Source organism: Marinoscillum luteum, from assembly GCF_044005705.1.
GTDB lineage: Bacteria > Bacteroidota > Bacteroidia > Cytophagales > Cyclobacteriaceae > Marinoscillum > Marinoscillum luteum.
In genome coordinates, this window is record NZ_JBIPKE010000008.1 from 57,672 (window position 1) to 115,342 (window position 57,671).

The window sequence follows — 57,671 nt, forward strand, 5'->3', positions numbered from 1 at the left end:
GAAAAGACTGAAGAAGAGTGCTACATACCATGAGGCGTATGCCACAGTGAGGCAGTTGAGTTTTGCCGCATTGGATATGAACTGGCATAACATTCCCTTTGAAAAGGCAGGGACGCTGGCTGATGTACGGGCAGTGGAGAACGAAGCGTTTGCTTCAACCGATTTGTTTCCGCCAGTACCGGACACTAACATGAGTGTGCAGTTTGGGCACATTTTCGCAGGGGGATATGCTGCAGGATACTATAGCTACAAATGGGCGGAGGTTTTGGATGCAGATGCCTTTTCGGTTTTTCAGGAGAAGGGCGTGTTTGATAAGGCTACGGCACTATCATTCAAAGAAAACATCCTTAGCAGGGGTGGTACGGAACACCCGATGACACTTTATAAGAAATTTAGAGGGAAAGCTCCTGCACCCGATGCGCTCCTGAAGCGCGCAGGGTTGGGTTAATATTTGATCTCGCTGTAGAGGGTTTTACCCTCTGCTCTGAGGGTCTCCTGAATATCCGCTACAAGGCTGTCCAGCTCGTTTTTGAGTTTTTGTATTTCCTCTTTCATCAGTGGAGAGGGGCCAAAAACCAGCTCTTTTTCACTTGGTGAGACGAGCTTCTCACGATAATTTTTATCAGTGATAATGCGGTTGAGCTGTGCAGACACCACACCGATCAGACTAAGCGAGTATTCAGGGTTAAATTTGAGTTGCTTCTCAGGAATGGCATAGAGCATAGAGCCAATCTGATAGTTATTGAGGCCTATGGGTTCGTGAGCATCCCGTTGCAGGGTGCAGAGTAGCCTGATCATCTTTTTCAATCCGCCATTGCACCGTGTGTCTTTGGAGTTGATTCGGGCAATGTTCAGAAAGGGGAGATACTTTCTTCGGGTTTTTTTGGTCAGGTTGTATTCGCTGATACCCCGGTCTATTTCCCTTTTAGAGGTCATGTATTCGGGGTTTTGTAGCCAAATTGCCGGGAGTATTTTCACTTCACATGTGGGCTTCATGGTTCTTAACCTGATGTCAAGCTTATTGCTATAATCTACTTCTTTGAATGACAGGTCGCCCGAGAGTACCTCCAGGATTTCTCTTGCCATTCTCGATACGGTGTTCCATGGTTTGTTGTCAGTGGGTTTGGCCAAAACTAAAAGTTCCACTCCCCCATAGAGAACTACATGGGTTTCTGTCTGAATAGCTCCCTGATAACGAAAGTCTACGCTCAAGTTAATGGCGGAGAAAGCCTTTTCGATTTTTTCCTGAATTCTCTTGGTGATGTGGAAGGTTTTGTAGGCGTAGGAAGGGTCAATTTCCTGCATGCCTTCCAGTGCATATTTCAGGCAGTCGGCGTATTCACTTTCTTCAAAGGCTTCGGAGATTATTGATTCCCGGAGTGCTTCGTCATATCTTCTTCCGAGAAGATTTTCCAATAAAACACTATAATCTTTGTTCATAGGAGGCCGTGATTCCAAGCAAAATAAGTATTAAGGGTGAAAATATGAATTTTAACTTAATAAAGTAGCATGAAAGACCGTCTTTGGCGCAAATTGGAGACTTGGCAGTGCAGAGCTTTGAGCAGATCGCATGATCAATTTGATATTTTTTATCAAAAAAATAGGAGGGTGACGAATTGAGTGTTGTTTTTTAAGAAAAAAAATGTTTTTCTTTGCATCCTTATGAAGCTGATAGCCGTCATATCTCGCACACGATTCTGCTAATTCCTTAGCAGTGCCTAGGGGTTTCCCCCTGGTTGATTTTTTTCCAATTTTTTACATCGTATTATCATGTCTGGAGCTATCAGTAAATTTCTGAGAATATTCAAATTATTTATCGCTGCCTTAAAGGGAACAGAAAGTGAATTCACCTCTGGCAGTATTAACAGAGCCATTTTTCTATTGTCAATACCCATGATTGCAGAGATGGTCATGGAATCTCTCTTTGCAGTAGCGGATGTTTTTTTCGTGTCGCGGGTGAGTGTCAATGCCGTGGCAACAGTGGGACTCACCGAGTCTGTACTGATGATCATCTATTCTGTGGCCATCGGATTGAGTATGGCCACTACGGCCATTGTGGCACGCCGGGTCGGCGAAAAGAAGTTCAAAAAGGCAAGTGATGCCGGGTTTCAATCTATTTTTCTGGCGGTCATCATTGGTGCCTTGTTAGGGTGTGTAGGATATATCTTCGCTGAAGATATCCTGGTCCTAATGGGAGGGAAGCCAGATCTGATCGCTGAGGGATTGGGTTTTACCCAGATTATGCTGGCAGGTAACCTGAGTATCTTCCTGCTTTTTTTGAATAACGCTATATTTCGTGGCGCCGGGGATGCTGCCATCGCCATGAGGGCACTGTGGCTGGCCAATGGGCTCAATTTGATCCTGGATCCACTGTTGATTTTCGGATGGGGACCCGTGCCGGCTTATGGAGTGGAGGGAGCTGCCATTGCTACTACATTAGGAAGATCAATAGGTGTGCTTTATCAGGTGTATCACCTGATGAATAGGCGAGGTATTATCAAGATTGGTTGGGCCAATGTGGTGATCAGGTTCAAAACCGTAGTGGAGCTCCTGAAGATTTCACTAGGCGGAATGGGCCAGTTTCTGATTGAGTCTGCCAGTTGGATTTTCCTTGTGAAGGTAATGTCCTTATTTGGTGCCGAGGCGCTGGCGGGGTATACCATTGCCTTTAGGGTGATTGTATTTACGATTTTACCTTCATGGGGTATGTCCAATGCTGCAGCAACTCTGGTGGGGCAAAACCTTGGAGCTTCAGCTCCCGATAGGGCTGAGGAGTCAGTGTGGAAGACGGCTTTTTACAATATGATCTTCCTGGGGTTAGTGTCTGTGGTGTTCTATTTGGCCGCAGAGCCCATAATAGGCATTTTCACCGTGCAACCGGGGGTAGTAAAGATCGCTGTATCCGCTTTGCAGATCATCTGCTTTGGGTATGTGTTTTTCGCTTACGGGATGGTGATAAGCCAGGCGTTTAACGGCGCTGGGGATACCAGAACCCCTTTGATTGTCAATTTCTTTGTCTTTTGGGTGATACAAATCCCGCTGGCCTATTGGCTATCAGTGTATCTGGACTGGCAGGCAAATGGAGTCTTTTTTACCATTGCATTTTGCCACTCTTTGCAGGCAGTCATCAGTATCATGCTCTTTCGCAGGGGCAAGTGGAAAACCATGATGGTTTAGAATGACACAGAGATGAGTTCCAGGTTTCTGTCTACAGCACGGTAGATCTGGAACTCATTTTCATACTGCATGACCGAAATAGGCTGGGTAGCCGTAAGTGGCCTCCCGGTGAGCAATTGGCCCTCTCGGTCATAGAGATAGAGGTAGGATCCACCCGGGTCCACAAAAACAATGAATTCTGTACCAGCTCCCAAATGATAGTACTGATGATGAAGTGGAGTATTGGAGAAATAGTTTTTCTCAAATAAAACCAGACCATTTTCATCAAGTACCTCATAACTATTTTCTGTTCTGCGCAAAATAACGTAAGCATCGCCGGTCACGTCCTCAATGATCTGAAAATCGGTTTTTGCACCGGGCTTGTACAATTGCTCCCGCCGGGTAAGTCGGCCTTTCAGGCCGATTTCCATTAACTCACCACTGGTGGTCAGCAGGGTAATCGTGGATTTATCGAGGCTGTTGGCACTGCTCACAAACAGGTCGTCGGATATTTCCGAGTTGGTCTCGAGGGGGAAGCCGGCATAGTTGTCACCTTTTCGGTTGAGGACGAAGAGCTTACCATCTTTACGGATAGCAATGATCACATCTTTCCCATCTATCCTCCGATGCAATGGTGCTTGTACGAGGGGTTTTTCGAAGTTTTTAGGACTCCAGCCTGGCAGGGGTTTCAGGTCTTTGTCGGTGAGGTACATCAGGCCTTTGTCATCAGTGATGGCATACCGGTAATTTTTCGTATTGTCATAATCAATGATGCCGAAATACTCTATTTCCTTTATTTGAGCAAGTTTTTTAGGAAATTCGGGGAGGTAAGCCCCTGTGCGATCCAGTATATATACGGCCTCCTTCGTGGCGAAAATGTACTGTAGTTTTCCATTTTTATAATAATCAATTTGCCTTACATCACTGATGATGGGTGCTGAGATGGACTTATCCCAGATGACCGAAAAATCGGAACCAATGAGGTACACATTATTAGCAGTATCCTGCACAAATACTTCTTTGAGTTTGTTATTGTGGTTGGTAACAAGCCAGGGTTTGGTTTTGATAAAATCAGGAAGGGTGATAGACCTCAATGTTTTGATGCGTTCGGGTATACTTCTGTTTGGCAGGTTTGGCTGATAAATGGTGAGGTTGGTGTAAAATTTATCATCCACTGTGCTGAACTGAAAAGCCAGAAACTCCAGGTTTTTAAAGGAAAACTGATGCTCAGCGAGATAGTCTTTCCACGATGGCTTCAGGCCACTTAATAGCTGATTCCACGCTCTTGGTGTATTCACAAACAAGCTGAAACTGGCCTCTTTGTTGGTTTGATCCAGAAAGTGACTGATCCGAAGGGACTTGGTCCATGTGCCCTCATTTTCTATGGAGATGGTGAAATTTTTGAGCTGTTGAAGGTTGTTGCTAAACACCAGATTATTGCGATACTGGAGGTAATAGGAATCTTCAAAACCTCGCGCCAGGTTACCCAATAGGGCATAAGGAAAGTTGGCAACGGGAAGTTTACGGATCTCATAATTACCGTATTGCTCGTGATACAGTGTATCCCCGGTGGTGAGCATATGTCGCTCGCCTGCTGAGTTGAAAAACTCAAGGGCTTCACCCATGTCGTTCACTTCCAAAATCAGAAGTTGGTGATGTTCGCCGGTAGCGGCTGATTCCATCGTGATCAACCCTATTTCTTCATCCATCAGGTTGAAGGTGTAGTTCACATCAAAGTCTGCGTCCTTCAGGAGTTTGGCTTGGTATTTTAGAACATCAGGTGCGGTGGCTTGATAATACTGCTGGAGAGACGTGCCCAATGCAGCAGGATCCTTTGTACTGAAGTGGTAAAACCAGGATGCTTCAATGGGAATGATATTGGCAATGTCAAATTCTGCTCCGGAAGAAGTGCGGAAATTACTCAGAAACTGGGTTGGCTGATCTACAAAAGAAAAGCCGGTAAGGTTGGCAGTTTTATCTCCCACTTTGAGATCCAGAAAAGCCGATTTACCCAAATCCAGGTTGGTGGGATCTTGAGTGAAGATATTGATGAGCGCTGGAACCCTTTCTATGTTTAGGTAGATGTTACCATGATCTCTTTCGAGTTTAGTGAGGCGTTTCAGCTCTGGATTTTTCTGATCAAATCCCGTGGTTTCCTCATAGGAGACTGTACGGATAGCATCTTCCACCAGAAATGCGGAGAAACTTCCGATGAAGTAGTTCTTGTAAAAAATGTAAGTAAAACTATTGTCGGGGCCATCACCCACCAGTTCGGTGATGGTAAACCCTTCGTATTCTCTCGTGCGCTTCACGTAGTTGGCATCCTGGAAATGGGCCTGAGCTTTGCTAATGAAAGTTTGCTGCGAGAGGTTTTGAATCTCTACCACAAAGAGAAAGTCAAATGACTTACTGGAGGTAATATTGAGGGAAATCAGCAATGGATTCTCTGTAAAGAAATTTCGGAAATTTCCCTTGCCAGCCAGGCTGTCCAGCAGGTCTATGTTTTTGTCGATGTTCTCGACTTCCTGGAGGTAGCTGAGGTTTTTCCAGATGCTTGTTTGCTTGATTTCCTCCAGTGAAACCAGTGGTGTAGAGATCTCATAGACCAGAACGGAAGTGCCCGGCACAAAAGACCACAGGGTGAGGTCAGCGTTTTTCACCCATTTGTCATAAGTGAAATATCCGGCACCCAGGAGTAATACAATTGATAAGAAAAGGAGAAACCGCTTCAACAGATCGCTGATTTTAGCACGAAGATACTAAGGAATCATTTGAATTTAAACGCAATAAAAAACCCCGAGGATATCGGGGTTTGAATTTTTAGTTTTAGGTGAAACTGGAGGAGAGAAACTCCCGGTTCAGCCTGGCTATGTTGGTCAGGCTAATTTCCTTGGGGCATTCTGCCGCACATGCACCAGTATTGGTACAAGCGCCGAAGCCTTCTTCATCCATTTGTGCCACCATTTTCTCAGCCCTCATCTTACGCTCCACCTGTCCCTGAGGCAGCAGGGCAAATTGGGAGACTTTGGCAGAGACAAAGAGCATCGCAGATGCGTTTTTGCATGCTGCTACACAGGCACCACAGCCGATACAAGTAGCTGCATCAAATGCATTGTCAGCATCTTCCTTATTGATCGGAATGGAATTGGCATCCTGAGTGTTTCCCGAGGTGTTCACCGAAATATACCCACCAGCATGCTGTATTCTGTCAAAAGAGCTTCTGTCCACGATCAAATCCTTGATCACCGGGAAAGCCTTGGCTCTGAATGGTTCGATGTACACGGTGTCTCCATCTTTGAATTTTCTCATGTGGAGCTGGCAGGTGGTGATGGCTGAGTCCGGACCATGCGGTTTTCCGTTGATCTGAAGCGAGCAAGCACCGCAAATGCCTTCCCTGCAATCATGATCGAAGGCTACGGGATCGTCTCCTTTGCCGATAAGCTCATCATTGAGAACATCAAGCATTTCCAGGAATGACATATCAGGGGACACATCCTTGATGTCATAGTTGACAATCTTCCCTTTATCGCCGGCGTTTTTCTGACGCCAAATTTTTAGTTTAAGGTCCATAATTCGGTATTTATTTTCCGTAAAGTGCCTTGCGGCTATTACTTGTAACTTCTTTCTTTTACTTCGATGTTTTCGTATTTCAACTCTTCTTTGTGAAGGACAGCATCTCCGGGTTCGCCTTTATATTCCCAGGCAGCAGCATATTGAAATTCAGGGTTTCTTTTAGCCTCTCCCTCTGGAGTTTGGTGTTCTTCTCTGAAGTGCCCACCACAAGATTCCTCACGGTGTAAGGCGTCTTTGGCAAACAATTCACCCAATTCCAGGAAATCAGCTACTCGTCCGGCTTTGGCCAGCTCTTCATTGTATTCGTTGAGCGTACCCGGTATTTTCACATCCTTCCAGAAGGCCTCCCGGATTTCTTTGATTTCAACCATGGCCTCTTTCAACCCCTGAGCATTTCTGGCCATACCTACTTTGTCCCACATTACTTTGCCCAGCTTCTTGTGGAAGTAATCGACTGATTTAGTACCCTTGTTGTTGATGAGCCTCTCCAACTGATCCCGTACGCTTTTCTCTGCTTCGTCAAACTCAGGGGTATCTGTTGGGATTTTCCCTGTTCTGATGTCATTGGACAAGTAGTCTCCTATGGTATAGGGCAATACGAAATATCCATCAGCAAGCCCCTGCATCAGAGCTGAAGCTCCCAGTCTGTTTGCTCCGTGATCTGAGAAGTTGGCCTCACCTATCACATAACAGCCCGGGATGGTGGACATCAGGTTGTAATCCACCCAGGTACCACCCATGGTGTAGTGCACCGCTGGGTAGATCATCATGGGCATCTCGTATGGATTGTCATCTACGATCTTCTCATACATCTGGAAAAGATTGCCGTACTTAGACTTGATCACTTCCTTGCCCAGGTCGGTCACCACTTTTTTGTCATTTTCATCGAGTCCTTTCAGGTGAGCCTGCTCTTTGCCATACCGCTCTATGGCTGCAGCAAAGTCCAGGTATACGGCTTCTCCGGTGGCATTCACGCCAAATCCGGCATCACACCTTTCTTTGGCAGCTCTTGAGGCCACATCACGAGGCACGAGGTTACCAAAGGCGGGATATCTTCTTTCCAGATAATAGTCCCGGTCTTCCTCAGGCAGGTCTTTAGCTTTCAGCTTTCCGGCCCGAATGGCTTCTACATCTTCTTTCTTTTTGGGTACCCATATTCTGCCGTCATTCCTCAATGATTCAGACATGAGGGTCAGTTTGGATTGGTGATCACCGGATACCGGGATACAGGTAGGGTGAATTTGGGTATAACATGGGTTAGCAAACCAGGCACCTTTCTTGTGAATTTTCCAGGTGGCTGACACGTTGCTGCCCATGGCGTTGGTGGAGAGGAAAAATACGTTACCATATCCACCGGAAGCAATCACTACAGCGTGAGCAGAGTGCCTTTCTATTTCACCTGTTACCAGATCACGGGCGATGATACCGCGTGCTTTTCCGTCTACCATGACCAGTTCCAGCATCTCATGGCGGTTGTACATCTTTATTTTCCCACGGGCTATCTGCCTGTTCATGGCCGAGTATGCACCCAGTAGGAGCTGCTGACCCGTCTGACCTTTCGCATAGAATGTTCTCGACACCAGTACTCCTCCAAATGATCGGTTATCCAGTAGCCCACCATAATCACGGGCAAAGGGTACTCCCTGAGCTACACATTGGTCAATGATATTGGCAGAAACTTCGGCCAGTCTGTAAACGTTGGCCTCACGAGAGCGGTAATCTCCACCCTTTACAGTATCGTAAAATAATCTGTAGGTAGAGTCACCATCACCCTGGTAATTCTTAGCTGCGTTGATACCACCCTGAGCTGCAATGGAGTGAGCCCTTCTGGGGGAATCCTGAAAGCAAAATGTCTTTACGTTATACCCAAGCTCTGCAAGGGTGGCTGAGGCTGAACCTCCTGCCAGTCCGCTTCCAACAACGATAACGTCGATAAGGCGTTTGTTGGCGGGGTTAACCAGGTTGATATGATTTTTATAATTTGTCCACTTATCTGCAAGTGGGCCTTCTGGTAGTTGAGAGGGGAAATTAGAACCTATTTGCATGACTTGATTAGTGATTGATAAAGTGATAAAGAGCGATCAAAACGAATCCCATTGGGATAACGATGGCATAAGCCTGAGTGAATTTTTTGATGGCCGGGGTAAACTTGTTGTTGATCCCCATGGACTGAAGCGATGACTGAAAACCATGCAGCAAGTGAAGGGCTAGCAGTACAAAGGAAATCACATAGGCACCGACTCTTAGTGGACTCTGAAACTTGTGTACCATTTCGCCATAGTAGCGGTCTGTTACTTCAGGCAACTGAGCCACATATTTGTAATTGATCTCCGGAATCCAGAAATCGATGAAATGGAGAGCCAGAAAAGCCAGTATTACCAGCCCACTGTAGATCATGTTTTGAGACATCCATGTCGCATTTCCAGTGTCTTTTTTAGCATACTTCATGGGACGAGATGCTCTGTTTTTTGCTTCCAGCACAAACCCCATCACAAAGTGAAACACAACAGCAAAGATCAATACCGGCTGAAGCAGAAATTGCACCACCGGATTGGTACCCATGAAATGGGAGGCCTCATTAAAGGCATCTGCACTGATAACCGAAAGCATGTTGGTCGTCAGGTGCATTAGCAGGAATAAGACCAGGAATATTGCCGAAAGGGCCATAGCAAACTTTCTGCCTATGGTACTCGAAAAGGTATTGGAAAACCAACTCATATGATTATCTGAATTTCTAATTTATGTCGGATTCAAAGGTAGTCCCCAAGTTCCACCCAAACAATCTACGGCCTTATTTTGAATCTGTCTAAATAACTTAGTTTAAGTTCAGTTAGGGGTTATTCTCTAATTTAACTGTTTTGAATGGCGAACCCTGTGTTTATCTGAGATGTTTGAAGAATCAAGAAAAATATTTATTGCTTTTATGCTGTCTGTGATAGCGTATACGGCAGGTGCTACGCACATTGCTGGTGGGTACATCAGTATCAAAAAGGTGGAAGGTACTACTGTCACATTCAGTGTCTGTGGTTTTAGTGACGCAGCTTCCTCTGTCCACTTTGGGAGCGGAGTTTTGTCTTTCGGTGACGGAGCAGTCAATAGTGCGGAGGTGGAAGTGAATCGCAAGTCGATATCAGATCATCATGATTTGGTTGCCTTTGAGGTGTCACATACCTACGCTGCTCCCGGAGCTTACAGGGTGAGTTATGTGGAGAACCACCGGACTGAGGGAGTGATGAATGTCAATAACTCTGGCAATGAAAGTTTTTATATAGAGACTACTTTTTTGATCGATCCGTTTTTTCAAAACTCTTTTCCAGCTTTTGATGCATCGCATTTATTGCTGGCTGCCAACGCGGGAAGGTTTGCTCAGGCCTTACAAATGAATGATGCAGATGGGGATTTGCTGGTCTTTAGTTTGGTTACACCGAGGAAAGGGAGGGATATGCCAGTTTCCGGTTATCATTTTGCAGGAGCAGCGATGGACCCTTTTACCGGTAATATGTTATGGGATGTAGGGGATCATCCCTCTGGACATGAGCCACTGTATACATTTGCCATTCAGGTGCAGGAGATGAGAGAGCAGGAGGGAAGTTGGTTTACACTGAGTCAGACGATTTTGGATTTTAATGTTGAAGTCATCGCTTCTTCACTGGATCACCCAACTTTAGAAGGCGTGCTTTCAGTGTGTGATGCGGAGGAGTTTTACTTAGAGGTGCTGCAGGTAGACCTATGTTCTCTGGAAGTGAACCTGCCTTTTTATCAGTTGTTGGATGGGAGTACTTCTGCTTCCCTGAATGACCTATCTATTCATAAAGACACCATTTTTTATTTTGATCTGATGCCATCCACAAAAAGCTACGATTATGGGCACATCAGGGTCCACTCCCAAGGTTATGTCCAGAGTAGGAATGTTTTTTACAGTCAGGATTGTGAGTCATTTACAGCGATCAGAAATGTAGTGACTGGTGTTTCACCCCATTCGGAAGATATTTCTGTGTATCCCAATCCCTCAGATGGAGATTTTAAAATAAACGACAGATCAGGCAACCTTTCCTATTATAAAATCATTACCCTATCGGGCAAACAGATTTATGCAGAAATGGTCCAAAATCCTTTAGTATCTTTAAGCCATCAAGGTAATTTGCAGCCTGGAACTTATGTTATCCAATTTTTCGATGGTTTTGATCGTTTGATTGGGGTGAAAAAGTTGCTAATTGTTGAATGATTTGAATGAAGAATAGCACGGTTAATCCTTTCGTTATCAAAATAGCTTGCTGGCTCATCCTGTTGGGTTTGAGCATCAGTAGTGCTTATGCCACTCACATTCGTGCAGGTGAAATCACCGCCAAGCGAATCAACAATCTCACGTTGACCTATGAATTTACTTTCACCGGATATCGGGATTCCGGATCGGTCATTCATTTCGGGGATGGTATTTTTCGGTTTGGCGATAGCGAAATTCAGGAGCGGGGTTTCAATATTGTGGAGACGCCTATCGACAATGAAATAGAAATGGTGCAGTTCAAAGTGGTGCATACCTACCAGGCTGCCAACTCCTACGTGGTGAGTTATGAAGAGAAGTTTCGCAATGAGGGAATCATTAACATGGATAATTCAGTGAATACCACGTTTTATGTGGAGTCCATGATTGTGATCGACCCTTTTTTCGGTTTGAATAACACGCCTGTGCTTTTAGTGCCCCCTATAGACTTTGCCGCAGTGGGTGCCAAATTTATTCATAACCCCGGAGCCTTTGATCCGGACGGAGACAGCCTTTCGTACAAATTTGTAATCCCTAAGCAGGCCCGTGGTGCCGAGGTGAATAACTATCGTGTTATGAATGCTCCCGAATTTTACACCATCCCCAATCAGGGCAATGAAGCGCTGAATGATTTCGCTAAACTGACAATGGACCCGGTGCGGGGAGACCTGGAGTGGGATGCTCCGGGCGACGTGCTGAATCAGGGAGATGTGGCCGAATACAATGTGGCCTTTGTCATAGAAGAATGGCGGCAAGTGGCGGGGCAGTGGTTTAAGCTTGGGTATGTGACCCGAGATATGCAAATCATAGTGAAGAAAACAGATAATGAACGCCCAGAACTGGAAGTGCCGGAGGATTTGTGCGTAGAAGCTGGAGAGACTGTCAGCGAGATTATTCAGGGTACTGATCCTGATGGACAGCAGGTGAAGCTTGAGGCCTATGGAGGTCCTTTTGAGGTGAATGGCACCTCAGCCACTTACAAGCCAGATCCTGCCACCTTTCAGGGCCCACCAGGTTTTTTGTCGTTTGAGTGGGAAACAGAGTGTGGGCATGTACGCGTGCGACCCTATGAGGTGCAGTTCAAGGTCACCGATAATCCCGATGTAGGGCCCAGGTTAGTGAATTTTGAAACCCTAATGATCACTGTAGTGGGTCCTTCTCCGAAAGGCCTGGAGTCGAGTCTTCAAACAGGAAAATCCATCAGGCTGAAGTGGGATAAATATAATTGTGTGAATGCCGAATCTATGCAGATATGGAGGAGAGTGGGGGAGTTTGAAATAGAGGCTGACGAGTGTAATGTAGGGATGCCTGCTAATTCGGGTTACAGACTGATTGATGAAATCCCCATGCTGGACCCTGACACTCAGAATCCGATTACAGAATACCTGGATAACAACGATGGGAAAGGCCTGGCTCCCGGCGCGAAATATTGCTATAGGTTAGTCGCTACTTTCCCCTTGCCGGGTGGTGGCGAGAGCTATGTGTCCGAGGAAGTATGCGATAGCATTGTCATTGATGCACCAGCCATCACCAATGTGGACGTGCTCACTACCAGTGAAACGGAAGGAAGGATTTTGGTCCGCTGGGCTCCGCCATATCAGATAGACCAGGTACTGTACCCTCCTGACTATAAATATGATATTTTCCGTGCAGAGGGTTTGAACCCCTCGGCTACCAAGCCTTATCAGCTAATAGCATCAGGTATTACCGATACGGTGTTTACTGATATTGGCCTCAATACATTCGCAAATGCTTACCATTATTTTGTACGCTTTTATGATGCCGGGGGTGTGCTGGTGGACTCATCGGCCACAGCCAGCAGTGTGCGGTTGGCCCTGAGGCCATTGTTGAAGTCAATTGAGCTCAACTGGGCTGCATCGGTACCCTGGTCCAATACGGTTCAGGATTATCCATACCATTATATCTATAGGGATCAGGTAATAAGTACGGATCCGGATCAAATGGTGCTGATAGATTCTGTGGATGTTACATCCGAAGGCTTTTACTACCTGGACAATGGTGATTTTAATGGAGAGGTGCTCGATGAAGACATAGAATACTGCTATGCAGTAACTGCTCAGGGCTCTTACTTCAATCCTTTGCTTCCAGAACCCTTGATCAATCGCTCCCAAATAGGATGTGGCCAGCCCAACGATACCATTCCGCCCTGTTCACCTCCGGTAGTGACCATTGCTGATCAGATGGATTGTGCGAGTATGTTGGCCAGTCAACCCTGCGGCTCTAATAACTATACTCAGAGTCTGAGCTGGACATCTGACGAAAATCCGGATTGTGATGATGATATTTCCTTCTACAATGTGTACTTCACGCCGAGTGGTCGCGAAGAAGACTATTCAATCATTGCTACCCCGTCGGATACACGGTTTGATCATACGGATCTTACCTCCCTGAAAGGTTGCTACAGGATCTCAGCTGTAGACAGGTCTGGTAATGAGAGTGAGCTGACAGAGGAAATCTGCAATGACAACTGTCCGGTCTATAAACTGCCGAATGTTTTCACTCCCAATAATGATGGCATCAATGATGTTTTCAGTCCACTTTATAAAAAAGGACTCAACATTGCCAGTTTCAACGATGCAGATTGCCCCAGGTTTGTCCTTCAGGTAGATTTCAGGGTTTTTGACCGATCAGGATCGGAGCTGTATGTCTACAATTCATTTGAAAACCCGGAAGGGATTTACATTAATTGGGATGGGAAAAACAAATGGGGACAGGAACTCCCCGCAGGGGTTTACTATTATGTAGCTGAAGTCACTGTGGATGTGCTAAACCCTAAAGACACCAAATGGACGCTGAACGGTTGGTTGCAAATTCTGAAGTAGCAGATACTCCCATTATCTTTTTTGACGGGGTGTGTAATCTCTGTAATTCTGCAGTGAATTTTGTAATAGACCGGGATACGGACAAGCAATTTCATTTTGCTTCCCTTCAGTCCGACTTTGCCAAAGGGAAATTAGACCAATATCAGGTGGATCCATCTTTGCTTCAGAGCATACTTCTACTGAAAGAGGGCCGATTATATCATAAAAGCGATGCGGCGCTGGAGATAGCCAGGCTTTTGGGAGGTCCATGGCGCCTGCTCCTGGTTTTTAAAATCATTCCGAAGTTTATCAGAGATTTCATTTATGACTGGATTGCCAAAAACCGCTATCGGTGGTTTGGAAAGCGGGAAACATGCCGGGTGCCTACGCCCGATTTGAAGGAAAGATTTCTCGATTCTTACTGATGTTTCGTAGCTTTGCCCGCTTAAATAACCAATCAACTCAAAACGTAACATATGAAGTCATTTGTATTCCCTGGACAGGGAGCACAGTTTCCTGGTATGGGGAAGGATTTGTACGATAGCAGCCCTAAGGCTAAGCAACTCTTTGATCAGGCTGATGATGTTTTAGGTTTCAAACTTTCAACGATCATGTTTGAGGGTACGGCCGATGAGCTCAAGCAGACCAAAGTGACGCAACCGGCCATTTTTTTACACAGTGTGGTTACCGCTTTGATTTCCGATGCTTTCCAGCCAGATATGGTGGCCGGTCATTCCCTCGGGGAGTTTTCAGCACTTGTGGCCAATGGCGCGCTGAGTTTTGAGGACGGCCTCACATTGGTGTCTAAGCGAGCGATGGCCATGCAAAAGGCCTGTGAGCTGCAGGAGTCCACGATGGCCGCAGTTTTGGGGTTGGCGGACGAGGTAGTAGAAGAGATTTGTGCAGGCATCGATGAGGTGGTGGTTGCAGCCAATTACAATTGCCCGGGTCAGCTGGTTATCTCAGGCTCTATCAAGGGTGTGGAAATGGCCTGCGAGCAACTTAAAGCCGCTGGCGCAAAAAGAGCGTTGATTTTGCCGGTAGGGGGTGCCTTCCATTCACCTTTGATGGAACCTGCACGTGAAGAACTGGCGGCAGCCATTGAAACTACGGCTTTTGGCGCACCCAAGTGTCCTGTTTATCAGAATGTGGATGCCAAGGGGCATATTGACATCATGGAGATCAAGTCCAATCTGGTTTCTCAGCTTACTGCACCAGTTAGGTGGACACAGAGTGTGAATGCCATGATAGCAGACGGAGCCACGTCATTTGTGGAATGTGGTCCTGGAAAAGTGCTACAGGGATTGATCAAGAAAATAGATTCGGGAGTAGAGACTGCCAGCATCTGATGCGCCACCTCCGTTCCATATCACTAATGATTTCTATTGCCTTGCTTTTGATCGTGGGAGGGTGCCGAAAAGGCCCCTCAAACTCAATAGATAAAAGCAGACAAATCAAAAAAGGGAAGCCGATACCTTGCCCAATCAAAGACTGTTGATGCATAAGATTACCATTGCCATAGATGGCTTTTCGGGTACAGGAAAAAGCTCTACCGCTAAAAAAGTAGCCGGTGAGCTGGGCTATACCTATATAGATAGTGGCGCGATGTACAGGGCCACCACACTCTATTTTCTGGAGCAAGACGTTTCTTTGGATGATGCGAGCCAGGTTGAGCATGCTTTGGATACGCTGGATATTCGCTTTGAGGAAGGTCATGTGTTGCTGAATGGTCAGGACGTATCAAATGAAATTCGCACCATGCGGGTCAATGAGCATGTGAGTGCGGTAAGCACTATCGCTGTGGTGAGACATGCCATGGTGGCCCAGCAACAGAAAATAGGAAAGGGCAAAGGGATCGTGATGGACGGAAGGGATATTGGTACGGTGGTGTTTCCGGATGCTGAACTTAAGGTGTTTATGACAGCCAATACCCGGATTAGGGCGGAGCGACGCCAGAGCGAATTAGCAGAAAAGGGCATCATTGAGGAACTTAATGTGATCGAAAATAATTTATCACAGCGTGATGAAATTGATTCCACAAGGTCTGAATCCCCCCTGCGGAAGGCAGAGGATGCGGTAGAAATAGATACCTCAAATTTGACTTTTGCCGATCAGGTTCATAAAATTGTATCCCTAGCCAAAGAGAAAATCCATGCAAGTTGAGATAGATCCACATTCAGGGTATTGTTTCGGAGTTGAGTTTGCCATACAAATGGCCGAAGACGAAATGGAAGGCGGGCAGGAACTCTATTGTCTGGGGGATATCGTGCACAATGCCATGGAAGTAGAGCGCTTGTACGCCAAGGGTTTGAGAACCATTACCAGAGAAGAACTGGAGGAGTTGCATGACTGTAAGGTGCTGATCCGGGCACATGGTGAGCCACCAGAGACTTATGAAACAGCTCTGAAAAACAACATTGAACTGATTGATGCCTCCTGTCCGGTGGTATTGAAACTTCAAAACAGAATTAAGCACTCCTACGATAAAGCCGTGACCAGCAATGGTCAGGTGGTCATCTACGGCAAGCCGGGACATGCCGAAGTGATCGGGCTGACTGGACAAACCAATGATGAGGCGATTATTATCACCTCAGAGGAGGATTTGGATCAGATTGATTTTTCCAGACCAGTCACACTGTACAGTCAGACCACCAAAAGCACCAAGGGCTTTTATCACATCAAGGAGCAGATAGAGGAGCGTATTAAAAAAGAAAAGGGTGAGTTCACAGTAGAGGACTTTAACGCCAATGACAGCATCTGCCGTCAGGTTTCGAACAGAGAGCCCAAAATGGTGGAGTTTTCCCATAAGCATGATGTTGTGCTTTTTGTTTCCGGAAAGAAGAGTTCGAATGGCCGAGCTTTATATAATGTATGTCTGGAAAATAATACCCGGAGTTACTTCATAGAAAATGAAACTGAGATCGACCTGGATTGGATTCGTCAGGAGGATCGGGTGGGTATTTGTGGAGCCACTTCTACGCCCCGCTGGTTGATGGAAAAAGTAGCGGATTTCTTACAGGCGCAGGAGCCTCAGTTGGCAGGAGTCTGACTCTTTTCCTGATGTGGAAAAACAGTTTTCTATTGATGCTGCCAAACATTTCATTTGAACATTTTTTTTGTATTTTTGCTCAGATTTTCAAGTAGATCGCAACTATACAAAATGTCGAAAACGATAAAGCTAAAAAAAGGTTTTGATATTAACCTGGCCGGAAAACCGGAAAAGAAAATCTCAGAGTCTTCTCATTCAGAAACTTACGCTTTAAAACCTACCGATTTCATCAACATGTCCAGACCAAAACTTTTGGTCAAAGAAGGAGATACTGTGAAGGCAGGTACAGCCATGCTATACGATAAAATGTCGGAAGGTGTGAAGTACTGCTCTCCTGTAAGTGGTGAAGTAGTAGAAATTAAGCGCGGAGAAAAGAGAAAACTACTGGAGATAAAGATACTGGCAGACAAAGAAGTGGTTTTTGAGAAGTTCAAGACTTTCTCAACTTCTGATCTGGCTAATTTGTCTAAAGAGGAGGCCCTCGAGCAAATGCAGGCAGGTGGGGTATGGCCAAATATCATCCAGAGACCATTCGGAATCGTAGCCAATGCTGAGGATACTCCCAAAGCGATCTTCATTTCGGCATTTGATACCAATCCACTGGCGCCTGACGTGGCTTTCCAGTTGGGCGACAAAGAAAAATTCTTTCAGGCAGGGCTGGATGTTCTCAGGAAATTGACACTCGGTAAGGTGCACCTCAATATCAATGGGCAAGCTGAAGTTCCTCAGGTTTTCGCTCAGGCCAACGGTGTAGAACTGAATAAGTTTTCAGGGCCTCACCCTGCTGGAAACGTAGGTGTGCAGATTCATCACCTGGATCCTATTAGCAAAAAAGACATTGTGTGGACAGTGGCTCCGTACGGAGTGGCTCAAATTGGCCAGCTGTTCTTAGAAGGAAAATACGACGCATCTAAACTCGTGGCAGTCACAGGCTCTGAGGTGAAAAACCCCGGATATGTAAAGACTTACTCTGGTGTGATGCTCGAAAAATTATTTGGTAGCGAAGTACCTACTGGTCATTTGCGATTTATTGCAGGGAATCCTTTGACAGGTGAGAATTGTGGTAAGGCAGGTTATCTCGGGTATTATCATAACCAGGTCACAGTTATTCCTGAAGGAGACTATGAAGAGTTTTTGGGATGGATCAAGCCATCTACCAAAAAACTGAGCTTTCATAAAGCAATCGGTCTACTCTCATTCCTGAACAGAGGAAAAGAATACACGGTTGACACCAATACACACGGAGAAGATCGTCCATTTGTGGTTTCCGGAGAGTTTGAGAAAGTCCTTCCGATGGACATCTTACCTACTTATCTTTTCAAGGCGATTATCTCGGAGGATTATGATGACATGGAGGCACTTGGAATCTTCGAACTGATAGAAGAGGATGTGGCCCTGTGTGAGTTCATAGATCCTTCTAAGAATGAGATACAGAAGATTTTGAGGGAGGGTATAGAAATGATAAAAAATAGCTAATCATAAACATGAAGCCATTACAAAACCTGTTTGATAAACTAAAGCCAAATTTTGAGAAGGGCGGAAAGTGGGAGAAATTCTACACTTTGTACGAAGGGCATCGTACCATCGCATTTGCACCTGACCTCACCACTGGCAATAAAGGCACACAGATTAAGGATGCTGTGGATTTGAAGCGTATCATGATCACTGTGGTGATTGCTATGATTCCCGCACTGTTATTCGGTATGTGGAATGTTGGACATCAGCATTTCATTTCTGTGGGAGAGGATGCTGTTTTATTGGATAAACTCTTGATTGGAGCTATTGCGGTAGTTCCTATTCTTATCGTTTCCTATTCAGTAGGGTTGCTTACTGAGTTTACCTTTTGTGTAATCAGAAATCACCCGATTAGTGAGGGTTATCTGGTTACCGGTATGCTCATTGCCTTGATCATGCCTCCTACCATTCCTTTATGGCAGGTAGCCCTGGCCACCATTTTTGCGGTGGTGATCGGCAAGGAGGCCTTCGGTGGCACCGGGATGAATATCCTGAATGTGGCACTGACAGCACGAGCTTTCCTTTATTTCGCTTACCCATCTAATATTTCAGGCGAGGTATGGACTTACTTTGGAGATAAGCAGCCAGTGGATGCTTACAGTGGAGCTACAGTTTTGGCTTATGGAGCTACAGCCGTTTCTAATGGTACCAATATGATGGCAGACATGTCTGCACATTGGTATGACGGGATGTATTCCTTCTGGAATCTATTTATGGGACTGATCCCGGGATCTATCGGGGAAACTTCTACCTTAATGTGTCTGATCGGAGCGGTGATTCTGATTGGAACTGGTGTGGGTAGCTGGAAAATCATCGCCAGTGTATTTGGTGGAGCTTATTTCATGGGAGTAGTATTCAATCTTGTAGGATCTAACTCATACATGCAACTTCCCGCAGAGTACCATTTGGTGATCGGCGGTTTGGCCTTTGGAGCGGTGTTTATGGCAACAGATCCTGTATCTGCTGCACAGACTGAAGTAGGCAAATGGATTTATGGTTTCCTGATTGGATTACTTACAGTGCTCATCAGAGTGGTGAATCCGGCTTATCCTGAGGGAATCATGCTGGCGATTCTGTTTATGAACGTTTTCGCTCCACTTATTGATTATTACGTAGTAGATGCTAACAAAAAACGAAGATTAAAACGTGCAACGGTCTAATACATACATCATCTTATTTTCGATTGTCCTAACAGTAGTTTTGGGCGGTCTGCTGTCACTTGCCTCCGTAGGACTTAAGCCTGCTCAGGATAAACAGGTAGAACTGGATACCAAGAAGAAGATTTTGGGAGCGGTAATGGATATCTCATCCATCAAAGAACCCAACGAGCTGCTTGCCCTCTATGATCAAAAGGTGCAATCCCTGGTTGTGAATTATAATGGGGATGTGGTGACTCAGGATGCCAAAGGAAACCCTGTGGTGGCAGAGAAAGTGAGCATTCAGAAGAACTATCGCTTTGCAGCAGAGGATCGTTTATATCCCGTATTTAAGTTCATGAATGATCAGGATCCATCCAAAGTAGAGGCGTACATCTTTCCGATGTTTGGCTCAGGGCTGTGGGATTGGATTTCCGGTTATCTGGCTGTGGGCAGCGACTTGAACACCATCCGTGGTGTGGCCTTTGATCATAAGCAGGAAACTCCGGGACTTGGTGCCAGGATCACAAGTGATGTAGTACAAAAGCGTTTCGAAGGGAAGGAACTTTATAATGATAATGATGAACTGGTTTCTGTGAAAATGGTGAAGGGGGAGGGTAATCCCAACCTCACTGCGCATGAGGTGGATGGAATGTCGGGAGCCACTTTGACAGGGAAGGGTGTAAATGAGATGATGGTTAATTACCTCACTTGTTATCAGGGATATATTAAAAAAGTAAAGGCTAACGGAAGTAGCGTAGCAGTTAATTAATTTTCAAATAACTCAAATTATGAGTACTGAAGCATTAGAAGCACCAGAAGTAAAAGAGGAAGTAAAACAGCCTGCCGAAGCGCTTTTTTCAAAAAGAAGAAGACGAATTGTGTCGGATCCCTTGAACGAAGATAATCCGATCACCATTCAGGTATTGGGTATTTGTTCAGCCCTGGCCATTACCATCAAAATGGAACCCACATTGGTGATGTCTATCGCAGTGGTATCTGTTATAGTTTTTTCTAACCTGATCATATCACTTATGAGAAACCTGATTCCCGGGCGGGTCAGGATCATAGTTCAGCTGGCGATCATTGCGACGCTCGTAACTTTGGTGAGTGAGGTACTGAAAGCTTATTATTTTGATATGTATAAGGTACTCGGAGCCTTTGTTGGACTGATTATCACCAACTGTATCGTGATGGGTAGGTTGGAAGCATTTGCCATGGCCAACAAACCTTATGATTCTATTCTGGATGGTTTGGGAAGTGGATTTGGTTATGCCTGGATCATCCTGGTAGTAGCCTTCTTCAGGGAACTCTTTGGATCAGGTTCGATCTTCGATTTTAAAGTGTTTGAGGCGATTGGACTTCCAAATTTCCCAACAAATGGTCTCATGGTGGATTCCATAGGCGCCTTTATGGTATTGGGAATTCTTATTTGGGTCCAGAGATCAAAAACAGGTTACGTAGAACACTAAGCTAAAAGACATCATGGAAATTTTTAATATAGCACTCAAAGCCACTTTCATTGACAACATGATCTTTGCCTACTTTTTGGGCATGTGTTCATTTCTGGCGGTTTCTAAGAAAGTTTCTACGGCCTTTGGTCTTGGATTGGCTGTGATTTTTGTTTTGACGATTACAGTTCCTGTTAACTGGCTTTTGCAAGAATATGTCCTCAAGGAAGGTGCTTTAGCCTGGTTGGGTTCTGATTTTGCTACGGTGGATTTGACATTCCTTCAGTTCATCATGTTTATCGCTGTAATCGCCTCTATGGTACAGTTGGTAGAAATGGTAATCGAGAAGTTTTCTCCATCGCTTTACGGATCACTGGGTATTTTCCTTCCGTTGATCGCTGTAAACTGCGCCATTCTTGGAGCTTCGTTGTTTATGGTACAGAGAGATTACACCATCGCTCAGGCCACTGCCTACGGTTTTGGTTCAGGGCTAGGTTGGTTTTTGGCCATTATTGCATTGGCAGCCATTCGCGAAAAGTTGAAATATTCAAGTGTGCCCGATGGATTGAAAGGTTTGGGAATCACGATGCTCATCACTGGTTTGATGGGATTGGCCTTCAAGTCGTTCATTGGTATCGCTCTTTAAGAGATTCATTTAAGAAATTCAAAAGGCTTTGTCGAATGCGACAAAGCCTTTTTTGTTTTAACTTCATCCCTAAAAAGCAGCTATGTACATTCAATCATTACTAAGGTATTTCCTGAGAGGCTTGTTGCTGGTTACGCCAGTTAGCTTGACTGTTTACATCATCGTAGAGATGGTGAAGTGGACTGATAGTTTGCTTCCCATCAGTATTCCCGGACTGGGCATGATCACGGTGCTATTTGTGACCGCCTTTATCGGCTACCTCGCCAATACACTTTTTGCCAAGCCATTTTTTGACCTTTTCAATGATATCCTAAAGAAAATTCCGATTGTGAGCTTTCTCTACACGGCCATTAATGATCTGGTAACGGCTTTTGTGGGGGACAAAAAGAAATTTGATACGCCTGTGTTGGTCCCTTTTGACGAGCATGGCATGCTCTATAAGCCTGGCTTTATCACCCAGAAAGATTTATCTGAAATTGGCCTGCCCGGGATGGTAACCGTTTACCTACCACATTCGTATAACTTTTCCGGCAATGTTTTCATCGTGGATAAGTCGAGGCTAATGACCCTTGAAGGCAGCAATACTGAGCTTATGAAGTACATTGTGTCAGGTGGAGTATCTGGTGCAATCAAAAGAAAGCCATAAAATATTTGGTGATTAAAATAAAAATAACTCCTTTTAAGCTTGCTATTGGTTATTAATAGTTGATAATTTTGTCTTAAGAATTAGATACGAGTTGAAAACTTATATACACATATCGTCTTACTCTACCCCGAGGCTAATGTCTCCCAGGCGCTCTGCCTGATATGTTTATATAGGACACTTACGCAGTGACCTGCCCCTCGCTAAAATTCTTTATTCACCTATTCTTTATTAAAATGGACAAATTTGTTGTATCGGTCGCCGATGCATCACATATACATTACGCTGAGCAAATCTGCGATATGATTGCTGACAGTGCCGAAAAAAGAGGTACTGGCATAGCCAGAAGATCTACTGAGTATGTTCAGGGAAAGCTGGCTGATGGTAAGTCGGTAATTGCCCTGACCAAATCGGGTAAGCTTGCCGGTTTTTGCTACATTGAAACATGGGGACATGGAAAATATGTGGCCAATTCTGGGCTCATTGTCAATCCAGATTATAGGAATAATGGGCTGGCTCAGGCCATCAAGGCAAGGGCCTTCAAACTTTCCAGAGAAAAATACCCGGATGCCAAGCTGTTCGGCCTCACTACCAGCATGGCTGTCATGAAAATCAATTCGGATCTGGGTTACCGACCGGTTGCTTTTTCTGAGCTGACCGACGATGAAGCGTTCTGGAAAGGCTGTAGTAGCTGTGTGAATTATGATATTCTCACCCGGAAAAATCATCAGCACTGCCTGTGCACAGGTATGCTCTATGATCCTGAGGAGAAAAAGCGTAAATGGAAGCAGCGCAGTAAAAAGGTGCAGGAGAAATTAATGATGTGGAAACAAAAAGTACAGATTAAATGAGTGATCAGAAAAAGGTATTGTTGGCTTTTAGTGGTGGATTGGACACTACTTATTGCTCACTCTACCTCAAAGAACTGGGATACCAAGTATACACTGTCACCGTCAATACCGGTGGATTTACAAAAGAAGAGTTGGATAAGCTGGAGGAACGCTCCAGATCATTGGGGAGTGAATCTCATTCCAATGTGGACGTAACCGAAGAGTTTTATCAAAAGGCCATCAAATACCTCATTGCAGGAAATGTGTTGAAGAATAACACATACCCATTGTCAGTGAGTGCTGAGCGGGTTTTTCAGGCTACCGCCATTGCCAAGGAGGCCATTAAGCTGGGAGTGGATGCCATTGCTCATGGAAGCACCGGAGCTGGTAATGATCAGGTACGTTTTGATATGATCTTCAATATTCTATGTCCTGAAAAGGAGATCATAACCCCAATCCGTGACAAACGACTTTCGAGAGAAGAGGAAATACAATACCTGATTGATCACGGAGTGAGTGGCAACTGGGAAAAGTCCTTGTATTCGGTGAATCAGGGTCTTTGGGGTACGTCTGTTGGCGGCAAGGAGACTTTAACCTCTGATCAGTTTCTTGCGGAAGCAGCTTTCCCGAGTCAGTTGAAAAAGACTGGTGAAGAAGTGGTGGAGATTTCTTTTGAAGGAGGAGAACCTGTCGGTCTGAACGGCAAGTCCCTTACGCCGGTGCAATGTATTGAGCAGCTCAATACCATCGCAAGTGCCTATGCGCTGGGGAGGGATGTTCATGTGGGGGACACTATTATTGGCATCAAGGGGAGAGTAGGCTTTGAAGCCGCCGCCCCGGTCATCCTTATTAGGGCACACCATACGCTCGAGAAGCACGTGTTGACTAAAAACCAGCTTTTGATGAAGGATCAGTTGTCATTGACTTATGGCAATCTGCTACATGAAGGACACTACCTTGATCCTGTCATGCGTGATATTGAATCGTTTTACGACAGTACCCAAAAGTACGTGACCGGAACAGTAAAGGTGCACCTGGCACCTTATCGGTTCTATGTGGTCGGTATTACCTCTGAGCATGACCTGATGCAATCCAGTTTTGGTAAGTATGGAGAAATGAATAATTCATGGTCAGGAGAAGATGTGAAGGGTTTTTCTAAGATCTTCGGAAACCAAAACATGATCTATCACAAAGTCCACCAGACGGATGAGTAAAATCAGAGTAGGAATTTATGGAGCAGCCGGCTATACTGCCGGTGAGCTGATGAGATTATTAGTTCATCACCCAAATGCGGAGGTGGTCTGCGCCCAAAGTGAGAGCCAGGTCGGGAAAAAGGTCACTGAAATACATACAGATCTGATTGGGGACACCAATCTGGTTTTCAGTGCCCATTTGGACTATCAAAACCTTGACGTGCTCTTTTTGTGTAAAGGACACGGAGAGTCGAGGGTGTTTCTAGCGGGCAATCCAGCGCCTGATTCGGTCAAAATTATTGACTTGAGTAATGATTTCAGACTAAAGGCTGATGCTGACGGTTTTGTCTATGGCCTTCCGGAACTTAATGGGCCGGCAATCCCAAAGGCAACCATGATCGCTAATCCCGGTTGCTTTGCTACCTGTATTCAAGTGGGGCTTTTGCCTGCGGCTCAAGCTGGAATAATCCAATCTGAAATTCATACCACAGGGATCACCGGCTCTACAGGTGCCGGGCAGTCTTTGTCACCTACCTCTCATTTCTCCTGGAGAAATCAAAACATGAGTCTCTACAAGGCCTTCACCCATCAGCATTTGGATGAGATCGGTGAGAGTCTGACACAATTGGCAGGGAAGAGTCATGTGGTGAACTTTATCCCTTTTCGAGGTAATTTCACAAGAGGAATAATTGCTACATCTTATTTTGACACGGATGCCTCTGAGGCTGAAGCCTACGCCCTTTATGAGGCATTTTATAAGGATCAGCCGTTCACCCATGTGACCAATAGAAACCCTGACCTGAAAATGGTGGTGAATACCAACAAGGCAGTGGTTTATCTGAAGAAGGAAGGCAACAAGCTTTTGGCGATTTCGATGATCGATAACCTGCTCAAGGGTGCATCCGGCCAGGCTGTTCAAAATATGAATCTGATTTTTGGGCTGGAAGAAACCGCAGGCCTCAATCTTAAACCAACCGGATTTTAAAAATGGAATTAACGGATAGCAATATTGCCATACTAGGGGCAGGTAATCTGGGGATTGCCATCGCTCAGGGAATAGTGGAGGAGCAACTAAAGGAGGCTGGGCAGATATGTTTAACACGTCGTAACCTCGATCATGTGGGCTATCTGAAGGCTAAGGGGTTTCAGGTGTCCAGTAACAACCTGGAAGCAGTCAAGCAAGCCAAGATGGTTTTGCTGTGTGTTCAGCCCAAGCAGTTGCCCAGACTTCTGGAGCAGATCAATCCGGGACTGACCAAAGATCATCTTTTGGTTTCGGTCATCACCGGGGTTTCTATTGCAGAGATCAAGAGTCATTTGAATGTAGAAGTGCCGGTGGTTCGGGCTATGCCCAATACGGCCATTGCCATAGGAGAGTCTATGACGTGTATTTGCTCTGAGGATAGCAAGGACGATGCGTTGGCTGTGCAGAAGATTTTTAATGCGCTTGGGAAGACCCTCATCATAGAAGAAAAGCTGATGCAGGCTGCTACAGTACTTGGTGCGAGTGGCATTGCTTTCTTTATGCGTTACCTTCGAGCAGCCACTCAGGGTGGTGTGCAGATGGGTTTTCATTCTGAAGATGCACAGATGATCGCTGTGCAGACCGCCAAAGGCGCTGCATCCCTGATATTGGAAAATGGTCAGCACCCCGAGGTGGAGATTGACAAGGTAACCACTCCGGAAGGCTGCACGATCGCCGGACTGAATGAAATGGAACACCAGGGACTGAGCTCTGCCTTGATAAAAGGCTTAATGGTGTCTTACGAAAAAATCAAAAACATTAAATAGCATGCGACATTTTACTTCTGTAAATGATGTAAAAGATCTCGATGGGTTTGTGCAAAAGGCACTTGCTCTGAAGAAATCCCCCTTTGCGCATAAGCATCTGGGTGAAAACAGAACACTTGGGCTCTTGTTTTTCAACTCCAGCCTGAGAACCAGAATGAGTACTCAAAAAGCGGCTGCCAATCTGGGGATGAACACCATGGTGATGAATGTGACCCAGGATTCGTGGCAGATAGAAATAGAAGATGGAGTGGTCATGGATGGTGGCAAGGCTGAGCACATTCGTGAAGCGGCCGCTGTGTTGGGGCAGTATTGTGATATTCTGGGGGTGCGTTCCTTTCCGGCATTGCGAGACCGAAAGACTGACTATGGTGAGAAGATCATAAAAGCATTTATCCAGCATTCCGGCGTGCCTATTATTAGCCTGGAGTCGGCCACACTGCATCCTTTGCAGTCTTTTGCTGATTTGGTGACTATTTCTGAGTTCAAAAAATCACCTAAACCGAAGGTGGTTTTGTCATGGGCGCCACACATCAATGCCCTGCCTCAGGCGGTGTCCAACTCCTTTTCGCAGTGGATGACTCACGCTGATGTTGATTTTTCTATTGTGCAGCCCAAGGGATTTGAATTGTCAGATCAGTTTACAAAAGGAGCCAAAATCTATTACGATCAGGAAGAGGCTTTTGAGGGTGCAGATTTTGTGTATGTCAAAAACTGGTCATCCTATAAGAACTACGGCGAGGTGGGCAATTATCCTAAATGGATGATTGATCAGTCCAAGCTGGCCAATACGAATCAAGCACGGGTGATGCACTGCCTGCCTGTGCGAAGAAATGTGGTGATCGCCGATGAGGTGCTCGATTCTAAAAGTGCCATCGTGATCCACCAGGCGGCCAATCGAGTGTTTAGTGCACAGGCTGTCCTCAAAGAAATGTTGGAAAACCTATAGAATATGAAACAACCACTCAATGTCATCAAAATAGGTGGCGCGGTGATCGAAGACCCTGAAAAGCAACAGGCTTTTTTGGATGGGTTCGTAGCACTCAAAGGCCCCAAGATTCTCGTGCATGGAGGAGGAAGAATAGCGACCGAAATAGGTGAGCGACTGGGCATGGAAGCCATAATGGTGGAAGGCCGTCGCGTGACGGACGATGCCACCGTAGATTTGGTGACCATGGTGTATGGAGGTCTTGTAAATAAGCAAATGACCGCCAAGCTCCAAAGTTTGGGAGTCAATGCCATTGGGCTGACAGGAGCAGACGGATCCATCATCAGGTCGGTCAAGCGGCCCGTTACCAATGGAGTGGATTATGGTTGGGTGGGTGATCCCGTGGAAGTTAATGCAGACTTTCTTACCAAAATGATTGAAGCCGGAGGTGTGCCGGTAATTGCACCGCTAACCCACGATGGCGCCGGGCACATTCTCAATACCAATGCAGATACCATTGCCGGCACCATTGCACTGGCCATGGCGGAGTTTTTTGAAGTCAACCTGGCCCTCACTTTTGAACTGGATGGGGTGCTGGCCGATGTGAACGATCCTGAGTCTTTGATCAATCCATTTAAAGAATCTTTTTTTATCGAAATGAAAGAATCCGGCGCTATTCATAGCGGGATGATTCCTAAATTAGAGAATTCATTCAAAGCTCTGCACAGCGGAGTGAAGGGTGTGAGAATCTGTAAATACGATCAAATAAACTCAAACCATGGCAGCCTCCTTCAAATATAACACGGATCAGCTCCATAGTGAGGCTGTGGACTTGCTTAAGCAGCTCATTTCTACACAGAGCATCAGCAGGGAGGAAGACAAAACCGCTGATCTGATTCAACGATATTTCGAGGAGCAGGAAGTCCCTACAGAGAGAAAGGGTAATAACGTGTGGGTGAAGAATCAGGACTTTGATGATGCTAAACCTACGGTATTACTGAACTCGCACCACGATACCGTCAAACCCAACGCCGGATACACAAGAGACCCTTTTTATCCCTCTGAGGAGGATGGAAAGCTTTTTGGACTTGGGAGCAATGATGCTGGAGGAGCACTGGTGTCACTGATCATGACCTTCATGTATTTTTATACGCAAAAGGACCTGAAGTACAATCTGATTCTGGCGGCTACCGCCGAAGAGGAAATTTCAGGACCGGGCGGAATCAAAAGTATCCTGAGAGAATTAGGAGAAATCAGCTTTGGAATAGTGGGGGAGCCTACCGAAATGGACATGGCCATTCACGAAAAGGGGCTCATGGTACTCGATTGCTACGCCAGGGGGGTGGCCGGACATGCCGCTCGCGATGAGGGCGAAAATGCCATTTATTTGGCTATGAAGGATATCGAATGGTTTCGTAACTACCAGTTTCCAAAAACTTCAGAGACTTTGGGACCGATCAAGATGTCGGTGACCATGATATCCTCAGGCACTCAACACAATGTGGTGCCGGATACCTGTCATTTTGTGGTGGACGTGCGCACCACTGATGCCTACAGCAATGAAGAAACCCTGGAACTGATCCGGGCACAGGTGAATTGTGAGGTGCAGGAGCGCTCTACACGCCTACAACCCTCCGGAATCACCAAAGACCATGAGATCGTGAAGGCTGCTGAGGCACTGGACACGAAGTTTTTTGGTTCGCCTACCATGTCAGATCAGGCATTGATGCCCTTTCCAACGGTTAAGATTGGTCCGGGAGACTCCAACCGCTCACATATGCCCGATGAGTATATTTTCGTCGAGGAGATCAAAGAAGGCATCATGGGATACCTCATGCTGCTCAATAAGCTTTTTAAATCAAATTAATATCAATGAAACTTTGGCAGAAGTCTACAGACGTCAACAAGAGAGTTGAGGCATTTACTATTGGAAATGATCAGGAGCTCGATTTACTCCTGGCACCCTATGATATTTTGGGATCATTGGCGCACATAGAGATGTTGGAGAGCATCGGGCTGCTTACCGGGGAGGAATTGAAAGTTCTAAGTGCGGAGTTGAAGCAACTTTACCAACTGGCCAGGGCAGGTGAGCTCACTATTGATCCGGGCATGGAAGATATCCATTCTCAGGTGGAGTTTTTGCTTACCAAGAAACTGGGAGAGGTGGGTAAAAAAATCCACAGTGGCCGATCCAGAAATGATCAGGTGCTGGTGGACCTTAAAATGTATTTCAGAGGTGAAATTGAGGAGATAGTAGGGCTGGTAAAATTGCTTTCAGATACACTCCTGAGTCAAAGTGAACGGTATAAGGATGTTCTTATCCCGGGGTATACTCATATGCAGGTGGCTATGCCTTCTTCTATTGGATTATGGTTGGGGGCTTATGCCGAGAGCCTTTCTGATGATCTCATAGCTTTGAGGGCAGCTTTTGATGTTGCCAATAAGAACCCACTCGGTTCTGCCGCCGGGTATGGTTCCTCTTTTCCAATTGATAGAGTGAAAACCACAGCGTTGCTTGGCTTTGAGGAGCCTAACTACAATGTGGTGTATGCGCAAATGACCAGAGGTAAATCAGAAGTGGCATTGGCCACAGCGATGGCCTCAGTGGCTGCTACCCTGAGTAAATTAGCCATGGATGTCTGTTTGTATGCGGGCCAAAATTTTGGTTTTTTGTCCTTTCCGGATGAGCTGACCACTGGTTCAAGTATTATGCCGCATAAGAAGAATCCGGACGTATTCGAATTGGTAAGGGGACGGTGCAATCAGCTGCTAAGTTTGCCCAATGAACTGAACCTTATTCTCAGCAATCTTCCGAGTGGTTATCACCGCGATCTTCAGCAACTAAAAGAACACTTGTTTCCTGGCATCCAGACCCTGAAGCAGTGCCTGGATATTGTGGATTTTTCGCTCAGTCAGGTGAAGGTAAACCCAGACGTGATCAATGACAGCAGGTATGATTACCTGTTCACGGTAGAGCTGGTCAATCAGCTGGTACTGGACGGAATGCCCTTTAGGGATGCTTATAAGGAAGTGGGTAAGCGGGTAGAAGAGGGTACCTATCGGCCAGACAGGGAGATAAAACATACTCACCTGGGCAGCGTGGGTAATCTGGCGAATGATCAGGTGGCCGAAAAAATAAAAAGGGAACTAAGCAAGTTCCCTTTCATCCACATAGGTGGGTGTTTTAGCAGTCTGACTGCTTAGTCTATCTTTAGCTGAAAGTCGAACGGAATTCGCAAGGTGCTGGCTACTGCCTCGCCTTCAATGTTCCTTGCGGGTTCGAATTTCAGGTCGTTGAGGGCTAGCTCAACCGTTTCTTTTAGCTTGCTACATGGGTATGCAAGTGCTGTGGTATTTGAAATATTACCTTCAGCGTCAATCTCCAGATACATAATCACGGTGCCTTCAATGCCACTTTCGTTGCTCATTGTAGGGTACTTGATACTTTCCGCCACTTCGTCCAGATTAATGGCCTTTGCCTGTAGGGATAGATTAGAATCAGAGGTGGCAAAAGCTAGTACTGCAACTGTTAATAGAGCAAGGAAAAATATGTATTTTTTCATGTGATTATAAATTGATGTATTACTTAATTGATATGGTAATGTTAATCAAATATTAATTAATTAACAATTACGTAACATTAAGTTTTTGGGAAAGAGGAGTGCGCGTCATGTTCGCTATTTGACGACTAATTTTCTTCTTCAGGAGCGATCAAGACCACCCCTTTGCTATCTTTAAAAGTCCATGTCAAAACCATTCCATATTTACCGGTCAGGAGCCGGATCAGGTAAAACTTTCACCTTGGCCAGATCTTATCTGACCATCGCACTCGGACGCCCAGCCGCTTTCCGACACATTCTCGGTGTGACCTTTACCAACAAAGCCACCGAGGAGATGAAGAATCGGATCGTGGCCATCCTCAAGACCCTTGCCGCAGGAGAGGCTCACCCCATGGAAGCCGATCTCTGTGCCGATCTGGGGATTAGCAAAGGCGAACTCCAAAAGCGTGCTTCTGCCACGTTGAGCGATATCCTGCACCAGTATGGCCGGTTTAGTATTGTCACCATTGACAGTTTCTTCAATCAGGTAATCCGATCCTTTGCCAGGGAGATGGGCCTTCAGGGAACGTTCACCATAGATCTGGATCAGAAAACAGTCCTGGAGAGGGTGATCGACAAGATGCTTCAGGAAATAGGCGAGGCGGATAAGAAGCAGCTACGGAGCTGGCTCACTGAGTTTGCGGAGTTGAAGGTGGAAGATGGAAAATCCTGGGATTTTAGAAGAGACATTACGGCGCTTTCCGGAGAGATACTGAAAGACGAATTCAAAAAGCATTCAGCGGCGGTTTTGAAGCTCAGTGAAACTCCGGGGTATTTTGATAAGTTAAAAAAGGAGCTCAATGAGATCAGATTTGGTTTCGAAAACCAGGTCAAAAGGTTTAGTAGAGAATTCTCTGAATACCTGGAGCAGGAGGGACTCTCCATTAAGGATTTCAGTGGAGGAGTGAGAGGTCCGGCTGGACTTTTTGAAAAACTTGAGGGTCTGGTTTTTGACATAAGTGATCCCAGGCGGGCGGCAATGGATAACCTGGAGGCATGGCTCACAAAGCCAAACTTGAAGAAGGGACACCTGAATCATTATTTGGAGTCCTTTATTCTGCCGAAGTACAGCCAAATGATCAATTATATAGATCAGCATTTTGTTCGCTATGCCTCCAGTCTGGAAGTGCAGCGTTACCTCTTCACCTTTGGTATTCTGGCGCAGGTCAATAAGTACATTCAGAACTACCGGGATGAGAATGACGTGATGTTGATCGCAGATTTACCGGATTTTCTTCATCAGATTATTAGCGATAGTGATACCCCATATATCTATGAAAAGGTGGGTTCCAACTATAGTCATTACCTCATCGATGAGTTTCAGGATACCTCTGCTTTTCAATGGGAAAACTTTATGCCGCTGGTGAAGAATACCACCGATGAAGGTAATTTTAGTATGGTGGTTGGGGATGTAAAGCAATCCATTTACCGCTTCAGAGGAGGTGAATGGGAGTTGCTTCAAAACAGGCTAAAAGACGATATTGGCGACTATCATGTAGAAGCGCATAATCTGGATACCAACTGGCGGAGTGATCAGCGAATAATTGACTTCAATAATTTCTTTTTTGAGTCAGCCAGAGATTTTTCCAAAGATCATTTTTTCAATCAGACAGGTAATGTACTGGATCCTGTATTGAAGCAAAGGGTTGCTGACCGTGTGAGTGAGGTATTTGATACCTTCTCTGATGTGGCTCAAAAGGGCTCAAAAGAAGAAGCTGTGCCCCAGGGCAGTGTGAACCTTGAGTTTATCTCTGACGATGATACCGGGGATGATGAAAAATGGGCAGATGAAGCCATCGCCAGGACTATTCGCTATGCAGAAGATCTGCAGAGAAAGGGCTACGAACTGAGGGATATGGCCATTCTGACGAGATATAGTAGCGAGGGCAGAAAGGTGGCTGATGCATTTTTGGCATTCAGAAATTCAGAAGAGGCTGATCCCGACTTGAAATATGATGTGGTGAGTAGTGAGGCTCTATACCTCACATCCAGCCATCTGGTCAGGTTTATTGTTTCACTCATCAAGTGGCTGAACGACGAGAAAAACACCATCGTTTTGAATGAGTGGCTTTATGAGTACCGAAGGTACATTTCACAGGAAGAGATTACTGAGAGTGGGATATTTGCCTCATATCGGGAATGGAAAGAGGTTGTACCCAATGAGTTTATCAAGCACAAAGAATACATGAAAACGCTCCCGCTCTATGAGCTGGTAGAGGGTATCGTGCGGATTTTCGATTTGAATAAATTCAAGCAGGAGTTCACTTATTTACAGGGTTTTCAAGATGCGGTTCTGGATTATTCCAAAAATGAACGCGGGGACATCCCTTCATTTCTGGAATGGTGGGAAGAGGTGCGAAAAGAACGGGCCATCCAAATCTCTAATGACAACAACGCCATAAAAATCCTGACGATCCATAAAGCTAAGGGCCTGGAGTTTCCTGTGGTGATTTTGCCGTTTTTAGGATGGGGGTTTGACCATGATGGTACCAAAGACAATATTTTATGGTGTGAGGGTGCTTTGGCTGATGCTCCATTTAACAGGCTGCCTGTGATACCCCTAAAGTATAGCTCCAAGCTCGCCAATACCTACTGGGCCGAGGCGTACTATCAGGAAAAGTTAAAGGCCTATCTGGACAATTTGAACCTTCTCTACGTGGCTTTTACCAGACCGATAGAGGTGCTCATTGGCTTTGCTAAATTGCCGAAACCCAAGGCGAAGTTCGGGAGCACCTATGATTTGATGCACCCATTGCTGAGTGACACTGAAGGTTGGGATGAGTCTGCAACTGCCTACCACATAGGAGAAATCCCAGGTAAGGAAAATGTGCGTCAGTCCACCCTGGAGTTTGGTCTGACCGAATACCTTTCCACCCCGTGGCGGGGCAAGGTGAGCGTACAAATCAAAGGATCCGCCGAGCTTAGCGAGGCGGTTTTTGTGGATGCAACTTTGCAGGGGATCAGAATGCACGAGGTGCTCAGCAAGATTCACTATTCCAGTGATTTGGATCAGTATGTTGAGCATTCGGATTACGAGCAGCTGAAAACCATTATTTCGCACCCTGAGCTCGCAGACTGGTTTGACCCTCAATGGATGGTAGCCAATGAGGTGCCCATATTACTTCCCGGAGGGGATTTTAAGCGAATAGACCGGATCAATAGATCAGAGAAAGAAACCATTGTGATAGATTTTAAAACCGGAACCAAGCGGAGCAAGGACAAAAGTCAGGTGGCAGAGTACATTCGTATTTTGAAGGAAATGGAGTACCCTGGTGTGCGGGGTTATTTGGTTTATTTGAGTGATTTAAGTGTGGAACCGGTATGAAAATGGATCAGGAAAAGAAGCGTGCGTCACCCACTTTTATCTCAGAGCTGGCCGACCGGATTCTCAGGGAGAATGATGGGAAACTTGATCAGGTGACTGTAGTATTCCCAAACAGACGGGCAGGATTGTTTTTTCGTCAGTCGCTGTCTGCATTCATCACCAAGCCTATTTGGATGCCGGAGGTGGCTAGCATGCAGGATTTTGTGGGGCGGTTCAGCACCGCCAGATCCATAGAGACCCTGGAGGCTATTTTTGTGCTGTTTGAGGTGTACAAAACCCATCAGAAAAATGAGGAGACCTTTGATCAGTTCTTCTTTTGGGGCGAGATGATCCTTCGGGATTTTGAGGAGATCGATCAGTATCTGGTCAATCCGGAGCAGCTTTTTACCAGCATCAAGTCTCAGAAGGAGCTGGATGAGGAGTTTTACTTTTTGGATGAGGAGGACAAACGCATCATTCAAAGTTTTTGGTCCAGCTTTTTACCCAAGACCACCAAGAGTCAGGAAGCCTTTCTGGAGACCTGGAAAATCCTGCTGCCCATCTACACGGAGTTCAAAGCCACTTTGCGCAAGCGAGGGGAGGCCTATGGAGGAATGATCTACAGAGAGATCACGGAGCACCTGTCTGAAACCCAATTGCGTACAGGCCGAAAGGTGTATTTCGCAGGATTCAATGCCCTCACCCATACAGAAGAGAAGATCATCAAGCACTTTGTGCAGGAAGAGAATGCACAGGTAATTTGGGACCTGGATGACTATTACTTCAGTAACGCCCGGCAGGAAGCCGGTTTTTTCTTGCGGGATTATAGCAGTGACAGTGTGCTGGGAAAGACCTTTCCGAAGGATTTGCCGAAGCGATTCGAAACCGAAAAGTATATGGATGCCACGGGGGTGTCTCTGGAGGTGGGTCAAACCAAAGCCTTGGCGGAGACTTTGAAAGAACTGGCTGCTTCCCCATCTTTTGATCCGCAACGCGCGGTGGTGGTGCTCCCAAAGGAGCACATGCTCTTCCCCACCTTGCATGCCATCCCGGATGAGATTGATAAGGTGAATATTACCATGGGTTATCCTTTGAAAGATACGCCGGTTTACAGCCTGCTGGAGAGTGTGCTATTGCTTCAAAACATGCGAAAGGACAACCTGATCAATAGTACGTCTTTTTACTACAAACCATTGATTGAGCTGCTGGAGCACCCGCTCCTTTATGTGCTGGAAGAGGAGCCCATCAAAAAACTGGTGCGTGAAATCAGGAGCCGAAACAGGATCACCCTGTATCAGGAGGAGATTGTCTTAGAACATCCCATTTTTACCCTGATTTTCCAAAAACCAGAGAATGCCTTTGAATACCTCCTTTCTATTTTGAAGGAGCTTTACGCCACTTGGAAAGACAAGAGTCATGACCTTGAACTGGAGTTTATCAGTAGGTTTTACCTGCATGTAAGTCAGCTACATGAGATGATGGGAGAACGGTCTCAGGGCCTGAGCTATGATTTTCTCATCAAGTTATTCCGAAGGCTGGCACGAACATTGAAAATTCCTTTTACCGGCGAACCATTGAATGGACTGCAGGTGATGGGTATCCTGGAGACCCGAAATCTCGATTTCGACCATGTCTTTATTCTCAATATGAATGAGGACAGCTGGCCTGCGGCTCCCCGGCGTGGGTCTTTTATTCCCTACAATATCCGAAAGGCCTTCAATCTCCCGGTTTTTGATCATCAGGATGCTATTTACGCTTATCTTTTTTACCGACTGTTGCAGCGAGCCAGTCATGTCCACTTCTTTTACAATACGGTGGCCGAATTCAACGTGAATGGAGAACTGAGCCGGCTGGTGCAGCAGCTTGAAGTAGAATCGAAATTTACGATCCACAAGCGCATACTGGCTAGCCCCATAAAAACCGAAGCGCCTAAACCCATTTTGATTCAAAAAAATGAGGTCATTCTGGGTAAAATGGAACGTTATCTCGAGGGTTTTGAAGGCGATCGTGAAACCAGACCATCGGCATTCACACCCAGTGCCATCAATACCTACTTGGATTGCAGGCTGAAGTTTTACTTCAAATATGTGGAACGCCTCTACGAACCTGATGTGGTGCAGGAGGAGATGGACCCCATGGTGTTTGGGAACATTCTGCACGACAGTATGGAACTACTTTACAAGGAGTTTATCAAGCGTGAAAAGCGTGATGTCGTATATCCGGAGGATCTTTTTTGGATTCGAGAAGGGGTGCGGGGAGCCATCAATAAGGCGTTTATCAAACACTATGGCATTAAGAATGAAAAGAAATTTCAGCTGGAAGGCCGGTCAGTCATAGCGGCAGATATTCTCACCAAATTCATTCATAAAATACTTGAATACGACAAGCAGTACGCTCCATATCGCATTCTGGGGCTAGAGGCCGATAGTCGGGATGGCTACTCCATTGATTTTCCGGTGGAGACCGGAGGTAAGACCAGGCATATAAAACTCAAAGGGATCATCGATAGGCTGGACATCAAAGAAGGCAAGGTGCGAGTGATAGATTATAAGACTGGCCGGGACGAAAAGGTCTTCACCACAGTGCAATCTCTGGTAGATCGTGAGGACAAAAACCGCAAGAAAGCCGTTTTTCAGGTGCTTTTTTACAGCTACCTATTTAAGCAGAAATATACCGGGGACTATGAGCTGATAGAGCCGGGTATTTTCAATAGTCGCGACCTTTTCAGCAAAGATTTTGAATGGAAAGTTTTTGATAACCAGCAGAAGACAGGGGTTTCTAACTTTGATCAATATGAGTCCGAGTTTGAGCAGGTATTGAGTGAAGTGCTCACGGAGATGTATAGTGCGGAGCAACCTTTTGATCAGACCACAGATCACAAGAAATGCGGATTCTGCCCGTACCGGGAAATTTGCGGGAGGTAATGAAACCCGATTGATTAAAGCGGTTGTGTACGTTCGGATTTACGTTTAACTTAACCATAATTGCACATTTTTTATTCCCTGGGAGGATTGAATGAAGATTGAATGAATAAAATCAATGATTTAGGATCCCGATCAGACCGCAATACGGTGTTTAGTCGTGAACTTCTGGCGGAGGCCGATGATGAGAAGCTCAAGATGATCGTAGAGGAGGCCGCTCGTGACCTCAACACCCCGATAGCCCTTGTGACGCTTGTGATGGAGCATGTTCAGTTCTTCAAAGCCCACTATGGTTTACCACAGGACCTGGCGGCTATGCGAGGGACTGATAGGGACATTTCTTTTTGCCAGTTTGTGGTGGCTACAGGTGAATCTTTCGAAGTGGAAAATGCTCTTACGGATGACAGAGTTCCAAAGGAACTGGTGGAGCAATATGATATTCGTGCGTACATGGGGATGCCGGTCACCATCAATGATACGGTGGTAGGTTCACTCTGTGTACTCGATACCAAGCCCCGTAAATTCACAGAGACCGAGCGCAATGATTTAAGAAAACTATCGATGCTGGTGAATGGCAGGCTTTCAGCGCTGGCCAGTCGTAGGAATCAATCCAATGCTATGCTTTTGGAGCATGCTGCTTTTCCGGCCCTGGTAGAACTGCGGGGTCTTCTCAAACCGATCAGATCCGGAATCGACGTTGGACATGCCACCATTTTAGAATTGAGCACTTTTTTGCGAATAGCAGAGCGTTCGCTATACGGACGCACCTTCTCCAAGGAGGAGATGTTGAAGACATTGTCCCGAGCCAAGGAGGCACTGGATAAATATCAGAACGGGCTGTATGATATCACAGTAAGTGTGGATGATGCAGAGGATTCCATCGATGCCCTGGAGCACGTGTTTCATTCATCTACCACTACTTTATTATCAGAAATTGCCATCTCTGGTCGTGAGCTCGCGAGACACAGCACCGTACAAAGTGGTGGGGTGCTCTTACCTGAAATAGAGGAGGATATTTTTGTCTCTACTCCCAGACCATTCGGAGTTTCGCTGTTGGCGATGACACTCTCCATGTTTGCCTCCAGAATGGTCAATTCAGGCCTCCGGGAAAAGATCCGTATCACCATGGAATCTGGTGATTCCAATGCTGCTTTGGTGCTGGAGGCCAGGGGCATGCCCGAGGCGGAACTGTTGGAGATAGTCAAAGAGCTGAAAACTCATACTGATGAGGACCCAACCGTATCCGTAAGAATGGAAGATGGCCGGGTTATGCTACTTTTCTCAGTGGTAAAAACCCGGCAATAACCTGCCGTGCTATGGAACTAGTCTTCCTTGCCCCAGGAATCAAAGATTTTTACATCGGTCCACTTGTCCTTATTTTCCTCGATATACTTCAGATGGGCCTGATGTTTTTGGTATATATCCTGATCCTCCTTACTGGCAAAGGTGACCACCAGGCTGACCGAATAGGTATTGTTTACCACTTCGCGGGGAGTACCGGCAGGTTCTCCCAGATGGTAGTTGACGATCTCAGGTACCTGCATTAGAAAGTTTTCGGTAGCCCGCTGAAAATCAGCGATATCCGTCTCTGGCTTGAGCCAAAAGAAGACCATATGGATAAAACGGCCATTGATTACTTTGTCTTTTTGTGTGGCTTTTAGAATGGTGGGCATAAGGCTCAAACCCGCTAGGGATAATAAGGATTTATTAAAAAACGATCTTCTCTTGTTCATAGGGTTGGGTTTTTGAAAACAATTTAAAAATTTTTGATCAGTCTCGGGCTTCCTTTTTCAGGCGATCTGAAAATTGCTTCTTCACCTTTTCGATCTTTGGCCTGGAGACATTCATAATGTATGGATTGAAGGGGTGGTTTTTCTCATAATTTTGATGGTAGGCCTCTGCTTCATAAAATGCTATGTAAGGGTTTAGCTGGGTGACAATCTTACCTGAATACCGCGACTGAAGCTGAGCCATCTTTTTTTCTGCGTGTTCTTTTTGCTCTTCATTGTGATAAAAAATGGCGCTCCTGTATTGAGTGCCCACATCAGGCCCTTGTCTGTTGAGTTGGGTGGGGTCGTGTGCCGTGAAGAAGATGTCCAGAAGGGTACTGTAATCAATGACTTCCGGGTCGAAGTAGATTTGAACCGTCTCAGTATGTTCGGTCCGCCCTGAACTCACCAGGTCATATTTGGCAGTGGCTGGATCCCCTCCGGCGTAACCAGACACAGCTTCTTTCACCCCCATGATCTGCTCAAAGGACGCTTCAATGCACCAGAAACAACCCCCGGCAAAAGTAGCAGTATCCAATGTGGAATAGTTCCGGTCACTCAGTTGCTGATCAGCCTGTGAAGCACTGCTGTTGCCATTGCAGCTCATGGTGAAGGACAACACGAAGATTAAGAATAAATTTTTCATATTAATACTGTTTATGATACAACATTGCTACGCAAAAACAGTTTATATCGATGAAACCGACCTGGAAATTGGAAGGTAAATGTAGCCGCAGCTACATTTGAAAAAAAAGTTGAAACGTTGTGAACCAAAAGCCAACATCCAGAGTTTAAGTATAGAATTCGATCAAAAACATTAAGGTTAGGTTAGGCGGTGATAGATGGCGCGGCTCCCGAGAGGGGGTCGCGCTTTTCTTTTTCACTCACTCAAGGTGCAGCCAGCGGTTTCTCCTTTTGATCACTGCTTTCTTGAGTTTGTCATTGGAGAGATAGGAGAGTGTTATTCTCGGATCCTGCACTGTTGTGAATGTTCCCGTTTTTTCCTTACCAAACTGCTTATAAGTCACCGTATATTCTTTTCCTATTTCCAATGAATTAATGACTCTGTTGAGGTCGCTGGTTGTACTGATCTCTCTTCCATTCATAGTTAGGATCTGATCACCTTTTTCTATACCAGCCTCATAGAAAGCGGTACCACGCAAGATGGTGCTTTGTACATAACCATCATCGTCCAGTTTAGGATTGCCAAAGTAGGCTGAACCTGGGTTTTGGAGGGACATTTTGATGCCAAACTCTGCGAATAGTGCTTCAAAGTCGGGAAGGTTGCTGTCATAAATTTGACGCTCGAAGAAAGCTGCCGCAAATCCAGGGTCCCTGGTCAGCTCGCCCAGTACTTTTTGCAGGTCGGCCATAGTGTATGGAATCTCCGTCTGCCCAAACTCCAGCCATACTGCCCGCATGTACTCATCCAGCGTTTTATCATACTTCGTACGCAGGGTGAGGTCAAGTCCCAGCCCCAGCACTGCACCATAGCTGTAGTAGCTAATGAAGTTGTTGGCGTAGTTGGTCTCATCATTGGCTGTACCGGCGTCCGTAAACGGTGCATTGTGACTCATCTCTATCGGTCCTCTAAAGGAACGCCCCGGGCTGTTGAGTACATAATTCAGCCCACCTACAAGCCCTTTGATGTATTGCTCTGGCTCCAGTATTTTGGCCCGGGTCAGTACCAACTTCTCGAAATAGGAGGTGAAGCCCTCACCAAACCACAGTGCCTCCGATAGATTGGGTACATCGAAATCAAAGGGTTCTAATGAGGCAGGTCTAATTCGTTCGATATTCCATGCATGGAAAAACTCATGAGCAATGGTACTAATATATTGATGAGCGTTGGCCCTGAGACTACCCGTGCCAGTGCAGACAGTAGAGTTTCGGTGTTCCATCGCATCTCCATCTACCCATGGGTTGTAGGCTACCAGAAAGGTGTATTTGCCAAAATCAAATTTTGGTAGGGAGCCATAAATCTCTTGCTGTTTCTTTACCACCTTTTTTACCCATTCAGTATAACTGTCCAACTCGGCTTCCGTGCCTTCATGCATCATGGCTATCTCTATTGTTTGCCCTTCTACATCCCAACGCCTCCATGAGATTTCACCCACCAGGGTAGGGCTATCATAAAAGTAGTAGTAATCAGGCGCGCTGAAAGTAGAATCATTTTTTTTGATGAGCTGAGTGGCCACCTCCCATTCGGGGTTACTGGCAGGAATAATGAGCTCTATTTCCCGATCCTGAAGTTCCGGAGCATAGACAAATGTAGGAGGCATGTTCATGTGGATCTTTTTGGCATCTATGCCCATGTAGGTGCCATCAGCGTGGTTTCCGTAGAGGGTGTATGCAAAGTTCACGATGCCTTCAGTTACAGGAATTTCCCAGGAAAAGGGAGTAATTCGTTTTAAGGGCAGTTGATTACCTGCGGCATCAAAAGCCATTTCTTCATAAACATTTTTCACAAAGTTGTGTGCGGCATACCTGCCGGGTGAAGCATTTGGCATCCTGATTTCCAGGGTTTCTCCTGTGAGATCAGAGAAGGTTGCGGTGATGCGAAGTTCATGATGATGTATGTTGTCCAGCCCAAGGCTGTAGCGGACGGGAGTTTGAGCTTTTATTTGACTGAAGCCAGTAAGTATCAACAGCGCAAAGAGTATTCTGAGCATGTGGTCATTGGAGTTTTTGAAGGTTCGAATATACTAAAATGACAAAAGTAGGTCACCCAAACGATAAGGGTATTTGATCCGTGGGCCAGAGTAAATCATAATCTCTTTAGATACTTATCGTCATGGAGAAGGTAAACTCAAATACCTTTGCGCCATGAATAATCTATCCGTGGAAAATCTGGCCAAAAATTATGATGAACGCCAGCTATTTGAGAATCTAACTTTTGGACTGGAGCAAGGCCAAAAGGCCGCTTTGGTGGGAGTGAACGGTTGTGGGAAGTCCACCCTACTGAAGATTATTGCGGGGATAGAGCCTCCGGATCGTGGGGAGGTGTCTTTTAGAAAAGGCGTGCGGGTGGCCATGGTGCCACAGAGTCCGGAGTTTGACGACAATGACAACATTGTACAAGCGGTTTTTGCTGAAGATATTGAAGAACTTAATGTGATCCGGGACTATGAGATAGCCATACACAAGGCTACCGTGGATCCTGAAAATGCGCCTGACCTCACAGATGTTCTGGAGCGAATGGATCAGCTGAATGCCTGGGATTATGAAAGTCAGGTAAAGCAATTGTTAGGCGAATTGGGGCTGCATGATCTGGAGCAAAAGATGGGTGAGCTATCTGGTGGGCAACGAAAGCGGGTGGCTTTGGCCCGTGCGTTGGTAGTGAAGCCGGATTTTTTGATTTTGGATGAGCCCACTAACCACCTGGACCTGGACGTGATAGAGTGGCTGGAAAGCTACCTGGCTACAGCCAATCTTACCCTTCTCATGGTGACCCACGACCGGTACTTTCTGGATAGAGTGACCAATGAGATCATGGAGATTGATCAAGGGGAGCTTTTCAGATACAAAGGCAACTATCAGAACTTTTTGGAGAAAAAGGCCGAGCGCGAAGCACAGGATGCGGCTACGGTAGATAAAGCCAAGAACCTGCTGAGAAAAGAACTGGAGTGGATGCGCAGGCAGCCGAAAGCCAGGGGCACCAAGGCCAAGTATCGGGTAGATGCTTTTTATGAAACCAAAGAAAAAGCCTCGAAGGGGACACAGCGTGCAGAGATGGAGGTTAATCTGAAAGGCGAGCGTCAGGGTAAAAAGATTCTTGTGATGGAGCACGTTTCCAAGCGGTTCGACAAGATCAAAATCCTCGAGAATTTTGAGCACACCTTTCAGCGGAAAGAACGAGTGGGTATAGTGGGCCCTAATGGCGTGGGTAAATCCACCTTTCTAAACCTCCTGATTGGCAATATATTGCCGGATAGTGGCAATATGGAATTGGGGCAGACCACCAAGTTTGGCTACTACACCCAGGAGGAGCAGATATTCAACCCCAACAGTCGGGTGATAGATGTGATCAAGGAAGTGGCAGAGGTGATCAAGATGGCTGATGGTTCGGTGATCACTGCTTCTCAGCTCCTGAATCAATTCTTATTTCCTCCAAAAATGCAGTTTAACATGGTGGGTAAGCTGAGTGGAGGGGAGCGCCGCAGGCTGCAGCTGCTCCGTGTGCTGATGAACAATCCCAACTTCCTGATTCTGGATGAGCCTACCAACGATCTGGACCTGATGACCCTGAATGTCCTGGAGGATTATCTGGACAATTTTGAGGGTTGTCTGATGATTGTTTCTCACGATCGTTACTTCATGGATAAACTAACCGATCACCTGTTCATATTTGAGGGAGAGGGGCAAGTGCGAGACTTCCCGGGCAATTATACCGACTTCAGGGAGCAAGGGGGGAAACTGGCCAAAAAGGAAGAAGCACCTAAAAAGTCAACGGATAAGAGTCCTGCACCTGCGGAGCCAGTGAAAACCGAGAAAAAGAAACTATCCTACAATGAGCAGCGCGAATACGACAAGCTGGAAGGAGAAATAGCCAAACTGGAAAAGGAAAGGGATACCAAAACAGCGCTGATGAATCAAAAGACGGATTTTGAGGAATTGCAGAAGCTTGCTGAAGAGCTGGAGGCCATCAGGGATTCCATTGAGGAGAAAGAAATGCGCTGGCTGGAGTTGTCTGACAAGGCCGGGGTGTAAATCATGGGTTATGAAAAAGGGCCCATTCCGGTAGGAATGGGCCCTTTTTTTGTCCCTGGTTGAGTTTTCGTCGCTTAGGATTGTGCCAATGATGTTCGCTTTTGGAAATACACATAAGACACTGCCAGAACGCCCAAAAACACTATAGGACCTATAGAGGCTGCCAGGGGATCACCGCTGGAGAGATGCGCATAGAATGCCGACACAAAAGTGAGGGCAAACCCAAAGTAAGCAAACTCTTTAAGCCTGGTGGGGACCATAGGCAGAATCAGGGCCAGGGCACCCAGTACTTTCGCAATGCCTAGCTCCACTCTGAAATAATCCGGGAAACCAAGGTGCGTGCCCATGGCATTTTTCACGTTTTCGTCTGTGAAATATGAAAACGCTGCAAAGAGCATCATCAACGAAATGATTCCGGTGGTGGCCCAGTAGATAATTTTGTCTTTTTTCATCTTTTTGTTGAATTTGAATGAGTTATGAAGAGAAAAGGGAGCTGAGTCTGTACCTGAGTCCCATTTTTCTCGTTTGTATCTGTTTAATACGGCAAAACTAAGAATGTCGATATATATTAGTAACCTATTTACTATAGTATATCACTATACTTTTGTATAGTAACCTGAAAATCAATTATATGAGTATAGTTTCAGAGTTGGAGGAAGTAAAGAGTTGTTCCTCGCATTTCGTACTGGCGATCAACGACACGCTCAATGTGATCAGTGGTAAGTGGAAGCTACCCATCATTGGGTCACTGATGTATGGCAAGAAGCGCTTTAAGGAATTGGAGCGTGATATCGCTAAAATCACCCCCAGAATGCTTTCCAAGGAGTTAAAAGAGTTGGAGGTGAATGGAATTGTGAGCAGAACGGTGCACCCAACTACCCCTGTTACGGTGGAGTATGAATTGACCGCCTCCGGTGAGTCACTCAAGCAAGTACTGGAGCCGATGGTAGAGTGGGGAGTGCAGCACCGCAAGCGTATTTTTGGGAAATGATCCCACTAATTTGCCCGATGAGACGGGATGCGAAAGTGAAAAAGCGGTACCAGATAGCATCTGATGCCGCTTTTTTGTCGCTGAAATTAGGGTTGTATGACGGGCCCTGACGAATGCTCCCGTCCTGCGTGAAGACGCTTTCATTCAGATTCGAAAAACGAACGACTCAGTCCAATAGATGCCAGCAGGAAAATCCAGGGAAGCACCGGCAGAAGAAATCGGCCATCCCAATTCTCGGAAGTGAAGCTGACCATTAATACCTGGCTACTAATGAATATGGTGATGAATGCCTTGAGTGGGTTCATTTCGACTGATTTCCATCCTCTGATACTGAAATAATAGATCGGGTAGAGTGATAGCACAATGATCAGATTGTGTATGATGGAAAAGTAAGGTTTTACATGACCCAGATAGAGTAAGCCTTTCATCAGAGACAGCTGAAGGAAGTAGAGGGGATTGTAAACCATGAAAGAAACAAGACGAACCAATGGTTGCAAATCTGTGTCGGGGATCTCCAGCGATTTTGGAGGTGTAAGTATGGTGCGGCCTGGATAAATGATTTCGGCCTGTGAGTAGCTATTGATAAACGAAGACACATAATCCTGCAAAATAAAGTTGAGCAAAAAGAGGAACCCTACAAGAACGATCAGTCCAATGCCGATGCGATAGGGAACGGGAGTGGTTTTTACCCTGGGGTGAAAAAACAGAGCACTCAAAAGGGCCGCCAGAAAGAGTGCCCCGACAGGCCTGATAAACGCTGTGAGGAGGATGAGTACGAATGCACCCAAATATTGTAAGCGATGGTGTGAAAAATAGATGGCATATACAGACAAGATGATCAAACTTGTAAACAGGGAATCTGTATAAAGGATCATGGTCCACTGGTGAATCTCCAGCCACCCGATGTAAAGTAATGTGGCGATAAATGCAGACGACTCTCCCCCCCAGAGCTGAGCCAGGTGATACAGTGCGGCAGCAGCCAGAGCAGACGCTATTAGCTGTATCCAAATGATTGCTTCATATGGTGCTCCAAACCAATGGATCAGGGCCAGCAGCGAGGAGTATCCGCTATACCAAAAGGTGTGATCTGAGGGCCATTCACCCGATCTGATGGATAATGCATCGGTCATATACTCTTTGGTATCTACGGGGGTTTGTATACCAAAGAGCAGGTAAGCAATCAGTTGTGCCAGCAGCCAGAGGAGTATAAGCAGCAGACTTGATGCTTTACTTTCTGTGAAAGCCTTGAATGCTCCGGATGCTTGTGGTGAAATCATTCAGTTTCCGACATGGGTGGTATTGGCAGGTTGTGTTGTCTGAGAAAGGAGAGTTTGTCCCAGTATCCGCGCTGAAGCTTAATTTTCCCCTCAATCACCTGGAAAAATCCACAGCCTCTCAGGCCAAGAGGGTCTTTCCATTCCAGGATGGCCCACTCACCGTCCTCGAGTATTTGCTCCACCACACAGGTCATTTCTGCCTGTGCAAACTCTGACTTAAACATTTCATAGATGGCAGACTTACCGGAAATGGGCTCATTGGCTACCTGATGGTTGATGGCATCGTCATGATACAGGTTGGCAAGGCCCTGGGCATCCCCGGCATTGAATAAATCCACCCATTTTTGTACAAGTGCTTTGGGTTTGATCATCGGAGGTCAGTTTAGTTGTGAAATGGCGTCCTCATAGAGGTGTTCCAACAAATACTCCTGGCCTGCCAACTCCCCAAAACGTAATTCAAACTGAATCAGGACCGGATCCAGATTTTCGATTTTGTGAGTTTCCATATCAAAGTACAGGTCCAGGATGTTGGTGATGGTTCTGTCTGTGATTACCTCCTGCATGAGGTAAACGTATGTGAGCTTTTCAGTCGTTTTGAAATCAAACTCGGATATAATACCAGTGGTCTTTGAGGTCTCCCAGGCGGTATTGATCATGATTTCGTTGATCAGACTTTGGCCATTGGTGAGTACCCCAAAGTTGAAAAATGGATACTGCTGCAACTGCTGCTTCAAAGTGTCGGTTTTACCCTCGTTCACTTGGCTGAGCTTGTCCCTAATAGCCGAGTGCCTTTCTTTCCAGGTTTGAACAATGGCCAGATTTTGTTCAAGCTCTTGTTTGATACTCCTGAGCGCAAACTCTTTCTTCTGATTGGTCTGATAATCAGTGTATAGCTTATTGATGAGGAGTGCGAATAGCACACTGAATACGATAAGCAGACCATCAGCAAAGTACTTTTTCATATCAGGTTTTGGTTGCGTTCTATCCCCTCCCTACAGCAGAGCTGCACCAAATACTCCGGCACTATCACCTAGTTTCGGTTTGATAATGGGTGTATTGAACGATGGGTTAAAAACGTGCTTTTTGAGGGAGTCCACCGCTTCATTGAATAGTACATCAAGGTTTGAAACTCCACCGCCGATCACAATGACATCCGGATCCAGCACATTCACCACATTGGAAAGCCCCAGTCCAAAAAAGTGTATGAGGCGATCGATGGTTTTTTGAGCGATTGGGTCGATGCCCGCTTTGTAGTCGGCATAGATATCCTTCAGGGGTCTTTTGTTGCCGGACTGCTCGAAATAATAGCGCTCCAGTGAGGGGCCTGCCAGAATCCGTTCAGCACAGCCTTTATCCCCACAGTAGCAATCGCCACCACTCAGATCCAGAAAGGTGTGACCCCATTCGCCACCAATTCCCTGCCGGCCGTTGAGTACTTTTCCATTGATGACAATACCACCACCTGTTCCGGTACCCATGATCACGCCAAAGATGACCTTGGCTTCAGGGTATTGCTCATGCACTGCACCCATTTCGGTTTCTGCCAAAGCAAAGCAGTTGGCATCATTGGCAATGTTGATGGGAATGTTCAATGCTTCCTGAAGCAATTGAAGAAACGGTTGATTATTGATCGCCTGGGTATTACTGTTCTTTAAAAGACCGGTTTGCGGATCTACCGAACCAGGTGTGCCTATCCCTAGTTTAGTGGGGCGCTCCCCAACCTGCTCAGCCAAAATGTCTAAAAGTTTGGTAATCTGACCGATGATGTGCTCTAATCCCTTTACGGCCTCAGTGGGCACACGCTCTCTTGCCAGTACTTCATGTGATTCATTCAACACAACACCCTCTATTTTGGTGCCTCCCAGGTCAATTCCCCAAAGCATATATTACGAATTTTTTAATGATAGTATCTAAATGTGCCTAAATTAACCGAAAAATATCATTCATGAATAGACGAATTCTTTATTATTCAATAGTGGTGGCCATGGCCGGGTTTCTGTTCGGCTTTGACACGGTCGTGATTTCCGGTGCTAACCTGCCCATCAAACAACTGTGGAATACCTCAGATTGGTTTCATGGTACTTTTATCATGTCGATGGCCCTGTGGGGAACAGTGATAGGAGCCCTCGCAGGTGGTATCCCTACTGATAAATATGGACGGAAGACCACACTGTTTTGGATTGGAATACTCTATTTTATTTCAGCCTTGGGTTCGGCGCTGGCTACAGACCCTTATTTATTTTCATTTTTCAGGTTTATTGGTGGACTAGGGGTAGGTGCTTCGTCAGTCACCGCACCCACTTATACTTCAGAGATAGCTCCGGCCAAGAGCAGAGGGCAGATGGTGGCTTTGTATCAGTTCAACATAGTATTCGGGATACTCATTGCCTTTATCTCTAATTATCTGCTGAAGGGCTTCGATGGTATCAATGACTGGCGATGGATGATGGGCGTAGAAGCCATCCCGGCGCTGGCCTATATCTTGCTGATCATGGGTGTTCCCAAAAGTCCGAGGTGGCTAATTCTCCATCAGAAAGATCACGATGCGGCCCTGGAGGTGCTTAGAAAAACCAATACTGAGGAGGAGGCATTGGCGCTGATCGCGGAAATTGAGAAAGATGGAAAGGCCTCGGAATCTATTCAGGGCGGAGTGTTTTCCAAACGCTACAGCATCCCGTTGATGCTGGCTTTTTTGATTGCATTTTTCAACCAACTTTCCGGGATCAATTTTATCCTTTATTATGCTCCGGAAATCCTGGAGAAGGCAGGCTTTGCTTCCTCGGACTCACTGCTCAGCTCTATTTCCATAGGTGGGGTCAATCTGGTGTTTACCATTCTGGGGATGTACCTGATCGACAGGGCGGGCCGAAAGCAGCTCATGTACATAGGTTCTGTGGGTTATATTGTGAGCTTGCTCATGGTGGCTTATGGTTTCTATGCGGAGGCCAGTGCCAATTTCAAGTTGGGCTTTATACTGATGTTTATTGCCTCCCATGCGATAGGCCAGGGAGCAGTGATCTGGGTGTTTATCTCAGAGATTTTCCCGAATAGGGTCAGAGCTTTTGGTCAGGCATGGGGTTGTGGTACCCATTGGGTATTTGCGGCGTTGATCACCCTCTTTGGCGCGGTGCTCATCAATACATTTGAGCCCTGGATGGTCTTTATCTTCTTTGCAGGGTTTATGGTGTTGCAGTTACTATTTGTGATATTCCTGATGCCGGAGACCAAGGGTGTCTCACTGGAGGAACTACAGAAGCGATTGGTGAAGGAGTAGGGGAGTACTCCAAAAAGTCAGAACGACTTTAACCGCTCTTCAGTCTTGTTCATCGAGTTATTCAGGTTGGTCACCGAGTAATAGTTTGAACCAAATTCGAATCGGGCAATATTTGCTTACGTTTTGAATTTAGGTTGGATATCGTTTATACCCTGGGTTAGATAGTAACTGAGTTTATAGAGATTTCCAAAGAACGCCCCTGAGGAGGGGCGTTTTTTTATTTATTCATCCTTGAGACATTCCACCGGATTGATGAGTGATGCTTTGAGTGTCTGATAACTAATGGTAATCAGAGTGAGCACCAGTGTGGCCACAGCGGGTAAGATGACCAGCAGCAGCCCAATGTTAATGTGATACACAAATCCATCCAGCCACCCCGAAATAAAGAAGTAAGAGGTGGGAAGGGCCACCAAACAACCTATTCCAATAAGGATAAGAAACCGCTGCCCAATCATGGAGATGATGCTGAATACAGAAGCTCCGAGTACTTTTCTGATTCCGATTTCCTTATAGCGGGTGTCAATAATAAAGCCTACCATCCCGATAAGTCCGAGACATCCTATGAGCACTGCAATGACCGTGAATACTTTGATCATGGTGCTCAGCCGCTCTTCGGCCTGGTATTGCTGGTCAAATAGATCATCCATAAACTGATACTCGGGACTATTGATCGGATCAAATTTGGTCCAGGTTTCTTCTACATGGGCCAATGCACTTTGCACATCTCCCGGAGAGATTTGCATGCAGATCGTACGCATATTCCAATCACCTTTGAGGATCACCATGGGGGTGATTTCACTGTGTAACGATTCGAAATGAAAATCTTCGGTGACTCCCAGGATTCTACCGGCCTTGTAGGTATGATCATCATAATTGCCATAGGAGAGCTTACGGCCTACGATATCTTCCGGATCATCAAATCCCAGTGCTTTGGCTGCTGCCCTGTTCACAAGGTAATAGCCCACTGAGTCTGTACTCATTTCCATGGCAGCGGTAAAATTTTTGCCCGCCACCAGTTCGATCTCAAAGGTTTCCAGGAAATCCTCGTCTGCCAGAATAAAGGGCAGTCTGAAGGTGGTTTCCACGGCAGTCTGGTCATTGAAAAACGCAGAATTCCAATTGTCGGCCAGGCGGCCCGTGGGTACTCGCGAGGCATAGGTGGCTTTGTGAATGGCTGGATGACTCAGGAGTTCATTTTTGAAAACATCCAGATTGCGGATGTTTCTGCTCATGGACAAGTGTAGGATCTGGTCTTTGCGGTAGCCAGGGTCTGAGTTTTGAATGAACTTCATCTGACCCTCGATCACGGCCAGTGTGAAGAGCAAGCCTATGGTGACGGCATACTGAAAGGTGATGAGCCAGCTTCTGAAATTCCATTTGTTGCTGTTGATGGCTGCCTCGCCTTTCAGGGCCTGTATCAGATTTATTCTGGAAAGAAAAAGGGCTGGGTAGGATCCGGAAATGATGGCAACCATTACGAGGAGCAGGATAAGTCCCAGGAGAAGTTCTCTATTTTCCAGCATGTTGAATGTCAGCTGTTTTTCCATGAAATCATTGAGATATGGCAACGCCAGCCAGGTGAGCATTATGGCCACCGGAAAGGACAGGAGATTGACCATGAGCGACTCGGTGAGAAATTGCTGAATGAGCGAAGATTTTTGTGCTCCGATGGCTTTTCGTACACCTACTTCTTTGGTCCTTCTGGAAAAATGTGAGGTCGCCAGGTTCATATAATTGATGCAGGCAACTACCAGCAGCAGGATACCTACGGTACCAAAGATGTACACTTGCTGCAAACTGCCATTGCTTTCAATTTCACCCTCCAGATGAGAGTTGAGATGGATGCTGAGCAGGGGCTGTAGCTCAAAATCGTAGGCTTTTTTGGCTGGAATTCCATTTTCAAACAAGCCCACATACTTATCAAAAAAGTCGTCTTTGTATTGTTCAATGCGGCGTGGGTCGGTACCCTCTTGTAGCCTGAGGTAAGTGAGCCAGTTGTAGTTGCCAGTCACGTTGTTCATCCCTTCTCCAAAAACAGGCTCCAGAAACTCTATGGGAGCGAGGTACTCAAAGTGAAAATGCTGGTTTTCGGGCATATCTTCCATCACTCCGGATACCACAAAGGAAGCTTTGTTCGCGTCCCGGGTGATCTGAATGGTCTTTCCCAGGATGTCATCATTGCGCCAGTCATTACCAAAGAGCCTGATGGCGCTTTGTTCGGTCAGTACGATGGATTTGATCTCCCGAAAGGCTGATTCTGCATTGCCCAGGATGAACGGGAAGGTGAACACATCAAAGACGTCCTTATCTGCGAAGACGACCTGCTCGGAAGGAAAGACCTTATCTCCGATTTGAATGTCCGGGAACGCCCAGGCATAGAATCGGGTAGCGTGGGTGATTTCGGGGTAGTCTGCTTTGAGCCGCTGGGCGTGCCCGGCAGATGCAAAGGCCCAATGCCTGCTCAGCTCCCCGTTTTTGTCAATGTTTTTGACTGTCAGTCGATAGGTATTATCAGCATGTACATGATGTTGATCATAGCTGAGTTCATCTTGGATAAACAGGGCGATCAGGATGAAAGCGCAAATACCTGTGGAAAGCCCAATGATATTAATGGCGGTGCCGGACTTGTATTTCCAAAGGTTTCGAATGGCAACGATGAGGTGATTTCTAAACATGGATCCGTTGGTTGGTATGAGGTGATTGATTTTTGATGACTTGGTGAGGCCCGGACGAAAAAGCCTGATGACCTGCCAGTAGTACCAGAGTAGTGCTTTTAAAGGGCCTTTTTGATGTTTCAGGATGTATTCTTCTTCCAGATCACCCTGAATATCCTCCAGGTATTCTGTTTTGCAGAAAAAAGCCAGCAGCCGGTTGGCACCTCTGGGTGGTTGGATATTGAGGTCTTCCATTAAACTATTTTAAAGGCCACATCGGGGATGGCATCCCAGAGCTGATTGCGTGTGTCCCGGCTAACAGCCAGTGCTTTTTTCCCCAGATCAGTGACTGTAAAGAAACGCTTACGTTTACCGCCTCTCATGGCGGTGGCTTCCCCAAATTCCGAATTCAAATAACCCTTCTCTTCCATTCTGCGCAAGGCGCTCTGTAAGGCGCCTATGCTCACTTTTCTGTTCAGCCTGGATTCTATTTCGGCTTTTAGAGTCACGCCGTATGCATCTCCGAAGAGAATGGCCACCGTGAGTAGTACAATTTCCTCAAATTCACCGAGTTGAAAGTCTTTCATTCTTTTTATTCCTATCTGTATATAAAATATTAAATTCCTATACGTAGTTTATATAGAAAGGTTAAACCCCAAAGAGTATTTTATACTTTCTTGGGGGTACGCTCGGAAAAGCTTTACTTTATACAAACAACAAACACATTTTGACCATGAGAAAGATTTTTTTATCAGCTATCCTCGTACTGGCCACCATAGTGAGTTATGGACAAGCCAAAGTAGAATTGGGACTTAAGGGAGGCCTGAATCTTGCGAACATTAACAGGGAAGATGCTCAGGCTACCTACGAAAGTGCTACCGGGTATCATGGAGGGGCTTACGCCTTAGTCAAGGTGGCGAATATTGGTATTCAGCCAGAGCTGCTTTATTCTACCCGAGGTACTCAGGTTTCTTTTGATGACATATCAGGTGACTTCAAGCAGGAGTATACTTATCTGGATATCCCGGTGATGTTGAAACTGTATGCCGTTGCCGGACTGAACATACAGGTGGGTCCTCAGTTTGGAGTGCTGCTGTCCACGGATGGCAAGATCTCAGATGGTAACGGGGGTACTACCTCCATCAGCAAGGACAGTTATAAAAACGCTGACATCAGTGCCGCATTTGGTGCTGGATGGGATGCACCATTTGGAGTGAATTTCACGGCAAGGTACATTTTGGGTCTGACGGATATAGACAGTGGGAGCGAAGAAGCTAAAAACAGAACCTTCCAGCTTTCGCTGGGATTCAGGTTATTCAAAGTAGGGAGCTGATCTCAGACTTCTTGAAAGGAAAGCCACTCCAGTAGCTACTGGAGTGGCTTTTTTTATTTATCGAGTGATTATCAGAATTCAAAGGAAAGGAAAATTGGTCACTACTGATGGTCAATAGGAGTGTAATGGCCAGTAAAATGCCGATCAGGATCAGTAAGGTTTTTGTACGATTTGTCAACGGTGCGTTTTGTTAGGTAATGCTAAAACGGTTGAAGAAGGGCAAACCCTTATCTTCATTTCCATCGACACCAGATCTTCCGGTTTGGTGGGAAGGGTCCTAAAAAAAAGGCCTGCTCAGAATTTTCTGAGCAGGCCTTTTTGATTTTTTTGAAAGGAGATGATTAACAGAACTCCTTGAAAACCTCCACCAGGTGGTTGGCGATCATTTCTGCAGACCTTCCTTCTATGTGATGTCTTTCTACAAAATGCACAAGCTCACCATCTTTGAAAAGGGCTACTGCCGGTGAAGATGGAGGGAAAGGCATGGTATATTCTCTTACTTTGGCAGTGGCTTCCATGTCCACACCAGCAAATACCGTGGCCAGATGATCAGGCTTCTTTGCACTCAGATTGAGGGCGGTGGTCACACCTGGTCTGGCTGTGCCAGCAGCACATCCACATACAGAGTTGATCACGATCAGGGAAGTTCCTTTGTGATCTTTCATGAGGCTGTCTACTGCCTCTGCAGTTTTCAACTCCTCGAACCCTACATGTGTGAGTTCGGTACGCATTGGAGCTACAAGTTGTTCAGGATACATATCGTTTTTGTTTTATAATCAGTTTTTAAAATTTTCAGTCAGGTATTACATGAAGCCTAGCTCCAATTTGGCGGTCTCAGACATCATTTCGGTAGTGTAGGGAGGATCAAAAGTGACCTCCACAGTCACATCGTTTACTTCCGGCAGCGCCTTGATTTGTCTTTCTATTTCACCCGGAATCTCCTCGGCAGAGGGACAGGCAGGTGAGGTCAGGGTCATCAGTACATGGATGTTATTGATCGGGAAAATGTTGATTTCATAAATCAACCCCAACTCATATACGTCCACCGGTATTTCCGGATCATATACCTCTTTGATGGCTCTCACCACTGATTCCTTCAGGCTCAGATCGTCGGCTATTTGTGTTTTGTTGTCTTCTTCCATCGCTATGCGTCGGTTTGAGTTTTAGAACTTAAAGCAAGGGCATAAAGTTTCATTTGTTTGATCATAGCCCCAAAGCCATTAGATCGTTGTGTTCCTATAAATCTGTTCATCCCAATTTGCTGGGGAAAAGTGATTTCGGTATTCAGGATAGCTTCAGGAGCCTCTTCAGAGAGAACCCTTACCAGCAGGCTCACCAACCCTTTGGTGACCGCAGTATTGCTATCTGCCTGAAAGATGACCTGGCCTGTTTCATTGGCTGTGGCCGCCAACCACACCTTGCTTTGGCAGCCTTTGACGATGTGGTCATCATTTTTCTTGTCCGCTGGCATTTCGGGTAGTTGCTCGCCCAGTTCCATGATGTAGTTGATGGTCATTTCCATGTCTCCATCGAGCATGGAAAATTCCTCCACTATTTCCTGTTCTTTCTCGGCTATACTCATGACCTGAATTTCTTTACAATCTCGCTGAGGGCCTCAGCAAAGGTGTCAATCTCTTCTACGGTGTTGTAAACAGCAAAGGAAGCGCGTACGGTTCCTTCTATCTGAAAATGATCCATGAGAGGCTGGGTGCAGTGATGTCCCGTTCTCACGGCGATTCCACGAGCATCCAGAAGCATTCCCAGGTCAAATGGGTGCACTCCATCAATGAGAAAGGAGATTACACTGGTTTTGTGGGCGGCAGTGCCTATGGGCGTGAAACCATCGATGCTATACAGCCGCTCCTTACCCCTTTGCAGCAGAGCCATTTCCTGCTGATGCAGGAATTCGAACCCAATACCTTCAATGAATTCTATGGCAGCTTTGAAGGCCACCACATCGGCGATATTGGGAGTCCCTGCTTCAAACTTATAGGGAATATCGTTGTAGGTGGTCTTTTCGAAAGTCACCTCCCGGATCATCTCGCCACCACCCTGATAAGGGTCCATGCGCTCCAAAAGTGCACGTTTGCCATACAGCACTCCTACACCAGTAGGGCCGTACATTTTATGCCCGGAAAAGGCCAGAAAATCACAGTCCAGTGCCTGCACATCAATTTGATGATGTGGTGCGGCTTGTGCGCCATCTACCATAGTTACTGCTCCTGCAGCATGGGCTTTGGCGATGATTTCGGCCACCGGATTCACGGTACCCAACGAGTTGCTGATGTAGACCACTGAGACAAGCTTTGTTTTGTCTGTCAGCAACCGATCAAAGTCCTCCAGCAGGATTTCACCACTGGGTTGTACGGGTATCACTTTCAGGTTGGCGCCTGTTTGCTCACAAAGGAGCTGCCAGGGTACAATGTTGGAGTGATGCTCCATGCCTGAGATGATGATTTCGTCTCCGGCTTTCAAAAACTTCCTGCCGTAGGCTTGTGCCACCAGGTTGATTCCTTCGGTGGTACCTTTGGTGAAGATGATTTCTTCTGCTTCTCCGGCATTGATAAATCGTTGCGCAGCTTTTCGGGTTTCTTCAAAAGCGGTAGTTGCTCTTTCTGCCAGTGTGTGGATCCCCCGGTGTATGTTGGCATTGTCATTCTGATAATAATGAATCAATGCATTGGTGACACACTCGGGTGTCTGAGAAGTAGCCGCATTGTCAAAATAGATCAGGGGTTTACCATTGACCTGTTGGTGGAGAACGGGAAACTCTTTTCTGATTTCATCGACGGATATGCTGGTATCAACGCTCATTTTATCCAAGCTTGTTGGTGATAATGTCTTCTATTTCGGCGGTTACCAGGTCGTTTTTCACTTCCTGGAGGGTCTCATTGGCAAAGGCATTGAGCATCAGCGCTTTTGCCCGCTTCTTGTTGATCCCTCTGGACCTTAGGTAAAAGATGGCTTCTTCATCCAGCTGCCCGGTGGTGCATCCGTGTGAGCATTTTACATCGTCTGCCCATATTTCCAGCTGTGGCTTAGTGTTCACCGTGGCTGTATCAGACAGGAGGATGTTATTATTGGACTGAAAGGCATTGGTCTTTTGAGCCTCCGGCCTTACGTAGATTTTACCATTGAAGACGCCACGGGAGTTTTCATCCAATATACCCTTGTAGAGCTCATTGCTGAAACAATTGGGCTTCAGGTGATCCACGGAAGTGTTATTGTCCACATGGGTTTTCCCTCCGAGCTGATAAAGACCATTCATGTGAGCTTCGCAGTTTTCTGCATCCACGTTGATGTAGATGTTATTTCTAATCAGCGCAGCTTTGAAGCTGAAGGTATTGGTATAAAACCTGGAGTCTTTCTTTTGAGTGGCGTAAATGCCCTCTACCGCATAGGTACCTGTAAGGTAATTCTGAATTTTGGTATACCTCAGTTCCGCATTGGCCTGCACATCTGCTTCAAAAATGGATACATTGAGCGTGTTTTGCTCTCCCCGGATAAAGGTCTTTTCAAAGATATTGAGTCGCGAACCGGTTTCACTGCTTACCAGAATTCTTGGGTAGACAATGGCGTCCTTGGCTGTACCATCTATGAAGTGGTAGATGAAGGTGTCTTTGTTGTCCTTGTTTTTGGCAGCTTTCAGGTAGATCCCCTGGTTGAAAAAAGCAAGATTGAGCAAGGCAAATGCATCCGTTTCGATGTGTGATGTTTTTCCCAGCAACTGCGGGATATCGCTATGCTCCTTCAGCGCCTGATCATCCAATACCCGAATGGTGAGGTCGCTCGACGGACTCACGATGGTCGAATATTCTTCATTGAACAGGCCATTGACAAAGACCAGGTGATTGGCATCCGCTATCTGGTAGAATTGAGATTGACAATCGGCCTTTGAGAAGCTGGCAGGAGTAGTCTCCGCCGCAAAGTTGAATTGCTTGCCCAGTATCCTGCTGATGGGAGTGTACTTATAGGCTTCGCTTTTTGGTGCTGGCATGCCCAAAGTAGAAAACTGCTCCAAAGCACCTGTCTTAAGCGCTTTTAGTGGGCTCTCGTCTGCAAAATGCTGTCCGGCCCATTGCTGAAACTGCTCTGAAATGGTCTGCTCTATACTCAAAACTTCACTCATGATTTAATGCGCTTTTATACTGCAGCTACTTCTTCTTTGATCCAATCGTATCCCTTTTCTTCCAATTCGTAGGCCAGGGTTTTGTCTCCTGATTTCACGATGCGGCCCTGGTAGAGTACGTGTACAAAATCAGGCACGATGTAGTCCAGAAGACGCTGGTAGTGAGTTACTACGATGCTTGCCGTATCGGCAGATCTGAGTTTATTTACTCCATCTGCTACTATTTTAAGTGCGTCAATGTCCAGACCGGAGTCTGTTTCGTCCAAAATGGAAAGCTTAGGCTCCAGCATGGCCATTTGGAAAATTTCGTTTCTTTTTTTCTCACCTCCTGAGAAACCTTCATTCAATGATCTGCTCAATAGCGCCTGGTCGATATCTACCAGCTTCATTTTTTCCTTCATCTCTTTCAGAAACGAAACGGCATCCATGGCCTTGAGTCCACGCGCTTCACGCACCTGATTGACGGCAGTTTTGAGGAAGTTGGTGGTAGATACGCCGGGTATTTCTACCGGGTACTGAAAGGCCAAAAAGATGCCTGCTCTGGCACGCTCTTCAGGGGCCAGGTCCAGCAGGTCTTTGCCCAGGTATTCCACGGTGCCACCATCTACTTCATATTCTTCTCTTCCTGCCAGCACTGAGGCGAGGGTACTTTTACCCGATCCGTTCGGACCCATGATGGCATGTATTTCTCCGGCTTTTACTTCCAGGTTGATTCCTTT

At 46.1% G+C, this 57,671-nt stretch carries 51 protein-coding genes (2 of these 51 cut by a window edge); 29 read left to right on the forward strand and 22 right to left on the reverse strand.

Going from position 1 to position 57,671, the window contains the following annotated elements:
- Positions 1–448, forward strand: the end of a protein-coding gene (locus ACHKAR_RS01140; RefSeq protein WP_395415822.1) for a M3 family metallopeptidase. Its footprint begins 1,595 nt before the window's first position; only the last 448 of its 2,043 coding nucleotides appear in the window; the start codon falls outside the window, past its left edge; its stop codon occupies positions 446–448.
- Here the strand turns inward: ACHKAR_RS01140 and ACHKAR_RS01145 are convergent.
- The gene (locus ACHKAR_RS01145; RefSeq protein WP_395415823.1) at positions 445–1,440 is read right to left on the reverse strand and encodes a hypothetical protein; all 996 of its coding nucleotides are present in this window, start codon (positions 1,438–1,440) and stop codon (positions 445–447) included. The genes ACHKAR_RS01140 and ACHKAR_RS01145 overlap by 4 nt on opposite strands.
- 330 nt (positions 1,441–1,770) lie before the next feature.
- On the opposite strand from ACHKAR_RS01145, the gene ACHKAR_RS01150 reads away from it, so the two are divergent.
- Positions 1,771–3,177, forward strand: coding sequence for an MATE family efflux transporter (locus tag ACHKAR_RS01150; protein ID WP_395415824.1), 1,407 nt, complete (start codon positions 1,771–1,773; stop codon positions 3,175–3,177).
- On the opposite strand, the gene ACHKAR_RS01155 is transcribed toward ACHKAR_RS01150, so the two are convergent.
- The 4 genes from ACHKAR_RS01155 to ACHKAR_RS01170 form a co-directional block, all read right to left on the reverse strand.
- Complete coding sequence (locus tag ACHKAR_RS01155; protein WP_395415825.1) at positions 3,174–5,888, reverse strand: hypothetical protein; 2,715 nt, start codon at positions 5,886–5,888, stop codon at positions 3,174–3,176. The genes ACHKAR_RS01150 and ACHKAR_RS01155 overlap by 4 nt on opposite strands.
- Positions 5,889–5,982: 94 nt before the next feature.
- Positions 5,983–6,726 (reverse strand): succinate dehydrogenase/fumarate reductase iron-sulfur subunit, encoded by a 744-nt coding sequence (locus ACHKAR_RS01160; protein ID WP_159584702.1) that lies wholly within the window; start codon positions 6,724–6,726, stop codon positions 5,983–5,985.
- 38 nt (positions 6,727–6,764) lie between these two features.
- Positions 6,765–8,774: a fumarate reductase/succinate dehydrogenase flavoprotein subunit gene (locus ACHKAR_RS01165; RefSeq protein ID WP_159584701.1), complete on the reverse strand. Its 2,010-nt coding sequence runs from the start codon at positions 8,772–8,774 to the stop codon at positions 6,765–6,767.
- A gap of 7 nt (positions 8,775–8,781) precedes the next feature.
- A complete protein-coding gene (locus tag ACHKAR_RS01170) occupies positions 8,782–9,447 on the reverse strand; it encodes a succinate dehydrogenase cytochrome b subunit (protein ID WP_395415826.1) in 666 nt (221 codons plus the stop codon).
- A 205-nt stretch (positions 9,448–9,652) separates the two neighbouring features.
- Here ACHKAR_RS01170 and ACHKAR_RS01175 point away from each other — a divergent pair, with 205 nt between their 5' ends.
- The 20 genes from ACHKAR_RS01175 (at position 9,653) to argH (ending at position 30,195) form a co-directional block, all read left to right on the forward strand.
- The gene (locus ACHKAR_RS01175) at positions 9,653–10,954 is read left to right on the forward strand and encodes a T9SS type A sorting domain-containing protein (RefSeq protein WP_395415827.1); all 1,302 of its coding nucleotides are present in this window, start codon (positions 9,653–9,655) and stop codon (positions 10,952–10,954) included.
- Positions 10,955–10,959: 5 nt separating this feature from the next.
- Positions 10,960–13,833 carry a T9SS type B sorting domain-containing protein gene (locus ACHKAR_RS01180; protein WP_395415828.1) on the forward strand — a complete coding sequence of 958 codons (2,874 nt, stop codon included), beginning with the start codon at positions 10,960–10,962 and terminating at the stop codon, positions 13,831–13,833.
- The gene (locus ACHKAR_RS01185) at positions 13,797–14,237 is read left to right on the forward strand and encodes a thiol-disulfide oxidoreductase DCC family protein (RefSeq protein ID WP_395415829.1); all 441 of its coding nucleotides are present in this window, start codon (positions 13,797–13,799) and stop codon (positions 14,235–14,237) included. Before ACHKAR_RS01180 ends, ACHKAR_RS01185 begins: the two co-directional genes overlap by 37 nt.
- A gap of 51 nt (positions 14,238–14,288) precedes the next feature.
- Complete coding sequence (gene fabD / locus ACHKAR_RS01190) at positions 14,289–15,161, forward strand: ACP S-malonyltransferase (RefSeq protein WP_395415830.1); 873 nt, start codon at positions 14,289–14,291, stop codon at positions 15,159–15,161.
- Between the two features lie 148 nt (positions 15,162–15,309).
- Positions 15,310–15,975: a (d)CMP kinase gene (cmk, locus tag ACHKAR_RS01195; RefSeq protein WP_395415831.1), complete on the forward strand. Its 666-nt coding sequence runs from the start codon at positions 15,310–15,312 to the stop codon at positions 15,973–15,975.
- Positions 15,965–16,861, forward strand: a complete 897-nt coding sequence (locus ACHKAR_RS01200) for a 4-hydroxy-3-methylbut-2-enyl diphosphate reductase (protein ID WP_395415832.1) — start codon at positions 15,965–15,967, stop codon at positions 16,859–16,861. The genes cmk and ACHKAR_RS01200 overlap by 11 nt, the downstream gene beginning before the upstream one ends.
- Before the next feature lie 111 nt (positions 16,862–16,972).
- Positions 16,973–18,337 (forward strand): Na(+)-translocating NADH-quinone reductase subunit A, encoded by a 1,365-nt coding sequence (locus tag ACHKAR_RS01205; RefSeq protein ID WP_395415833.1) that lies wholly within the window; start codon positions 16,973–16,975, stop codon positions 18,335–18,337.
- An 8-nt stretch (positions 18,338–18,345) separates the two neighbouring features.
- A complete protein-coding gene (locus ACHKAR_RS01210) occupies positions 18,346–19,536 on the forward strand; it encodes an NADH:ubiquinone reductase (Na(+)-transporting) subunit B (RefSeq protein ID WP_395415834.1) in 1,191 nt (396 codons plus the stop codon).
- A 40-nt stretch (positions 19,537–19,576) separates the two neighbouring features.
- Complete coding sequence (gene nqrC / locus ACHKAR_RS01215; protein ID WP_395415835.1) at positions 19,577–20,284, forward strand: NADH:ubiquinone reductase (Na(+)-transporting) subunit C; 708 nt, start codon at positions 19,577–19,579, stop codon at positions 20,282–20,284.
- A 19-nt stretch (positions 20,285–20,303) separates the two neighbouring features.
- Positions 20,304–20,984, forward strand: coding sequence for an NADH:ubiquinone reductase (Na(+)-transporting) subunit D (locus tag ACHKAR_RS01220; RefSeq protein ID WP_159584690.1), 681 nt, complete (start codon positions 20,304–20,306; stop codon positions 20,982–20,984).
- Positions 20,985–20,997: 13 nt separating this feature from the next.
- Entirely contained in the window at positions 20,998–21,609 is a 612-nt protein-coding gene (nqrE, locus tag ACHKAR_RS01225) for an NADH:ubiquinone reductase (Na(+)-transporting) subunit E (RefSeq protein ID WP_159584689.1), read from the forward strand.
- Between the two features lie 82 nt (positions 21,610–21,691).
- Positions 21,692–22,255, forward strand: a complete 564-nt coding sequence (locus ACHKAR_RS01230; RefSeq protein WP_159584688.1) for a DUF502 domain-containing protein — start codon at positions 21,692–21,694, stop codon at positions 22,253–22,255.
- Positions 22,256–22,488: 233 nt separating this feature from the next.
- Positions 22,489–23,103, forward strand: a complete 615-nt coding sequence (locus ACHKAR_RS01235; protein WP_159584687.1) for a GNAT family N-acetyltransferase — start codon at positions 22,489–22,491, stop codon at positions 23,101–23,103.
- Positions 23,100–24,296: an argininosuccinate synthase gene (gene argG / locus ACHKAR_RS01240; protein ID WP_395415836.1), complete on the forward strand. Its 1,197-nt coding sequence runs from the start codon at positions 23,100–23,102 to the stop codon at positions 24,294–24,296. The genes ACHKAR_RS01235 and argG overlap by 4 nt, the downstream gene beginning before the upstream one ends.
- The gene (gene argC, locus ACHKAR_RS01245) at positions 24,289–25,260 is read left to right on the forward strand and encodes an N-acetyl-gamma-glutamyl-phosphate reductase (protein ID WP_395415837.1); all 972 of its coding nucleotides are present in this window, start codon (positions 24,289–24,291) and stop codon (positions 25,258–25,260) included. The genes argG and argC overlap by 8 nt, the downstream gene beginning before the upstream one ends.
- 2 nt (positions 25,261–25,262) lie before the next feature.
- Entirely contained in the window at positions 25,263–26,066 is an 804-nt protein-coding gene (gene proC / locus ACHKAR_RS01250) for a pyrroline-5-carboxylate reductase (RefSeq protein ID WP_395415838.1), read from the forward strand.
- Position 26,067: 1 nt separating this feature from the next.
- Positions 26,068–27,012 (forward strand): N-acetylornithine carbamoyltransferase, encoded by a 945-nt coding sequence (locus ACHKAR_RS01255; protein WP_395415839.1) that lies wholly within the window; start codon positions 26,068–26,070, stop codon positions 27,010–27,012.
- Between the two features lie 3 nt (positions 27,013–27,015).
- Entirely contained in the window at positions 27,016–27,792 is a 777-nt protein-coding gene (gene argB / locus ACHKAR_RS01260) for an acetylglutamate kinase (RefSeq protein WP_395415840.1), read from the forward strand.
- Entirely contained in the window at positions 27,770–28,858 is a 1,089-nt protein-coding gene (locus ACHKAR_RS01265) for a M20 family metallo-hydrolase (RefSeq protein ID WP_395415841.1), read from the forward strand. The genes argB and ACHKAR_RS01265 overlap by 23 nt, the downstream gene beginning before the upstream one ends.
- A 5-nt stretch (positions 28,859–28,863) precedes the next feature.
- Positions 28,864–30,195: an argininosuccinate lyase gene (argH, locus tag ACHKAR_RS01270; RefSeq protein WP_395415842.1), complete on the forward strand. Its 1,332-nt coding sequence runs from the start codon at positions 28,864–28,866 to the stop codon at positions 30,193–30,195.
- Here argH and ACHKAR_RS01275 read toward each other — a convergent pair.
- Entirely contained in the window at positions 30,192–30,554 is a 363-nt protein-coding gene (locus tag ACHKAR_RS01275) for a TonB family protein (RefSeq protein ID WP_395415843.1), read from the reverse strand. The genes argH and ACHKAR_RS01275 overlap by 4 nt on opposite strands.
- 181 nt (positions 30,555–30,735) lie before the next feature.
- Here ACHKAR_RS01275 and ACHKAR_RS01280 point away from each other — a divergent pair, with 181 nt between their 5' ends.
- The 3 genes from ACHKAR_RS01280 (at position 30,736) to ACHKAR_RS01290 (ending at position 38,120) form a co-directional block, all read left to right on the forward strand.
- Positions 30,736–33,915, forward strand: a complete 3,180-nt coding sequence (locus ACHKAR_RS01280) for a UvrD-helicase domain-containing protein (RefSeq protein WP_395415844.1) — start codon at positions 30,736–30,738, stop codon at positions 33,913–33,915.
- Positions 33,912–36,818, forward strand: a complete 2,907-nt coding sequence (locus ACHKAR_RS01285; protein ID WP_395415845.1) for a PD-(D/E)XK nuclease family protein — start codon at positions 33,912–33,914, stop codon at positions 36,816–36,818. Before ACHKAR_RS01280 ends, ACHKAR_RS01285 begins: the two co-directional genes overlap by 4 nt.
- Positions 36,819–36,920: 102 nt before the next feature.
- Positions 36,921–38,120, forward strand: a complete 1,200-nt coding sequence (locus ACHKAR_RS01290) for a GAF domain-containing protein (protein WP_395415846.1) — start codon at positions 36,921–36,923, stop codon at positions 38,118–38,120.
- A 17-nt stretch (positions 38,121–38,137) separates the two neighbouring features.
- On the opposite strand, the gene ACHKAR_RS01295 is transcribed toward ACHKAR_RS01290, so the two are convergent.
- The 3 genes from ACHKAR_RS01295 to ACHKAR_RS01305 form a co-directional block, all read right to left on the reverse strand.
- Complete coding sequence (locus ACHKAR_RS01295) at positions 38,138–38,548, reverse strand: Dabb family protein (protein WP_159584675.1); 411 nt, start codon at positions 38,546–38,548, stop codon at positions 38,138–38,140.
- Between the two features lie 37 nt (positions 38,549–38,585).
- A complete protein-coding gene (gene msrA, locus ACHKAR_RS01300; RefSeq protein ID WP_395415847.1) occupies positions 38,586–39,230 on the reverse strand; it encodes a peptide-methionine (S)-S-oxide reductase MsrA in 645 nt (214 codons plus the stop codon).
- Positions 39,231–39,468: 238 nt separating this feature from the next.
- Entirely contained in the window at positions 39,469–41,256 is a 1,788-nt protein-coding gene (locus ACHKAR_RS01305) for a M61 family metallopeptidase (protein ID WP_159584673.1), read from the reverse strand.
- Positions 41,257–41,410: 154 nt separating this feature from the next.
- On the opposite strand from ACHKAR_RS01305, the gene ACHKAR_RS01310 reads away from it, so the two are divergent.
- A complete protein-coding gene (locus ACHKAR_RS01310) occupies positions 41,411–43,294 on the forward strand; it encodes an ABC-F family ATP-binding cassette domain-containing protein (RefSeq protein WP_395415848.1) in 1,884 nt (627 codons plus the stop codon).
- 74 nt (positions 43,295–43,368) lie between these two features.
- On the opposite strand, the gene ACHKAR_RS01315 is transcribed toward ACHKAR_RS01310, so the two are convergent.
- Positions 43,369–43,746 carry a DoxX family protein gene (locus tag ACHKAR_RS01315; RefSeq protein WP_395415849.1) on the reverse strand — a complete coding sequence of 126 codons (378 nt, stop codon included), beginning with the start codon at positions 43,744–43,746 and terminating at the stop codon, positions 43,369–43,371.
- A gap of 179 nt (positions 43,747–43,925) precedes the next feature.
- Here ACHKAR_RS01315 and ACHKAR_RS01320 point away from each other — a divergent pair, with 179 nt between their 5' ends.
- Entirely contained in the window at positions 43,926–44,285 is a 360-nt protein-coding gene (locus ACHKAR_RS01320) for a winged helix-turn-helix transcriptional regulator (protein WP_395415850.1), read from the forward strand.
- Positions 44,286–44,425: 140 nt separating this feature from the next.
- On the opposite strand, the gene ACHKAR_RS01325 is transcribed toward ACHKAR_RS01320, so the two are convergent.
- The 4 genes from ACHKAR_RS01325 to ACHKAR_RS01340 are packed head-to-tail and all read right to left on the reverse strand — an operon-like array spanning position 44,426 to position 47,445.
- A complete protein-coding gene (locus tag ACHKAR_RS01325) occupies positions 44,426–45,562 on the reverse strand; it encodes a glycosyltransferase family 39 protein (protein WP_395415851.1) in 1,137 nt (378 codons plus the stop codon).
- Positions 45,559–45,933, reverse strand: a complete 375-nt coding sequence (locus tag ACHKAR_RS01330) for a nuclear transport factor 2 family protein (protein WP_449566848.1) — start codon at positions 45,931–45,933, stop codon at positions 45,559–45,561. The genes ACHKAR_RS01325 and ACHKAR_RS01330 overlap by 4 nt, the downstream gene beginning before the upstream one ends.
- A 6-nt stretch (positions 45,934–45,939) precedes the next feature.
- A complete protein-coding gene (locus ACHKAR_RS01335; RefSeq protein ID WP_395415852.1) occupies positions 45,940–46,524 on the reverse strand; it encodes a hypothetical protein in 585 nt (194 codons plus the stop codon).
- Between the two features lie 30 nt (positions 46,525–46,554).
- Positions 46,555–47,445, reverse strand: a complete 891-nt coding sequence (locus tag ACHKAR_RS01340; protein ID WP_159584667.1) for an ROK family protein — start codon at positions 47,443–47,445, stop codon at positions 46,555–46,557.
- A 62-nt stretch (positions 47,446–47,507) separates the two neighbouring features.
- Here ACHKAR_RS01340 and ACHKAR_RS01345 point away from each other — a divergent pair, with 62 nt between their 5' ends.
- Complete coding sequence (locus tag ACHKAR_RS01345) at positions 47,508–48,836, forward strand: sugar porter family MFS transporter (protein WP_395415853.1); 1,329 nt, start codon at positions 47,508–47,510, stop codon at positions 48,834–48,836.
- Between the two features lie 221 nt (positions 48,837–49,057).
- Here the strand turns inward: ACHKAR_RS01345 and ACHKAR_RS01350 are convergent, their stop codons facing one another.
- Both ACHKAR_RS01350 and ACHKAR_RS01355 read right to left on the reverse strand, forming a co-directional pair.
- On the reverse strand, positions 49,058–51,745 hold the full coding sequence (locus tag ACHKAR_RS01350) for an ABC transporter permease (protein ID WP_395415854.1): 2,688 nt from the start codon (positions 51,743–51,745) through the stop codon (positions 49,058–49,060).
- A complete protein-coding gene (locus ACHKAR_RS01355; RefSeq protein ID WP_395415855.1) occupies positions 51,745–52,077 on the reverse strand; it encodes a PadR family transcriptional regulator in 333 nt (110 codons plus the stop codon). Before ACHKAR_RS01355 ends, ACHKAR_RS01350 begins: the two co-directional genes overlap by 1 nt.
- A 146-nt stretch (positions 52,078–52,223) precedes the next feature.
- Between ACHKAR_RS01355 and ACHKAR_RS01360 the strand changes: the two genes are divergently transcribed.
- The gene (locus ACHKAR_RS01360) at positions 52,224–52,823 is read left to right on the forward strand and encodes a porin family protein (protein WP_159584663.1); all 600 of its coding nucleotides are present in this window, start codon (positions 52,224–52,226) and stop codon (positions 52,821–52,823) included.
- Between the two features lie 341 nt (positions 52,824–53,164).
- Here ACHKAR_RS01360 and ACHKAR_RS01365 read toward each other — a convergent pair whose 3' ends face one another.
- The 6 genes in view from ACHKAR_RS01365 to sufC are tightly spaced (at most 45 nt apart) and all read right to left on the reverse strand, a layout consistent with a single transcriptional unit that may run on beyond the window.
- The gene (locus tag ACHKAR_RS01365; RefSeq protein WP_159584662.1) at positions 53,165–53,581 is read right to left on the reverse strand and encodes a BrxA/BrxB family bacilliredoxin; all 417 of its coding nucleotides are present in this window, start codon (positions 53,579–53,581) and stop codon (positions 53,165–53,167) included.
- A gap of 45 nt (positions 53,582–53,626) precedes the next feature.
- A complete protein-coding gene (locus ACHKAR_RS01370) occupies positions 53,627–53,965 on the reverse strand; it encodes an iron-sulfur cluster assembly protein (RefSeq protein WP_395415856.1) in 339 nt (112 codons plus the stop codon).
- 2 nt (positions 53,966–53,967) lie between these two features.
- On the reverse strand, positions 53,968–54,405 hold the full coding sequence (locus ACHKAR_RS01375) for a SufE family protein (protein ID WP_395415858.1): 438 nt from the start codon (positions 54,403–54,405) through the stop codon (positions 53,968–53,970).
- Positions 54,402–55,637, reverse strand: coding sequence for an aminotransferase class V-fold PLP-dependent enzyme (locus ACHKAR_RS01380; protein WP_395415859.1), 1,236 nt, complete (start codon positions 55,635–55,637; stop codon positions 54,402–54,404). The genes ACHKAR_RS01375 and ACHKAR_RS01380 overlap by 4 nt, the downstream gene beginning before the upstream one ends.
- Before the next feature lies 1 nt (position 55,638).
- The gene (gene sufD / locus ACHKAR_RS01385; protein WP_395415860.1) at positions 55,639–56,952 is read right to left on the reverse strand and encodes a Fe-S cluster assembly protein SufD; all 1,314 of its coding nucleotides are present in this window, start codon (positions 56,950–56,952) and stop codon (positions 55,639–55,641) included.
- A 14-nt stretch (positions 56,953–56,966) separates the two neighbouring features.
- Positions 56,967–57,671 carry the 3' portion of a Fe-S cluster assembly ATPase SufC gene (gene sufC / locus ACHKAR_RS01390; protein WP_159584657.1) on the reverse strand. Its footprint extends 51 nt past the window's final position, so 705 of the gene's 756 nt are visible here — the last part of the coding sequence; its start codon lies off the right edge, out of view; the stop codon is at positions 56,967–56,969.

What these genes read in the sequence shown, in the direction of transcription:
- ACHKAR_RS01145 (WP_395415823.1), bottom strand. Translation starts at nt 1,440, where the DNA reads ATGAACAAAGATTATAGTGTTTTATTGGAAAATCTTCTCGGAAGAAGA.
- ACHKAR_RS01150 (WP_395415824.1), top strand. Translation starts at nt 1,771, where the DNA reads ATGTCTGGAGCTATCAGTAAATTTCTGAGAATATTCAAATTATTTATC.
- ACHKAR_RS01160 (WP_159584702.1), bottom strand. Translation starts at nt 6,726, where the DNA reads ATGGACCTTAAACTAAAAATTTGGCGTCAGAAAAACGCCGGCGATAAA.
- ACHKAR_RS01165 (WP_159584701.1), bottom strand. Translation starts at nt 8,774, where the DNA reads ATGCAAATAGGTTCTAATTTCCCCTCTCAACTACCAGAAGGCCCACTT.
- ACHKAR_RS01170 (WP_395415826.1), bottom strand. Translation starts at nt 9,447, where the DNA reads ATGAGTTGGTTTTCCAATACCTTTTCGAGTACCATAGGCAGAAAGTTT.
- ACHKAR_RS01175 (WP_395415827.1), top strand. Translation starts at nt 9,653, where the DNA reads ATGCTGTCTGTGATAGCGTATACGGCAGGTGCTACGCACATTGCTGGT.
- ACHKAR_RS01180 (WP_395415828.1), top strand. Translation starts at nt 10,960, where the DNA reads ATGAAGAATAGCACGGTTAATCCTTTCGTTATCAAAATAGCTTGCTGG.
- ACHKAR_RS01185 (WP_395415829.1), top strand. Translation starts at nt 13,797, where the DNA reads ATGGACGCTGAACGGTTGGTTGCAAATTCTGAAGTAGCAGATACTCCC.
- fabD (WP_395415830.1), top strand. Translation starts at nt 14,289, where the DNA reads ATGAAGTCATTTGTATTCCCTGGACAGGGAGCACAGTTTCCTGGTATG.
- cmk (WP_395415831.1), top strand. Translation starts at nt 15,310, where the DNA reads ATGCATAAGATTACCATTGCCATAGATGGCTTTTCGGGTACAGGAAAA.
- ACHKAR_RS01200 (WP_395415832.1), top strand. Translation starts at nt 15,965, where the DNA reads ATGCAAGTTGAGATAGATCCACATTCAGGGTATTGTTTCGGAGTTGAG.
- ACHKAR_RS01205 (WP_395415833.1), top strand. Translation starts at nt 16,973, where the DNA reads ATGTCGAAAACGATAAAGCTAAAAAAAGGTTTTGATATTAACCTGGCC.
- ACHKAR_RS01210 (WP_395415834.1), top strand. Translation starts at nt 18,346, where the DNA reads ATGAAGCCATTACAAAACCTGTTTGATAAACTAAAGCCAAATTTTGAG.
- ACHKAR_RS01220 (WP_159584690.1), top strand. Translation starts at nt 20,304, where the DNA reads ATGAGTACTGAAGCATTAGAAGCACCAGAAGTAAAAGAGGAAGTAAAA.
- nqrE (WP_159584689.1), top strand. Translation starts at nt 20,998, where the DNA reads ATGGAAATTTTTAATATAGCACTCAAAGCCACTTTCATTGACAACATG.
- ACHKAR_RS01230 (WP_159584688.1), top strand. Translation starts at nt 21,692, where the DNA reads ATGTACATTCAATCATTACTAAGGTATTTCCTGAGAGGCTTGTTGCTG.
- ACHKAR_RS01235 (WP_159584687.1), top strand. Translation starts at nt 22,489, where the DNA reads ATGGACAAATTTGTTGTATCGGTCGCCGATGCATCACATATACATTAC.
- argG (WP_395415836.1), top strand. Translation starts at nt 23,100, where the DNA reads ATGAGTGATCAGAAAAAGGTATTGTTGGCTTTTAGTGGTGGATTGGAC.
- argC (WP_395415837.1), top strand. Translation starts at nt 24,289, where the DNA reads ATGAGTAAAATCAGAGTAGGAATTTATGGAGCAGCCGGCTATACTGCC.
- proC (WP_395415838.1), top strand. Translation starts at nt 25,263, where the DNA reads ATGGAATTAACGGATAGCAATATTGCCATACTAGGGGCAGGTAATCTG.
- ACHKAR_RS01255 (WP_395415839.1), top strand. Translation starts at nt 26,068, where the DNA reads ATGCGACATTTTACTTCTGTAAATGATGTAAAAGATCTCGATGGGTTT.
- argB (WP_395415840.1), top strand. Translation starts at nt 27,016, where the DNA reads ATGAAACAACCACTCAATGTCATCAAAATAGGTGGCGCGGTGATCGAA.
- ACHKAR_RS01265 (WP_395415841.1), top strand. Translation starts at nt 27,770, where the DNA reads ATGGCAGCCTCCTTCAAATATAACACGGATCAGCTCCATAGTGAGGCT.
- argH (WP_395415842.1), top strand. Translation starts at nt 28,864, where the DNA reads ATGAAACTTTGGCAGAAGTCTACAGACGTCAACAAGAGAGTTGAGGCA.
- ACHKAR_RS01275 (WP_395415843.1), bottom strand. Translation starts at nt 30,554, where the DNA reads ATGAAAAAATACATATTTTTCCTTGCTCTATTAACAGTTGCAGTACTA.
- ACHKAR_RS01280 (WP_395415844.1), top strand. Translation starts at nt 30,736, where the DNA reads ATGTCAAAACCATTCCATATTTACCGGTCAGGAGCCGGATCAGGTAAA.
- ACHKAR_RS01285 (WP_395415845.1), top strand. Translation starts at nt 33,912, where the DNA reads ATGAAAATGGATCAGGAAAAGAAGCGTGCGTCACCCACTTTTATCTCA.
- ACHKAR_RS01290 (WP_395415846.1), top strand. Translation starts at nt 36,921, where the DNA reads ATGAATAAAATCAATGATTTAGGATCCCGATCAGACCGCAATACGGTG.
- ACHKAR_RS01295 (WP_159584675.1), bottom strand. Translation starts at nt 38,548, where the DNA reads ATGAACAAGAGAAGATCGTTTTTTAATAAATCCTTATTATCCCTAGCG.
- msrA (WP_395415847.1), bottom strand. Translation starts at nt 39,230, where the DNA reads ATGAAAAATTTATTCTTAATCTTCGTGTTGTCCTTCACCATGAGCTGC.
- ACHKAR_RS01305 (WP_159584673.1), bottom strand. Translation starts at nt 41,256, where the DNA reads ATGCTCAGAATACTCTTTGCGCTGTTGATACTTACTGGCTTCAGTCAA.
- ACHKAR_RS01310 (WP_395415848.1), top strand. Translation starts at nt 41,411, where the DNA reads ATGAATAATCTATCCGTGGAAAATCTGGCCAAAAATTATGATGAACGC.
- ACHKAR_RS01315 (WP_395415849.1), bottom strand. Translation starts at nt 43,746, where the DNA reads ATGAAAAAAGACAAAATTATCTACTGGGCCACCACCGGAATCATTTCG.
- ACHKAR_RS01320 (WP_395415850.1), top strand. Translation starts at nt 43,926, where the DNA reads ATGAGTATAGTTTCAGAGTTGGAGGAAGTAAAGAGTTGTTCCTCGCAT.
- ACHKAR_RS01325 (WP_395415851.1), bottom strand. Translation starts at nt 45,562, where the DNA reads ATGATTTCACCACAAGCATCCGGAGCATTCAAGGCTTTCACAGAAAGT.
- ACHKAR_RS01330 (WP_449566848.1), bottom strand. Translation starts at nt 45,933, where the DNA reads ATGATCAAACCCAAAGCACTTGTACAAAAATGGGTGGATTTATTCAAT.
- ACHKAR_RS01335 (WP_395415852.1), bottom strand. Translation starts at nt 46,524, where the DNA reads ATGAAAAAGTACTTTGCTGATGGTCTGCTTATCGTATTCAGTGTGCTA.
- ACHKAR_RS01340 (WP_159584667.1), bottom strand. Translation starts at nt 47,445, where the DNA reads ATGCTTTGGGGAATTGACCTGGGAGGCACCAAAATAGAGGGTGTTGTG.
- ACHKAR_RS01345 (WP_395415853.1), top strand. Translation starts at nt 47,508, where the DNA reads ATGAATAGACGAATTCTTTATTATTCAATAGTGGTGGCCATGGCCGGG.
- ACHKAR_RS01350 (WP_395415854.1), bottom strand. Translation starts at nt 51,745, where the DNA reads ATGGAAGACCTCAATATCCAACCACCCAGAGGTGCCAACCGGCTGCTG.
- ACHKAR_RS01355 (WP_395415855.1), bottom strand. Translation starts at nt 52,077, where the DNA reads ATGAAAGACTTTCAACTCGGTGAATTTGAGGAAATTGTACTACTCACG.
- ACHKAR_RS01360 (WP_159584663.1), top strand. Translation starts at nt 52,224, where the DNA reads ATGAGAAAGATTTTTTTATCAGCTATCCTCGTACTGGCCACCATAGTG.
- ACHKAR_RS01365 (WP_159584662.1), bottom strand. Translation starts at nt 53,581, where the DNA reads ATGTATCCTGAACAACTTGTAGCTCCAATGCGTACCGAACTCACACAT.
- ACHKAR_RS01370 (WP_395415856.1), bottom strand. Translation starts at nt 53,965, where the DNA reads ATGGAAGAAGACAACAAAACACAAATAGCCGACGATCTGAGCCTGAAG.
- ACHKAR_RS01375 (WP_395415858.1), bottom strand. Translation starts at nt 54,405, where the DNA reads ATGAGTATAGCCGAGAAAGAACAGGAAATAGTGGAGGAATTTTCCATG.
- ACHKAR_RS01380 (WP_395415859.1), bottom strand. Translation starts at nt 55,637, where the DNA reads ATGAGCGTTGATACCAGCATATCCGTCGATGAAATCAGAAAAGAGTTT.
- sufD (WP_395415860.1), bottom strand. Translation starts at nt 56,952, where the DNA reads ATGAGTGAAGTTTTGAGTATAGAGCAGACCATTTCAGAGCAGTTTCAG.